The sequence below is a fragment of the Bacillus fonticola genome (assembly GCF_012955605.1).
GTDB classification, from domain to species: Bacteria; Bacillota; Bacilli; order Bacillales; family JC228; genus Bacillus_CG; species Bacillus_CG fonticola.
On sequence record NZ_CP052135.1, the window covers coordinates 634,388 to 692,058 of the forward strand.

Annotated in this window: 54 protein-coding genes and 2 pseudogenes (2 of these 56 running past the window's edge); 46 read left to right on the forward strand and 10 right to left on the reverse strand. The window is 42.6% G+C overall.

Going from position 1 to position 57,671, the window contains the following annotated elements; all coding sequences use genetic code 11:
* Positions 1 to 594 carry the 3' portion of a DUF3231 family protein gene (locus tag HHK01_RS03075; RefSeq protein WP_170006372.1) on the forward strand. 411 nt of this gene lie to the left of the window's left edge, so 594 of the gene's 1,005 nt are visible here — the last part of the coding sequence; its start codon lies off the left edge, out of view; its stop codon occupies positions 592 to 594.
* 361 nt (positions 595 to 955) lie between these two features.
* On the opposite strand, the gene HHK01_RS03080 is transcribed toward HHK01_RS03075, so the two are convergent.
* The 3 genes from HHK01_RS03080 to HHK01_RS03090 form a co-directional block, all read right to left on the reverse strand.
* Positions 956 to 1,168, reverse strand: a complete 213-nt coding sequence (locus HHK01_RS03080) for a UPF0236 family transposase-like protein (protein WP_228027711.1) — start codon at positions 1,166 to 1,168, stop codon at positions 956 to 958.
* 268 nt (positions 1,169 to 1,436) lie between these two features.
* Entirely contained in the window at positions 1,437 to 2,636 is a 1,200-nt protein-coding gene (locus HHK01_RS03085) for a DUF2812 domain-containing protein (RefSeq protein WP_170006374.1), read from the reverse strand.
* Positions 2,629 to 2,949 (reverse strand): PadR family transcriptional regulator, encoded by a 321-nt coding sequence (locus HHK01_RS03090; RefSeq protein ID WP_170006375.1) that lies wholly within the window; start codon positions 2,947 to 2,949, stop codon positions 2,629 to 2,631. Before HHK01_RS03090 ends, HHK01_RS03085 begins: the two co-directional genes overlap by 8 nt.
* Before the next feature lie 176 nt (positions 2,950 to 3,125).
* Between HHK01_RS03090 and HHK01_RS03095 the strand changes: the two genes are divergently transcribed.
* Positions 3,126 to 3,290, forward strand: coding sequence for a hypothetical protein (locus HHK01_RS03095; RefSeq protein ID WP_170006376.1), 165 nt, complete (start codon positions 3,126 to 3,128; stop codon positions 3,288 to 3,290).
* Positions 3,291 to 3,414: 124 nt separating this feature from the next.
* Here HHK01_RS03095 and HHK01_RS03100 read toward each other — a convergent pair whose 3' ends face one another.
* Positions 3,415 to 3,957, reverse strand: a complete 543-nt coding sequence (locus HHK01_RS03100; RefSeq protein WP_170006377.1) for a helix-turn-helix domain-containing protein — start codon at positions 3,955 to 3,957, stop codon at positions 3,415 to 3,417.
* Between the two features lie 211 nt (positions 3,958 to 4,168).
* Between HHK01_RS03100 and HHK01_RS03105 the strand changes: the two genes are divergently transcribed.
* From HHK01_RS03105 to HHK01_RS03135, 7 genes and pseudogenes are all read left to right on the forward strand, one after another.
* The gene (locus HHK01_RS03105) at positions 4,169 to 4,459 is read left to right on the forward strand and encodes an alpha/beta hydrolase (protein WP_170006378.1); all 291 of its coding nucleotides are present in this window, start codon (positions 4,169 to 4,171) and stop codon (positions 4,457 to 4,459) included.
* 222 nt (positions 4,460 to 4,681) lie between these two features.
* The gene (locus HHK01_RS03110; protein ID WP_170006379.1) at positions 4,682 to 5,437 is read left to right on the forward strand and encodes a GTP cyclohydrolase II; all 756 of its coding nucleotides are present in this window, start codon (positions 4,682 to 4,684) and stop codon (positions 5,435 to 5,437) included.
* On the forward strand, positions 5,430 to 6,548 hold the full coding sequence (gene ribD, locus HHK01_RS03115; RefSeq protein ID WP_170006380.1) for a bifunctional diaminohydroxyphosphoribosylaminopyrimidine deaminase/5-amino-6-(5-phosphoribosylamino)uracil reductase RibD: 1,119 nt from the start codon (positions 5,430 to 5,432) through the stop codon (positions 6,546 to 6,548). Before HHK01_RS03110 ends, ribD begins: the two co-directional genes overlap by 8 nt.
* A 688-nt stretch (positions 6,549 to 7,236) precedes the next feature.
* Positions 7,237 to 7,609: pseudogene (locus tag HHK01_RS03120) on the forward strand (transposase); the annotation flags it as partial.
* 236 nt (positions 7,610 to 7,845) lie between these two features.
* The gene (locus tag HHK01_RS03125; protein ID WP_170006381.1) at positions 7,846 to 9,021 is read left to right on the forward strand and encodes a M20 family metallopeptidase; all 1,176 of its coding nucleotides are present in this window, start codon (positions 7,846 to 7,848) and stop codon (positions 9,019 to 9,021) included.
* Between the two features lie 543 nt (positions 9,022 to 9,564).
* Positions 9,565 to 10,377: a DUF3100 domain-containing protein gene (locus HHK01_RS03130; RefSeq protein WP_170006382.1), complete on the forward strand. Its 813-nt coding sequence runs from the start codon at positions 9,565 to 9,567 to the stop codon at positions 10,375 to 10,377.
* Between the two features lie 5 nt (positions 10,378 to 10,382).
* Positions 10,383 to 10,838 (forward strand): hypothetical protein, encoded by a 456-nt coding sequence (locus HHK01_RS03135; protein ID WP_170006383.1) that lies wholly within the window; start codon positions 10,383 to 10,385, stop codon positions 10,836 to 10,838.
* Positions 10,839 to 11,188: 350 nt separating this feature from the next.
* Here the strand turns inward: HHK01_RS03135 and HHK01_RS03140 are convergent, their stop codons facing one another.
* Positions 11,189 to 11,533 carry a winged helix-turn-helix transcriptional regulator gene (locus HHK01_RS03140; RefSeq protein ID WP_170006384.1) on the reverse strand — a complete coding sequence of 115 codons (345 nt, stop codon included), beginning with the start codon at positions 11,531 to 11,533 and terminating at the stop codon, positions 11,189 to 11,191.
* A 194-nt stretch (positions 11,534 to 11,727) separates the two neighbouring features.
* On the opposite strand from HHK01_RS03140, the gene HHK01_RS03145 reads away from it, so the two are divergent.
* The 16 genes and pseudogenes from HHK01_RS03145 (at position 11,728) to HHK01_RS03215 (ending at position 28,475) form a co-directional block, all read left to right on the forward strand.
* A complete protein-coding gene (locus HHK01_RS03145) occupies positions 11,728 to 12,786 on the forward strand; it encodes an LLM class flavin-dependent oxidoreductase (protein WP_170006385.1) in 1,059 nt (352 codons plus the stop codon).
* Between the two features lie 13 nt (positions 12,787 to 12,799).
* On the forward strand, positions 12,800 to 13,366 hold the full coding sequence (locus HHK01_RS03150; protein ID WP_170006386.1) for an NADPH-dependent FMN reductase: 567 nt from the start codon (positions 12,800 to 12,802) through the stop codon (positions 13,364 to 13,366).
* 64 nt (positions 13,367 to 13,430) lie between these two features.
* Positions 13,431 to 13,976, forward strand: coding sequence for an NADPH-dependent FMN reductase (locus HHK01_RS03155; protein ID WP_170006387.1), 546 nt, complete (start codon positions 13,431 to 13,433; stop codon positions 13,974 to 13,976).
* Positions 13,977 to 14,474: 498 nt separating this feature from the next.
* Complete coding sequence (locus HHK01_RS03160) at positions 14,475 to 15,395, forward strand: helix-turn-helix transcriptional regulator (protein ID WP_170006388.1); 921 nt, start codon at positions 14,475 to 14,477, stop codon at positions 15,393 to 15,395.
* Between the two features lie 319 nt (positions 15,396 to 15,714).
* On the forward strand, positions 15,715 to 16,728 hold the full coding sequence (locus HHK01_RS03165; RefSeq protein ID WP_170006389.1) for an ABC transporter substrate-binding protein: 1,014 nt from the start codon (positions 15,715 to 15,717) through the stop codon (positions 16,726 to 16,728).
* An 82-nt stretch (positions 16,729 to 16,810) separates the two neighbouring features.
* Entirely contained in the window at positions 16,811 to 17,824 is a 1,014-nt protein-coding gene (locus HHK01_RS03170; RefSeq protein ID WP_170006390.1) for a FecCD family ABC transporter permease, read from the forward strand.
* Positions 17,821 to 18,864 (forward strand): FecCD family ABC transporter permease, encoded by a 1,044-nt coding sequence (locus HHK01_RS03175; RefSeq protein WP_170006391.1) that lies wholly within the window; start codon positions 17,821 to 17,823, stop codon positions 18,862 to 18,864. Before HHK01_RS03170 ends, HHK01_RS03175 begins: the two co-directional genes overlap by 4 nt.
* 209 nt (positions 18,865 to 19,073) lie before the next feature.
* Positions 19,074 to 19,886, forward strand: a complete 813-nt coding sequence (locus tag HHK01_RS03180) for a DUF368 domain-containing protein (RefSeq protein WP_170006392.1) — start codon at positions 19,074 to 19,076, stop codon at positions 19,884 to 19,886.
* Positions 19,887 to 20,431: 545 nt separating this feature from the next.
* On the forward strand, positions 20,432 to 21,610 hold the full coding sequence (locus tag HHK01_RS03185; protein WP_170006393.1) for a M20 family metallopeptidase: 1,179 nt from the start codon (positions 20,432 to 20,434) through the stop codon (positions 21,608 to 21,610).
* Between the two features lie 217 nt (positions 21,611 to 21,827).
* Positions 21,828 to 23,774, forward strand: a complete 1,947-nt coding sequence (locus HHK01_RS03190) for a DUF2075 domain-containing protein (protein WP_170006394.1) — start codon at positions 21,828 to 21,830, stop codon at positions 23,772 to 23,774.
* Between the two features lie 19 nt (positions 23,775 to 23,793).
* Positions 23,794 to 24,071 (forward strand): annotated as a pseudogene (locus HHK01_RS03195) (type I restriction enzyme endonuclease domain-containing protein); the annotation flags it as partial.
* A 786-nt stretch (positions 24,072 to 24,857) separates the two neighbouring features.
* Positions 24,858 to 25,715, forward strand: coding sequence for an RpnC/YadD family protein (locus HHK01_RS03200; protein WP_170006395.1), 858 nt, complete (start codon positions 24,858 to 24,860; stop codon positions 25,713 to 25,715).
* A gap of 109 nt (positions 25,716 to 25,824) precedes the next feature.
* The gene (locus HHK01_RS03205) at positions 25,825 to 26,391 is read left to right on the forward strand and encodes a Uma2 family endonuclease (RefSeq protein ID WP_170006396.1); all 567 of its coding nucleotides are present in this window, start codon (positions 25,825 to 25,827) and stop codon (positions 26,389 to 26,391) included.
* 82 nt (positions 26,392 to 26,473) lie between these two features.
* Positions 26,474 to 27,337: an RpnC/YadD family protein gene (locus HHK01_RS03210; protein WP_170006397.1), complete on the forward strand. Its 864-nt coding sequence runs from the start codon at positions 26,474 to 26,476 to the stop codon at positions 27,335 to 27,337.
* 146 nt (positions 27,338 to 27,483) lie between these two features.
* Positions 27,484 to 27,627, forward strand: coding sequence for an N-acetyltransferase (locus tag HHK01_RS15485; protein ID WP_228027636.1), 144 nt, complete (start codon positions 27,484 to 27,486; stop codon positions 27,625 to 27,627).
* A gap of 47 nt (positions 27,628 to 27,674) precedes the next feature.
* The gene (locus tag HHK01_RS03215; protein WP_170006398.1) at positions 27,675 to 28,475 is read left to right on the forward strand and encodes a GNAT family protein; all 801 of its coding nucleotides are present in this window, start codon (positions 27,675 to 27,677) and stop codon (positions 28,473 to 28,475) included.
* A 116-nt stretch (positions 28,476 to 28,591) separates the two neighbouring features.
* Here HHK01_RS03215 and HHK01_RS03220 read toward each other — a convergent pair whose 3' ends face one another.
* Positions 28,592 to 29,476: a LysR family transcriptional regulator gene (locus HHK01_RS03220; RefSeq protein ID WP_170006399.1), complete on the reverse strand. Its 885-nt coding sequence runs from the start codon at positions 29,474 to 29,476 to the stop codon at positions 28,592 to 28,594.
* Positions 29,477 to 29,748: 272 nt separating this feature from the next.
* Here HHK01_RS03220 and HHK01_RS03225 point away from each other — a divergent pair, with 272 nt between their 5' ends.
* The 11 genes from HHK01_RS03225 (at position 29,749) to HHK01_RS03275 (ending at position 43,468) form a co-directional block, all read left to right on the forward strand.
* Complete coding sequence (locus HHK01_RS03225) at positions 29,749 to 30,801, forward strand: threonine synthase (protein ID WP_228027637.1); 1,053 nt, start codon at positions 29,749 to 29,751, stop codon at positions 30,799 to 30,801.
* 43 nt (positions 30,802 to 30,844) lie between these two features.
* On the forward strand, positions 30,845 to 32,125 hold the full coding sequence (locus tag HHK01_RS03230; RefSeq protein WP_170006401.1) for a dicarboxylate/amino acid:cation symporter: 1,281 nt from the start codon (positions 30,845 to 30,847) through the stop codon (positions 32,123 to 32,125).
* Between the two features lie 440 nt (positions 32,126 to 32,565).
* Complete coding sequence (locus tag HHK01_RS03235; RefSeq protein ID WP_170006402.1) at positions 32,566 to 33,315, forward strand: PIG-L deacetylase family protein; 750 nt, start codon at positions 32,566 to 32,568, stop codon at positions 33,313 to 33,315.
* 18 nt (positions 33,316 to 33,333) lie between these two features.
* Positions 33,334 to 35,145 carry an ABC transporter substrate-binding protein gene (locus tag HHK01_RS03240; RefSeq protein ID WP_170006403.1) on the forward strand — a complete coding sequence of 604 codons (1,812 nt, stop codon included), beginning with the start codon at positions 33,334 to 33,336 and terminating at the stop codon, positions 35,143 to 35,145.
* 76 nt (positions 35,146 to 35,221) lie between these two features.
* Positions 35,222 to 36,205, forward strand: coding sequence for an ABC transporter permease (locus tag HHK01_RS03245; protein ID WP_170006404.1), 984 nt, complete (start codon positions 35,222 to 35,224; stop codon positions 36,203 to 36,205).
* Positions 36,198 to 37,058: an ABC transporter permease gene (locus HHK01_RS03250; RefSeq protein WP_170006405.1), complete on the forward strand. Its 861-nt coding sequence runs from the start codon at positions 36,198 to 36,200 to the stop codon at positions 37,056 to 37,058. The genes HHK01_RS03245 and HHK01_RS03250 overlap by 8 nt, the downstream gene beginning before the upstream one ends.
* On the forward strand, positions 37,058 to 38,023 hold the full coding sequence (locus HHK01_RS03255; RefSeq protein ID WP_228027638.1) for an ABC transporter ATP-binding protein: 966 nt from the start codon (positions 37,058 to 37,060) through the stop codon (positions 38,021 to 38,023). Before HHK01_RS03250 ends, HHK01_RS03255 begins: the two co-directional genes overlap by 1 nt.
* Positions 38,020 to 39,006 (forward strand): ABC transporter ATP-binding protein, encoded by a 987-nt coding sequence (locus tag HHK01_RS03260; RefSeq protein ID WP_170006406.1) that lies wholly within the window; start codon positions 38,020 to 38,022, stop codon positions 39,004 to 39,006. The genes HHK01_RS03255 and HHK01_RS03260 overlap by 4 nt, the downstream gene beginning before the upstream one ends.
* Positions 39,007 to 39,535: 529 nt before the next feature.
* Positions 39,536 to 39,970: a hypothetical protein gene (locus HHK01_RS03265; protein WP_170006407.1), complete on the forward strand. Its 435-nt coding sequence runs from the start codon at positions 39,536 to 39,538 to the stop codon at positions 39,968 to 39,970.
* Positions 39,967 to 41,694, forward strand: a complete 1,728-nt coding sequence (locus HHK01_RS03270; RefSeq protein WP_170006408.1) for an ABC transporter ATP-binding protein — start codon at positions 39,967 to 39,969, stop codon at positions 41,692 to 41,694. The genes HHK01_RS03265 and HHK01_RS03270 overlap by 4 nt, the downstream gene beginning before the upstream one ends.
* A complete protein-coding gene (locus HHK01_RS03275; RefSeq protein ID WP_228027639.1) occupies positions 41,687 to 43,468 on the forward strand; it encodes an ABC transporter ATP-binding protein in 1,782 nt (593 codons plus the stop codon). The genes HHK01_RS03270 and HHK01_RS03275 overlap by 8 nt, the downstream gene beginning before the upstream one ends.
* Positions 43,469 to 43,642: 174 nt before the next feature.
* On the opposite strand, the gene HHK01_RS03280 is transcribed toward HHK01_RS03275, so the two are convergent.
* The 3 genes from HHK01_RS03280 to HHK01_RS03290 are packed head-to-tail and all read right to left on the reverse strand — an operon-like array spanning position 43,643 to position 46,621.
* Positions 43,643 to 45,370: a hypothetical protein gene (locus HHK01_RS03280; protein WP_170006409.1), complete on the reverse strand. Its 1,728-nt coding sequence runs from the start codon at positions 45,368 to 45,370 to the stop codon at positions 43,643 to 43,645.
* A complete protein-coding gene (locus tag HHK01_RS03285) occupies positions 45,342 to 46,244 on the reverse strand; it encodes an ABC transporter ATP-binding protein (RefSeq protein WP_170006410.1) in 903 nt (300 codons plus the stop codon). Before HHK01_RS03285 ends, HHK01_RS03280 begins: the two co-directional genes overlap by 29 nt.
* Positions 46,241 to 46,621, reverse strand: coding sequence for a GntR family transcriptional regulator (locus HHK01_RS03290; protein WP_170006411.1), 381 nt, complete (start codon positions 46,619 to 46,621; stop codon positions 46,241 to 46,243). The genes HHK01_RS03285 and HHK01_RS03290 overlap by 4 nt, the downstream gene beginning before the upstream one ends.
* Before the next feature lie 371 nt (positions 46,622 to 46,992).
* Between HHK01_RS03290 and map the strand changes: the two genes are divergently transcribed.
* A complete protein-coding gene (gene map / locus HHK01_RS03295) occupies positions 46,993 to 47,739 on the forward strand; it encodes a type I methionyl aminopeptidase (RefSeq protein WP_170008635.1) in 747 nt (248 codons plus the stop codon).
* Between the two features lie 158 nt (positions 47,740 to 47,897).
* Here map and HHK01_RS03300 read toward each other — a convergent pair whose 3' ends face one another.
* Entirely contained in the window at positions 47,898 to 48,464 is a 567-nt protein-coding gene (locus HHK01_RS03300; protein ID WP_228027640.1) for a CPBP family intramembrane glutamic endopeptidase, read from the reverse strand.
* On the opposite strand from HHK01_RS03300, the gene HHK01_RS15490 reads away from it, so the two are divergent.
* The 9 genes from HHK01_RS15490 to HHK01_RS03335 form a co-directional block, all read left to right on the forward strand.
* Positions 48,457 to 48,600 carry a hypothetical protein gene (locus tag HHK01_RS15490; RefSeq protein ID WP_228027641.1) on the forward strand — a complete coding sequence of 48 codons (144 nt, stop codon included), beginning with the start codon at positions 48,457 to 48,459 and terminating at the stop codon, positions 48,598 to 48,600. The genes HHK01_RS03300 and HHK01_RS15490 overlap by 8 nt on opposite strands.
* A gap of 361 nt (positions 48,601 to 48,961) precedes the next feature.
* The gene (locus HHK01_RS03305; protein ID WP_170006413.1) at positions 48,962 to 50,872 is read left to right on the forward strand and encodes a S8 family serine peptidase; all 1,911 of its coding nucleotides are present in this window, start codon (positions 48,962 to 48,964) and stop codon (positions 50,870 to 50,872) included.
* A gap of 254 nt (positions 50,873 to 51,126) precedes the next feature.
* Complete coding sequence (locus HHK01_RS03310; RefSeq protein WP_170006414.1) at positions 51,127 to 52,407, forward strand: helix-turn-helix domain-containing protein; 1,281 nt, start codon at positions 51,127 to 51,129, stop codon at positions 52,405 to 52,407.
* A 28-nt stretch (positions 52,408 to 52,435) separates the two neighbouring features.
* The gene (locus tag HHK01_RS15725) at positions 52,436 to 52,570 is read left to right on the forward strand and encodes a hypothetical protein (protein WP_265575550.1); all 135 of its coding nucleotides are present in this window, start codon (positions 52,436 to 52,438) and stop codon (positions 52,568 to 52,570) included.
* A 93-nt stretch (positions 52,571 to 52,663) separates the two neighbouring features.
* On the forward strand, positions 52,664 to 53,359 hold the full coding sequence (locus HHK01_RS03315; RefSeq protein ID WP_170006415.1) for an HAD hydrolase-like protein: 696 nt from the start codon (positions 52,664 to 52,666) through the stop codon (positions 53,357 to 53,359).
* A 199-nt stretch (positions 53,360 to 53,558) separates the two neighbouring features.
* Entirely contained in the window at positions 53,559 to 54,242 is a 684-nt protein-coding gene (locus HHK01_RS03320) for a response regulator transcription factor (RefSeq protein ID WP_170006416.1), read from the forward strand.
* A gap of 1 nt (position 54,243) precedes the next feature.
* On the forward strand, positions 54,244 to 55,245 hold the full coding sequence (locus tag HHK01_RS03325) for a sensor histidine kinase (protein ID WP_170006417.1): 1,002 nt from the start codon (positions 54,244 to 54,246) through the stop codon (positions 55,243 to 55,245).
* 94 nt (positions 55,246 to 55,339) lie between these two features.
* Positions 55,340 to 56,023, forward strand: a complete 684-nt coding sequence (locus tag HHK01_RS03330; protein ID WP_170006418.1) for an ABC transporter ATP-binding protein — start codon at positions 55,340 to 55,342, stop codon at positions 56,021 to 56,023.
* Positions 56,020 to 57,671, forward strand: partial view of an ABC transporter permease gene (locus tag HHK01_RS03335; RefSeq protein WP_170006419.1) — the 5' portion only. 970 nt of this gene lie beyond the right edge of the window; 1,652 of the gene's 2,622 nt are visible here — the first part of the coding sequence; its start codon is at positions 56,020 to 56,022; the stop codon falls past the right edge of the window. Before HHK01_RS03330 ends, HHK01_RS03335 begins: the two co-directional genes overlap by 4 nt.

The window sequence follows — 57,671 nt, forward strand, 5'->3', positions numbered from 1 at the left end:
ACAATAGAATTACTACAAGGAAAAGGACATTACCAAAGAGACCCTTATTTTTATCCTGAAGCAAATCCTGAATTTGTTTCAGGTCAACAATTTTTGGATGGCTTTTTTGGGGACAAACGCCCCTTAGCAGCAACAGAAATTATTGCCCTTTCCTTTAACATGAAGAAGAAAATAATGGAAAAGACAATTTCTATTGCATTTAGTCAAGTGACTCAATCAAAAGAGGTAAGAAAATTTTTAAAGTCAGCACAAAAAACTTCAGATGAGCAAATACAAACTTTGGGTAACATACTACACGGAGATAATTTGCCTGTTCCAATGTCTTGGGAAACTGAAATCACAACTTCTCAGGATTCTCCTTTTTCAGATAAGTTAATGCTGTATCACATTGGATTCTTATTACAAGTCGCACAAGCTTATCATGGAGCAGGACTTGCATCAGCAATGCGAACAGACCTCGTAATGAATTATGAAAAAATTATATTAAAGAACTTAACAGTTACAAAAAATTGGTTCAATTTAATGACAAAAAATAAATGGTTTGAGCAGCCACCACTTGCTCCAAATAGAAAAGAGATTGCAAAAGACAAATAGCTTGTGGAAGCACGGGGACGGTTCTCTTGCTTCCGAAGCAGCAGAAGAACGAAATCGCTAACGTGATGGCTCATTAAAAGAAGTTCTAAAAACAAAAATACCTTAAAAAGACATAAAAAATGAAAAAGTATGCTGTTTTAAGCCAATCTAAAAATTCAAAAGTTGATGCTAATGCCTGACCGCCTGCTGACCGATATAATGAACAAGGATTTTATATTAGAGAAAGGAAAAAACGCCTCCCTATTAAGTGGTTCTGTACCAACAGTTCCACGGGAGACGTTCCAAAATTAACATTATGGTGATTATCACTAGTATTGCATCAATTTAATTATGCTATTAGTAATAAACAGAATATTCAACTTTATCGCTTTGTGCAAAGAAAAAGCACTTTATAGTAATTCCGCTTGACCTCCACAAATCCGAATAGCGTTTCCTGTTGGCATACTCGCTTATCTTTCAAAGCGAATCTTTTTTTGTCCCGGCTCTCTGCTAGTTGCTTGTCTACGTCCTGTAAAACCTCCGTCACTAGATTGCGCATGAACAGCATGCCTACGTCCCATATATGGCGTTCAATCTCTTTTCAGACCATCCATAGTATGCTTGTTCATAAGAGTTCTCTCTTTGTGCTTTTGGTTTTGTCGCTTACAAGCATATAGGAGAAGAACTCTTTTTGCTTCTCAAAGCCCATGACCGCGCTACCGTATTTGTTCAACTGTGTCTTCATTTCGTTCATCATAATGCTCTGTTGGTGGTTCAAAGGGCATTCGTTTCATAGTTAGCCTCCACGTTAAAAGTTGAGTTCTTTTCTTACATTGAACCGATAACAAAATCAATTTCAAGTATTATTCCAGAATTAAATTAATCTTCTCTACTAAGTTTTCTATTACTGAATTTATACCCGCATAGCCATAATACCTAACGTGCATGACCGCTTTTCCTTTAAAAGCAAATACTTCTTTCATTTCCTTTTCCTCATGAACAATCAAAAGATCCAAGTCTGGATGTTCTGTTTCAACAAAATCTTCTCTACTATCTTCATATCTATATCTTTCTATTAAATCAGAAATCAGATTATCCGCCAGAGCTGGTATACTTAGCTGATAAACCTGTGTATGAATAGCCGGTGAATATTCACCGCTTCCATCCTCCCACATTTTCCCGGGAACCACACCCTGTTCATCTGTTTCATATTGCACGGGTGCCGATAGACTCCAATCATACGAATACCGGTTGCCCCAATCCACATTGTCACTCACATAGGAAGGTTCCTCTCGAACCATTGCTGGATTATCTTCTACATCAGCTAACCTGACAATCGGTAAGTCAAGACTTGCTTCGGGTAATGTTTTCGTATCCATCTTTACAAGCTGAACGAATGGAATGATAGCGCTCAATCCAACTACTACTGTAAAGAGAAAAGCGACGGTAGAATGTAATCGGTAGTGCTTCTTCCACGGAGCATGATGATTAATCGGTTTGCCTTCGATAAGTTTTCTTCGCAAAGCACGAATGGAAATGGATGCTTGGAGCGAATTATAGGTCGTGTATCCGAAGAAGATCGCTAAAATTAATTGTTGAACAACACCACCTTCCACCATAACTAAGGTCGGTGTCCCATCAAGAAACCAAATAGCAGAATTCATTCCGATAATTAAAATCGCTGAGACAACTACTATAACAGCATTCGAAGCTAATTTCTTGTCCAGTTCCTTTAATGTATAAGACTGCTCAGCCGGATCTGTATGAAGCTCTGGTGCATTGCGTTCTTCCGGTGATGAAAAGACATGAAAAGAATTATAGCTTGTTACATAATCCCAACCACTTTCGGCATACATCTGTATTTGTTCTGGTGTAATCTTCTTCTTTATGGATACATCTATTCTATATCTCATTTTCTTCTGTTCACCTTTAACGAATTTTGCGAAATGTATCCCCATCTTTTTTAGATGCAACCCTTTAGCCGCCATGTCTGAAAACCAGCTTTCATGCTCACCAATTCGCCAATAATCACTGGGCCGAAGTTTATGGACTGTTTTATTCATCCTCATCACCTTCCTCTAAAATGCTACTATCTTTTATCAAGGCTTTCAATCGACCATACTCTATACGCAGAGCTTGTTCCCCTTCTGGTGTTATTTGATAGGTCTTCCTTCTGCCATCATCTTCTGCTAGAGATATAAGACCGTCTTTTTGCATGCGTGAGAGTACTCCGTAAAGTGTCCCAGGTCCCATTTTTAATCTGCCATTTGATACTTCTGTAATTGCATGCATAAGCTGATACCCATGGTTAGGACGCATTAACGCTAGTAGTACATAATACATTGCTTCGGTCATCGGTCCTCCGTTATATGCCATTGTTTACATCCCTTCTTTGGTTCTTTAAAATATTATGCATCGCAGTATTATGTATGGCGATATATCGTATAACATAATAATACTTCATGAAATATCTACTGTAAATGATTAGTTTTGTTTTGTGGTATACTTGTTTTCCTTTAAAGGTTCATTGGTACAGTCGGAAGGGGAATACTATGAGGTTAAATATACTAATCGGTACTTTGCTCGGCTTTACATTTGTATTTATCATAACAGGTATTTGGAAAAACGAATTTGACTGGACTTTAAGTGGTTCTGCACCAAAAGTTCCACGGGAGACGTTCCGGAATTTACATAATGGTGATTATATCAGATTATAAGTTGGTCGAGAAACGATACGTTGAGGAGCGGTTTTCATTTGTAAACGAGAAATAATCCATCTTGGCTTAACGGATGAGTTATTTCTCGATTACTCTTCAATGAATGCCTCACCATCCCTTTCTGTTAAAATAATACATCATTCAATTCAGAATCCGAATAAATTGAAATTAAAACCACTGCTCTTCCGTCACCAATATTTTTAACGCTATGTGGAACACTTGCATTCCAGCTGAAGGAATCACCTTCTTCTACAATAACAGAGTCCTCTCCTTGTTCTGCTAAAATTTTCCCCTCCAACACAAAATGGCACTCTTCTCCTTCGTGTGAGTGCGGATCTCCGATAGAGGCTCTCACAGGAAATTCGACTATCATCATTCTTAGGCCGCCCTTTGAGGTTAAATGCTCAATCTTTAAGTCTTTAAAAGAAGATGTATTTCTTGTATCTTTTCGAACGACATGCATGTGTTGATTCTTTTCTAATAGTAGGTAAGGTAACGGGACTCCTAGAAACCCTGCAATTGTATTGAGTGTGTTTATAGATGGTGAAGTGTTATTGTTTTCGACGTTGCTTATGAATCCTTTAGAAAGACCTGTCTTTTCGCACATTTGAGCAATGGTAATTTTTTTTCGGTTTCTTATTGTACGAATTTTTGTACCAATATCCAATGTAGCCACCTCTGTTGTTTTATTTGAAACTTAATTACATATTAGCAAACAGATTATTGACAATCTACACTTCCGTTGTTACTGTATAGATAATAAATATTCATATTAGGAAACAGAAAATCATTGTCTGTTTGTTTCGTAATAGGGATTTTTTATCTCTATATGAATTATAGGAATGTAGGTAGCCACTTATTCAGAAGGGATGATTCAATTGAATTCACCAATGATTTATGAACTTCGCAAACCATCTCAGATTAGTGGATATATTCCTGAATTCGTCAAGGGGGAATACAGTCTAAAGCCTGTTGATCAGCTTTCTTTATTTATTTCTCACGGAGAACTTGATAACATCCTACCATATGGATGGGGATTAGAAAGCAATGAGTTTTTTCAAGGACTAGGTGCACAAGTAACCTTTGAAGCTTATCCAGAATATCACACTGTTTCATTACAAAATCAACAAGATTTTAAGGAATGGCTGATGGATAAATTAGACAAGTAATAAGGGATGATTATTACGATTACTTTCATTTCAGGGGTAGTTCTTTCTTTTTGAAGTAAAAGTGAGATGTCGAAGTAGACTACAAAGAGCTTGCCAATATTTAATCAAGGCTGAAAAATACAAGCAATTTCTTGTATTCTTGATCAGCATGAAGATTTTAATCTGTCGATGGGTAGAAAGTGCTTTTAATAACCAAGCTATGAAGAAAAGGTGGTAATTGTTATGACACAAACAAAGTTTGGATCAAAGGTTCTATCCGTGCTAGAAGATAAAATTCAATTAATTAGAACGAATAAAGGTGCAATTTATTTAGTAGGACCCATTCGACTTCCTGTTAATTTGTACGGGGAGACGGTTGTTTTTCAGTGGTATTGTTGGTTGAATTGTGAAGAAGTAACAGAAGACTATGAAAGGATTATTCAAAAGTTATCTTCTGCTAATTTAGCTGAGTTACAGCAATCAAGCGTTTTAGCATTTGGTGATTTTTCTAATGGAGATGACGCCATCATTAGAATGCACTCCATTTGTCATACAGGGGATATATTTGGCAGTAAACGATGTGATTGTGGATACCAATTGAAACAATCAATGAAAATTATTGCGGACCATGGAACGGGTGCGTTATTTTATTTAGCTAACCATGAAGGAAGAGGGATTGGGTTGTTTAGTAAGGCAATGGCCTATGTACTTCAGGAAAACGGCTATGATACCGTTGATGCAAATGAAAGTCTAGGTTTTGTAGATGATTCAAGAAACTACGATGATGCGATTGAAGTGCTTAAAGCACTAAGATCCAAACCGGTTACGCTCATGACAAATAACCCCAAAAAACTAAAAGCATTGAAAAACTCCGGCTTGAATGTGTCAGGAAGAAAGCCACTATGGGGAGATGTTTCAGAGTTTAATGAGAACTATCTTCAAACAAAAATAAAGCGTTCAGGTCATATAGAGGAAGAGGGGGCTTATCCGAATGACTAATGATGAATTTTATATGGATATGGCTCTGAAAAATGCAATAGCAATGAAAGGACAGACAGATCCAAATCCATTAGTAGGTGCTGTGATTGTAAATGATCACCGTGTGGTTGGAATTGGGGCACATTTAAAAGCAGGTGAACCACATGCAGAAATCTTTGCCCTTCAGATGGCTGGTGATCAAGCGAAAGGCGGGACGATCTACGTAACGCTGGAACCATGCTCCCACCACGGAAGAACAGGACCTTGCGCAGTAGCTATTGTAGAAGCTGGAATTAAGAAGGTCGTTGTTGCTACACTTGATCCAAATCCAATTGTCTCCGGTAAAGGGGTAAAAATACTTCAAGACTCTGGGTTAGAAGTCGTTATTGGGGTGGGGATGGAAAAATCACAACGGATGAATGAAGTATTTAATAGGTTTATTGTTCAAAAAAAGCCTTTTGTAACATTAAAATCGGGGATAACATTGGATGGAAAAATTGCCACTCATTCGTCAGATAGCAAATGGATTACATCAGAGGAAGCGAGAGAAGACGTTCATCAGCTTAGAAACGAAAATATGGCAATACTAGTTGGGGTGAACACCGTGATTAAGGATAATCCGGAATTGACGGCTCGAATTCCTAATGGACGTAATCCTATTCGGGTGATTATGGATTCGACGTTAAAAATACCTCTAGACTCAAAAGTGATTTCAGATAAACTGGCTGAGACATGGATTTTTACAAGTGGTAACTATGACGAACAAAAGAAAATAACACTAGAATCTCTAGGAATCCAGATTTTTCATACGAATGGAATGAATCAGGTAGATCCAAATGAAGTATTGAGAGTTTTAGGTGGAAAGCTTGTCTCTTCTTTATTGATTGAAGGGGGCGGTGGTATTAACGCTTCTTTTCTTGAGAATCAATTAATCGATAAAGTAGTTGTCTATATTGCTCCAAAGTTAATTGGTGGGGATCGAGCACCGACCTTTTTAGAAGGAGTGGGGATTGAAAAAATGGGAGACGCCGTAGAGTTATCGGATGTAACAGTAGAAAGTATTGGAAAAGATCTTAAGTTTGTCGGGTATCCAATCAAGGTCCCGAGAGCCGTCCCCTCCGGCTCTTTTTGATAGACTCTCGGCATTCACCGAGGTATGCCGTTCAAGGGGCGATTGAGTCAAGATTTAGTGGGAGAGCTTTTTTACAAGAAGTCAGAGTATATTGTAAAAGCCTGTAATTCCACGTCTTATAAGCGTTTTCTTAATTATTGATACTGGTCATCTTATCGTATTTTGCTAATTTTTTAAGCTGCTCAATCCTCTAAGCGCGGCATACAGTGGCTTCGCTGCGGACTGGCCGAGTACTGGGATTTTTGGCGGACAAGTTCCGTTACTTGCTTCGGGATGGATCTGACTTGTCGCGTGTGGTTTTGAATGCCTTCTGACTTCTCGAGCCATTCCAGTACAACTCCAGCTACGTTCTGAATGGACCATCCATTCAAGCCTGCTACGAAGACGTCCCCATCATGCTCATCACGCCTTGTTCACACCAGGCACGACCCCCTTTAAAGCGCTTCGCAAACACGTTCATCGTACCTTCCGCGCTACCGCTTGGTGTCCCCTCTGTAAGGAAACGGAACGGAAGGAATATTCTATTTCCTTACAGAGGGATTAATTTTTGGGTCCGGTGCTTCCACATATATTTTACTCATACTTTTAATAGAGAACGAGTCAAGCGGTACGAATCAAGAAAATTTTTAAGTAACTACTATTCTGCTGGTCTGTGTATTTTTAAAAAGAGCAATTATGAAATTGATTCAATCGACTTGAATTTTATAATGAGGCCAAACAGTTTGAAGACCCGAAAGCATTTCAAGAGTTAATTGATCAGTGTTATAACCTAAACTGGTATAGCTATACCAAAAGGACATTTTCGGGTCCTTTGGCTGTCATCGAATATCTTGGCCGTTACACCCATCGTATCGCCATATCCAATCACCGGATTCTTTCGGTTCAAAACGATACGGTCACAATTCTCGTGAAGGATTATAAAAACAACAATGAAAAAAAGACTGTAAAGATGAAAGGTGTAGAGTGTATTCGTCGATTGTTAATGCATATTCTTCCGAGGAAATTTGTTCAGACACTATGGACTACTAGCGAATCGAAACAAAAAAACGAAGCTGCAACTCTGAGTGAAGGTCAAAAGATTAAAACCTCATAGGCCGGGGATCGCGACTTCATTCTTCTAGGCAATCAAAAATTTTGCGTGTTAGTGGTAGCATGAAAAAACAGAAAGGCACAATGGGTGGATTAGATCCGCTCATTGTGCCTTTTCTCTCGCAAAAAGAGGAAACAGGAATAATATAGTTATCTGTCGAAGATGTTTATACTGAATGTTTTTATAATTCTAGAAGGGGTGTCACGAATGGAACAATTATACAGTCGTTTAGAAACGCTACAGGATGAGATTGTGGAAATCCGGCGGTATCTTCACCAACATCCTGAACTATCTTTTGAAGAGGTAAAAACGGCAGCATATATCGCTGAGTATCATGCAAACCTAGACCACGAGGTGCGGACGAACGTAGGGGGACATGGGGTTCTTGCGTATTTGAGAGGGGATCAACCAGGTCCTACAGTGGCTTTACGTGCAGACTTTGATGCGCTACCAATTCAAGAGCAGACGGAAGTCTCTTTTAAATCAGTGAATGACGGTGTGATGCATGCTTGTGGGCACGATGGGCATACGGCAACATTGCTCGGGCTAGCAAAAGTGCTAAACAGTATGAAGTCCGAAATCAAGGGCACGATCGTTTTCCTGCATCAGCATGCAGAAGAATTACCACCGGGTGGAGCTATTTCGATGATTAAGGATGGGTGTCTGGATGGTGTAGATGTCATATTCGGTACCCATTTACAAGCACAAATGCCATTAGGGGAGATCGGGTATCGAACTGGAGCGCTTCAAGCTGCGCCAGATCGATTTGATATTACCATTCAAGGAGAAGGTGGGCACGGTGCAGCCCCGCATCAAACAAAAGATAGTATTGTCATAGGCGGACTGCTCATAAATAACTTACAACAAATTGTGAGTAGAAAGATAGACCCGCTAGATTCAGTTGTTGTATCTGTTTGTAACTTTGAAGCAAAGAATCCTTACAATGTCATTGCAGATACTGCCCAATTAACTGGGACTGTTCGGACGTTTAAAGAAGAATCGCGTGATTTTGTCGAAAAGGAAATTGAAAGAGTTGTAAGTGGCACGTGCCAGGTGTCTGGTGCCAGCTATGAATATACGTATACACGAGGGTACCCTACCTTGGTGAATCATAAAGAAGAAACTGAGTTTGTTGCAGAAGTAGCAAAGGTGGTTCCTGGTGTCGAAGCTGTTTCTGAGGTACCGCCAATTATGGGAGGAGAAGACTTTTCCTACTATTTACAACACGTAAAAGGAACCTTCTTCTTTACAGGAGCAAGAAATCCAGAATGGGACAAAGTGTACCCACACCACCACCCGAAATTTGATATCGACGAAAGGGCATTAGTCATTGCAGCGAAGGTTCTCGGTACGGCTGCGTTGCAATATATGAACGAAGGCTGAAATAGGATTACTATATAAAAGGCTGTTTTCTAAAGGGTTGTTTTTTATAATGAAGTTTCATTGCATATTAGCTATATGATGCGACATAAGACACCGCTCCGGAAATACACTTCGCTTTCCGCGGGCTCCGCGCTGAGCCTCCTCGTTCACAAAGTACGCTCTCTGCGGAGGCCCACAGGACGTGGGTCAGAAAGGCGTTGCCACAGGACGTGGCGCCTTTAGCCTTTCTTCCTTGTTCTGCGGGATCAGCGGGACAGGTGAGACGTGTCTAGCTACAGCGGTCTGCTCCCGTCTGAAAATAACCTTCGTCTTTTGAGGCAAAAAGCGCCTCTAAAGCCAAAGAACATTTTTCAGAGGGAGCAAAACGGACCGCTTCCGCATTTCATCCCGCAAGAGCGCAGCGATGAGGAGGCTCACCGCCCGCCCCGCGGAAAGCGAACGCCTGGAGCGGAAATCAACACAGCATTACGTCACATCATGGGATAACTGTTTAGTAAAAACAACAAAGAATACGACAACAGCCTAAAATAAGGAGGAGAGCAAATGAGTGAACGTGCACTAGGCATGTGGAAGGATTGGCGACTACACTTACTCGTGTTTGCGATTGTGTTGGTAACTGAATTCATCGGATTATATGAAATTCCATTAGGTCCAGGAGTTATTTTACTATTACCTATGCTGTATGCAGTCATTATCGGAATTGGACTATTCTTTACACCACTTGTAAAAGAAAAACAATCGATCAATGCCGAGCCGCTTGTATTTATATCGGTTACACTGCTCATTGCAAAATTCGGTGTACAGGCAGGCCCAGCTTTACCCCAATTGATTGAGGCAGGCCCAGCTTTACTCCTGCAAGAATTAGGGAATCTAGGGACCATACTTTTAGCTTTACCTCTTGCAATCCTTCTTGGGTTGAAGCGTGAAAGTATTGGGATGACACATTCCATAGGAAGGGAACCAAATGTAGCATTAATTACAGACAAGTATGGTTTGGCTTCACCAGAAGGTCGCGGCGTTATGGCAGTCTATATATTTGGTACTGTTTTCGGATCTATTTTTATGGGATTGGCATCAGGCTTTTTAGCAACCATTACACCGCTTCACCCGTATTCCTTTGCCATGGCGACGGGGATTGGGAGTGGTAGTATGACGGCAGCTTCATTAGGGCCACTAGTTGCAGAGTTTCCTGATATGGCCGCAACGATTACTGCCTATTCTGGTGCTAGTAACCTTCTCACATCTGTAACTGGGTTATATGCTAGTATCTTTATTGGATTACCGCTAGCTGAAAAACTGTACAAAATCATGGTGAGAAAAAATCAAAAGTTCGATAACAATTCAAAGGAGGTGTAGCGAGCGTGCTAAAAAACATTCAAGAGTGGGTCATGCTCTTTCTTATCATTGGCTTTATTATCATGATTGGGAATTGGATAGGATACGATGTGATGCCCCTTCAGGCAGTTCCGGGGATTCTAACATTAGCGTTACTTAGTTTGGCAGGGTTAATTATTCATAGGGTTATACCGTATAAAAAAATCCCTAGTATAGCCTATATTGGGATCCTTGCGTTTATCGTGACGATTCCGGGAATGCCTGGTTCAGAGCAAATGGTAACTTGGACGTCCGAGGTGAATCTTTTAGCTATCGCAACACCCATTTTAGCTTACGCAGGAATCTCAATAGGTCGTTCATGGACAGATTTTGCAAAACTAGGATGGAGAACCCTTGTAATCGGAATGTTCGTCTTACTTGGCACGTATTTAGGATCAGCATTAATTGCTGAAATTGTATTAAGAATTCAAGGGATTATCTAAGTGTAGTGGTAAAAAGAAGGGATGTCTGACAAGTCCCCAAAATGAAGCAAGTAGAGAAAAACGGGCCATTTTTCTCCACTTGCTTTCGTATTTTTTCGATTTTCCCCGGTATTGGCATTTGTTTATTGGAGCGAAAGGTGCGAGACTCATGCGGGAAAAGCGAGTCATAGGAAGTCCCCGCAGGAGCTATAGTGCTGAGGAGGCTCCGGGACCGCCCGCGAAAGCATGAACTTGGAGCGGATATCAACAACCCGGTTTAATAGAGGTTTGAAAAAAGCGGCTACCAGAAAGTCATGTTTTATTTACTTTCCGGACAACTCCTTCCATTCACTTTCCCACGCAACTTTTTTCTACATCTCCCCCCTCAACCTCTCCTGTTTATGCAACACATGCCTCGTTCCCCAGTCATGCATAGCCGCCAATATCGGTTCTAAACTCTTCCCATACTCAGTAATCGAATATTCTACTTTCGGTGGAACCTGAGCGTAGACAACTCGTTCTATAATGTCCTCATCTTCTAACTCGCGTAACTGCTTCGTGAGCATTTTTTGCGTGATTCCGGGCATATTTCGTTGAAGTTCATTAAATCGTTGTGTACCTTTCTTCAGTAAATGTAACAGGATAATTGGTTTCCACTTTCCTACCAATATCCCTAGAGCGTCTTCTACTCGACATAGTTCCGGTTCAATTGTCATGATACATGTCCTCTCATTAGTATCGTTTTGGATACTATATTACTTTGAAGTGCGTACTTCCATTATTTTATCTTATGATCCATAATAACATGATGAACGGTTTCGTTTCTAAATACACGAAAGTTGAACATGTAATTCGGGCACAATGTCATGAGAGAATCTTTTCTTAAATTATATGTAAAGGATGAAAATAGATGGAGAAATACGGTATTGATCAGCGTAAAGGACTAGAGTTTGGCATTTATACATTAGGTGATCACTTGCCAAATCCTGAAACAGGAGAAAGAATTTCAGCAGAAGAACGGATTCATGAAATTATTGAATATGCGAAACTTGCGGATCAGGCGGGGATTGACTTTTTTAGTGTAGGGGAAAGTCATCAAGAGTATTTCGCCACACAAGCGCATGCTGTTGTCCTCTCAGCGATAGCTCAGGCAACAGAGAACATAAAAATTGCAAGTTCTTCAACGATTATTAGCACATCAGATCCGGTTCGTGTCTATGAGAACTTTGCGACGTTAGATTTAATATCGAAGGGTCGTGCAGAGCTCATTGCTGGGCGCGCATCAAGAGTAGGACTGTTTGATTTGTTAGGCTACAATCTCCGAGATTATGAAGAGTTATTTGAGGAGAAATTTGAGCTACTTTGTCTGATCAATGAAGAAGAAGTTGTCAATTGGAGCGGAGAATACCGTGCTCCATTACAAAATGCAAAGGTGCTTCCGCGTCCGAAAAACGGTAAACTCCCTATTTGGCGTGCAGTCGGTGGTTCACCTGCTAGTGCCATAAAGGCTGGTTATGCTGGTGTTCCAATGTTTATGGCTCATTTAGGTGGACCCGTTTCTGTATTTAAGCGGACAGTTGACGCTTACCGAGAGGCTGCACAAAGTAATGGCCATGACCCAGCGGAGCTTCCTATTGCAACTGCAGGATTTTTCTATGTGGCTGAAAGCTCTCAGCAGGCACTAAAGGATTTGTATCCTCATATTAATGAAGGAATGAAGAAAACGAACGGACAAGGATTTGCAAAGCAGCTTTTTGCCCAAGGGGTAGATCCGCATAATGTGATGAATGTCGGTAGCTCACAGGAAGTCATCGAAAAAATTCTGTATCAGCATGAAGTGTTTGGTCATCAGCGTTATATTGCACAAATTGACTTCGGTGGTATGCCGTTTGAGCGATTAATGAAAAATATTGAGATCATTGGTACTGAAATTTTACCAGCAATCAAAAAATATACAGCCAAGAAGTAAGGAGGTCGCCAACATGAAGGTTGTCGCGTTATCTGGTTCAAAAGTTGGATCAAAAACAAGAACGGCTTTGAATTATACAGTAGAAGCTATTAAGGCAAAAAGTCCGGAAGTGGAAGTGACCGTTATCGACTTAGCTGAATACGATGTTCAGTTTAGTGATGGACGGAATTATTTGGAGTATGAAGGGGACACCGGCTATGTAACTCAAACCATTATGGAAGCAGACGCTATTATGATCGGGACGCCTATTTTTCAGGCATCCATACCGGCAACATTGAAAAATATTTTTGATCTACTACCTGTCAATGCATTTCGTGATAAAGTGGTGAGTATGCTCGTAACAGCAGGCTCAGCCAAGCATTACCTAGTTGCAGAGCAGCAGTTAAAGCCGATATTAGCTTATATGAAAGCGCAAATGGTCCAAACTTATGTTTTTATTGAGGAAAAAGATTTCCACCGAAAAGAAATTACAAATGATGATGTGGTATTCCGCATTGAGCGGTTAGCGGAAGATACCATTGTATTAGCTGAAACATTTGCGAAAATTCGTGAAGACAAAGAGGCTGAATACGACTTTTGACATTCAAGATAAGCTTGACACAAAACAACCGCATCCACAGTCGGTTTCAAAATAGGAGGAAAACATGAAACTTGTCGGTATATCAGGAGCGTTAATTGGGTCTAAAACTTCAAAGGCAGTTCACGAAGTGTTAGTAGCTGCTAGAGCACTTGACGCTAACATTCAAACAGAGTTGGTTGATTTGCAAGATTATGAAGTCGAATTTGTAAGAGGGACACCATTATCTTATTACAATGACGATACATGGACGGTTGTCAACAAAGTGTTGTCAGCTGATCTTCTTGTGGTGGGAACACCGATTTATCAAGCTTCTATTTCTGGTGTACTTAAAAATCTTTTTGATCATTTGCCAATTGATGCCTTTAAAAACAAAGTAACAGGCATTGTGACAACAGGGGGAACAGATAAACATTATTTAGTATCGGAATATCAGTTGAAACCTATATTATCTTACTTAAAAGGTATTGTTCCTCCAACTAGTGTATTTGTTCATTCTGACAGTTTCAATGAACAGAATGAAATTGAAGATCAAGACATTTCTACTCGAATAAAGAAATTAGCACAAGAAATGGTGCTTCTTCAACAACTAATGAACGAACAGGATTCCTAAATACATTACATTTCCCTTGAAAAAATCTCCTTCGCAACCTGATCAATATGCTCTTTTCAACTAACAGAGGATAACGTTTCATAATGAACGATGTCAAAGTAGTAGGGAAGCGGCAGTTCTTCGTTTAATTGGATTCGAAGGAGATTTTCGGGTTGTTCTGTAATATCCCTCCGAAAAGGACAAGATCAACATCAGGATCGTTATGATAGTTTCCCATTGCCCAGCTTCCCAAAAATGGCAGCGTGACAAATTTCCTCTAACTCTCCTAATTTCATCGTAACCCCCTTTGTTAATTCCACATCTATTTTACCACACAAACTGGAAGTATATGGTATCCCCACAAGATAGTAAAGCTTAAAAACAATGTATTTTTTTTTAGTTGTAAAAAAAGTGATGCTGGTGATTGACGATAGAAGGAGGCATTTGATAGAGTTTAGTTAATAATGATTATCATTGTTATAAGAGGAGTCGAAAAGTTTACGCCAGTAGGTCCTTGTCATGCAAATTAATTACAAACTGCCTGAAGAGCGAATGTTCTTCCATGTCGATAGCTACGATAAAGTTTCACGGCAATACTTTCTCGATAAGTCCGGAAAGGAGAATCTAATGCATACCGAAGCCCCTTTCGATGATAGACTCGCTGTTTATTTGTACAATTTGGTAGACATCACACATATTTATTCAGAACAATTTTCTTATCAAAATACATTCTTGTATACCCTCCTGTTAGTGAATGACGGTAAGGGAACCATTTCCATTGACGGGCGGAATTACCCTTTGCACCGGCATAAGGCGTTCATTATTGCTCCGCATACCTCTGTAAATGTCTATTCCCATTCACAATGCCCACTCGATTATTATCAGATACAGTTTCACGCTCTTCAGACTAAGGACCAAAGTCAGTTTGCCCCTGCTGAGCTTAACTGCCCGAATGAGTTACATATCACACATTTTCATTATCTGAGCGATAAGATGCATGAGATCGAGACGAAACATAAAAGTAGAAACAAGTGGGATAGCATGAAGGCGAATATTCTGTTTCAAGAAATGATTCTCCTCCTATTCAAAGAGTCTGTTCCGTCACAACAGTCAGGGGCAAATCAATCGATTACCCTTACGTTGGATTATATAGAGCAAAACTATCCACTACATATTACCCGTAAGAAGCTTGCAGAAATGGCAGGAATGAGTACTGATTATTACTCGCGCGCATTCAAGAAAAAAGTCGGGAAAAGCCCAATGGAGTATTTGAGTGACATTCGCATCAACCAAGCGAAACAACTCCTCATGATGTCTCACGATACTTTACGTTCTATTGCCCATCAGGTCGGTTTTAGCGATGAGTTTTATTTCAGTCGCAAATTTAAAGCTGTGACAGGCAATTCACCAACCGCTTACGTGAGCAAAATTAAAAACTAAGAAAAGATTGCTTCACTAACATCTCTATACATGGTATACCTCACTATCACATGACCTATTGCTGTACAAAATAGAGGAGCTACTCATGTCGGATTCATCCAAAGAGTGGTCGTAAATATCCATGTTCATTCAAGTCGTTTCCCGTATAATCAGTAATGAGAATCAGTATCACTTATTTTGCAAAGTATACGAAGACAACCTCATCCTATAAAGGAGAAGCGGATGTGAACACGAAACCGGCGGATAGCACCCTGGAATCAATAGTTAGTTTGCAGAATGGTGATTATTGAAAACTAGAGGGAAAGGAAGAGGGATACGAATGGGTAAAGGAAATAAGTCATTATTCATGTTTGCGATGATTTTTCTATTTATGCTGGTGCTTGCTGGTTGCGGGGCAAGTGAACAAGGAGAGTCAGCTTCTCAACCAACTGAAGAAACAACCGCAGGGCAGTCTAACACCAACGAAGAAAAACAAACGTCCGAAGATAAAAGTGTCAGGGTGATCGAACACGCGATGGGGACTACTGAAATTGAGGGAACTCCTAAAAGAATCGTGACGCTATATCAAGGAGCAACAGATGCTGCTGTTGCCTACGGTGTGAAGCCTGTAGGGGTTGTTGAATCCTGGGTGGAAAAGCCTATTTATAATTATTTAAGAGATGATCTGGAAGGGGTTCAGGTTATTGGCTTAGAAACTCAACCTAATTTAGAAGAAATTTATAAGCTAAAGCCAGATCTCATTATTGCTTCAAAGTTACGTCATGAAGATATATACGAACAGTTGTCAGAAATTGCTCCTACAGTCATGGAAGAATCAGTATTTGAGTGGAAAGACACAGTCCGTTTGGTAGGGCAATCCTTAAATAAGCAAGAGGTAGGCGATCAGTTGTTAGCAGATTGGGACAACCGCGTGAATGATTTTAAAGAAAAGATGGGCGATCGATTGCCAATTGAAGTAGCAATTACGAACTTTAGAGCCGATCATGCGCGTATTTTTTACATGGGGTATGCCGGGAAGATCTTGCAGGAGCTAGGTTTTACACGACCTGAAGGCCAAACGGAAGATATTTGGGGAGTGAAATTGACTTCCAAAGAAAGTATCCCAGACATGAATGCCGACATGATTTTCAATTTCAACTCAGGTACAGAGACCGAACAGATTCAACAAACGTATGAAGAATGGACAACTTCTCCTTTGTGGAAGGAACTAGACGCTGTTCAAAATGATCAAGTCATTATGGTCGATGAGGTGAAATGGAATAGTGCAGGCGGTTATATAACGGCCAACATGATGTTAGACGACCTTTACGAGATATTCGAATTGGAAAAATAGAGAAGCGATAAAGCTGCAAGAAGGGGAGGAGATGGCATTTTCTATCTTTCTCCCCTTTATCATTTCATGAGAGAGTGAGGATATGTTTCATTTTTTTTCGAGTACAAAAATGAAGGTAGTAGGCTTATTGCTGCTTCTAGTTTTATTAGTTGGTTCCTTTGTGGCCAGCATTATTTTCGGGAGAACGCCTATTACATTCGACATGGCACTAGCTGCCCTGCTAAACTATGATGCGAATTCAATAGAACACATGATTATTTATACGGAGCGTTTACCACGGGCTGTGATTGCCACATTTGTTGGCGCAAGTCTGGCGGTTGCGGGTGCACTGATGCAGGCGTTAACAAGGAATCCATTAGCTTCCCCTAGTATTTTCGGAATTAATGCAGGAGCTATATTTTTCGTCGTACTAGCTAGCCTCTTTCTTTCCATCTCGTCCTTAGTTTTTTTAATGTGGTTTGCCTTCCTTGGAGCATTCCTCTCAGCCATTATCGTGTATTTTCTCGGTTCTTTAGGGAGAGACGGACTGACTCCACTCAAAATTATATTAGCCGGTACCGCTGTAACGGCTATGTTCACTTCTTTTACGCAAGCCATTTTAGTTTTTAATGAAACGGGTATGCAAGACGTTTTATTTTGGTTGGCTGGGTCTGTGAGTGGACGCACACTCGCTATGTTGCTCCCTGTGTTGCCATTTATGGTACTGTCAATCGTGGTTTCGATGTTTATGGGCCGGGCAATTAATCTATTACTATTGGGAGATGATGTTGCGACGGGGATGGGTCAGAATATCGTCTTAGTGAAGCTAGCCATGGGGATCGCGATTGTTTTACTTGCAGGTGGGTCTGTGGCGGTAGTAGGATCTGTTGGTTTCATCGGTCTCATCATTCCTCATGTTTCGCGTGGTCTTGTTGGAAATGATTACAGGTGGATGCTCCCTTTTTCAGCGGTTTTAGGGGCGATTTTGCTATTGGGAGCCGATGTGCTGGCAAGACTCGTCATTATGCCACAGGAGGTCCCCATCGGTGTAATGACAGCTTTTCTAGGGGTGCCCTTTTTTGTCTATATTGCGCGTAAGGGGTTGACGAAGAAATGAAACGATATATGTCATTTCGAAACAAAAACGAGTCAATTTCTTTTCAAATTGAAAAAAGATCAGTGTTCGTGATCTCTTTCCTTACTCTTTTTTTATTACTCTTTTTTGTGGTGGGTACTGGGTTAGGAGATACACGAATTGCTCCTATAGAAGTGATCCGAACAATCTTTGGAACGGGTTCAGGAGAGTATGACTTTATCGTGCAAAATTTACGATTACCACGAGCGATCGTTGCCCTACTTGTCGGAGCGGCACTTGGCGTTTCAGGTGCAATCCTTCAAGGAATTATTCGGAATCCACTTGCTTCCCCAGATATTATCGGCATTACGGGAGGGGCATCTGTAGCCGCCGTTAGTTTTATTACTTATTTGAGTGGCGCAGTCAGCATAAAGTTATTGCCATTAGCCGCCATTGCAGGGGCTATTACCGCATCGCTACTCATCTACGTTTTGTCTTGGAGGGATGGGGTTACTCCGATGCGCCTCGTCCTGATAGGGATAGGAATTTCTGCGGCGATGAGTGCAGCCACTACGTTGATGCTTGTTATGAGTCCCTTTTTTTCGGCAGGCCAAGCTTATATTTGGTTAACAGGCAGTGTTTACGGTGCATCTTGGGAGGATGTGTATCCCTTATTGGCAGTGAATTTGTTGTTTATTCCGCTCGCTCTTTTTTATGCGAAAGCTTTGAATGTACAAGAGCTAGGCGATGAAATAGCGACGGGTCTAGGGGCTACCGTTCAGAAACATCGGTTTGTGCTTTCTTTTATTAGCGTGGTGTTAGCAGGATCAGCTGTTTCTGTAGCCGGCGCTATTGGATTTGTAGGCCTCATAGCACCACATATTGCACGAAAATTAGTAGGTCGTCCTTTTGGTAGTTTACTTTTAGCTTCTGCTTTAATAGGCGGATTGCTCGTATTTACTGCTGACCTGATCGCGAGGACGGCTTTTTATCCGCTTGATATTCCCGCTGGAGTCTTCACTGCGGGTGTCGGTGCTTTATTTTTTCTTTATTTATTATTCAGGAATCGACATGACTTATGACATACGTTGGAATAGGGGAGAAGTGAACATGAACGATAGACGAATTGCAAAAGAGGCGACAGCACAATAACCTCTCATAAAATTGTGGAATTTACCCAATGAATTTACGAGAGTTTTCGTTTATGATAGTAGAGTCTATCTTCATACATCATCAAGCATCACATTAGAGTTTTCGTACAAAGTACAAGCTATATTAGGAGAGACTAATAATGGAATGGAAAAATCTGTACCGTGGAATGATTATGGGAGTGACCGATTTGATCCCTGGTGTGAGTGGGGGAACGATGGCCGTCGTGCTCGGCATTTACGATCGACTACTCGAAGCAATTAGTGGTTTCTTCAGCAAGGAATGGAAGCGGCACCTTGGGTTTCTCGTCCCACTCGGCATAGGGGTCGTGATCGCTCTTCTTGCTTTGAGTCGACTCATTGACTATCTTCTTAAGGAGTACTTTGAGCCGACGCAGTTCTTTTTTATCGGGCTGATTATCGGTGTAATTCCTTTTCTTATTCGACATTCGGAGGCAAAGCGCTATTTTACAACGCGGCACATTATTGCACTCATTATAGCAGCAGTTCTGGTTGCTTCCATGGCGTTTATCAAAACGGACACCTCGGCAGAGCCAATAGAATCATTAACGATATTGTCGGCAATTGGCCTATTTTTGTCAGGGTGGCTGGCAAGTATGGCGATGCTGTTGCCGGGCATTAGTGGCTCGTTTATTTTGCTACTACTAGGTGTGTATTCAACGGCAATTCGTGCGCTGTCCACACTTGATCTACCATTTATAGCAGTCATCGGTGCGGGGGTAGTGGTCGGATTTATTATTAGTAGTAAAGGGATTCGATACATGCTGTCACACTTCCATCACATGACGTTTGCTGTGATTATTGGGCTCATCATCGGGTCCATCGCGGTTGTTTATCCTGGGGTGTCCGGAGACATCGCTACGAACATCATTAGTGTCGTCACGTTTGTTGCCGGTCTTTTGTTGACTTTGGCTTTTGGGGCGAAGAGTAACTGAAGCATGTTGAATTTTACGGGTTTAAAATGGAGGGGGTCAATATAATTGGCTCCCTTTTCCTATTTTCGTTACTATATCTCGGTTAGTTACGTGCGTTTCCTCATTTATAATTCCCATCTTTTCTGTTCTATCCCAGGCTAACGCTCTTATCTCGGGAATAACGCTCTTATCTCGGGAATAACGCTCTTATCTCGGGAATAGCGCTCTTATCTTGGGAATAGCGCTCTTATCTCAGGAATAACGCTCTTATCTCGGGAATAGCGCTCTTATCTCGGGAATAGCGCTCTTATCTCGGGAATAACGCTCTTATCTCGGGAATAGCGCTCTTATCTCGGGAATAGCGCTCTTATCTTAGGAATAACGCTCTTATCTTGGGAATAGCGCTCTTATCTAATACTTAGATACTAAACACACTCCCTTTAGTCACCTTGATAGAAACATGACGCCTTCTTATTCTTTCAGGAAATACTTTTCTGCAATCTTGTCCTATCATATATGGTACGATGTGAGAAAGAATTTATCTGAATACAGAGGAGAATGCAAAGATGAAGGACGAGATCAGACAGCATATCAGCCAAATCGAACAACAACTATGGAACATTAGCGACGACCTGTATGCACACCCCGAACTAGGCGACCAAGAGTTCCGTTCAATGGAGAAATTAGTAGACCTCTTAAAAGCGCACAGCTTTGACGTGGAGGAAGGGATCGTAGGCAGACCAACTGCGTTCAAAGCAGTTTACGATAGCGGGAAAGAAGGCCCCACGATTGCTTATTTGTCAGAGTACGATGCTTTGCCTGGTGTCGGGCATGGCTGTGGACATAATCTGATTGGAACGATGGGCGCAGGAGCTGGCGTTTTATTAAGCAAAGTGGTAAGCGAAACGGGCGGAAAAGTCGTTGTTTTAGGAACACCTGCTGAAGAGACGAACGGGGCTAAAGTTCCGATGGCAGAACAGGGGATTTTTGATGACATTGACGTGGCAATGATGGTGCACCCGTCAGGCGAATCTGTGGAAAGTGGTGAAGCGCTCGCTATGGACGCGATCCAATTCACGTTTACTGGCAAACCAAGCCATGCTGCCGCTGCCCCTGAAGAGGGAATAAATGCTCTAGATGCTGTCATCCAGCTATTCAACGGAGTCAATGCCCTTCGCCAACATGTGAAATCGGATGTGCGAATCCACGGGATCATTTCAGAAGGTGGCGTGGCAGCCAACGTCGTTCCAGAGAGAGCAGTTGCACAGTTTTACGTGCGAGCAAAAGATCGAAACTATTTGGACGAGGTCGTAGCAAAAGTCAAAAACATTGCAGAAGGGGCCTGCCTCATCACGGGAGCTACGCTGGAGATCGAAAACTACGAACTCAGCTATGACAACATGATCACAAACCAAACCTTATCGAAGCTGTTTACAAATAATTTGCTATCCACAGGCGTCAAGCAAGTTCATAAAGCAAAATCCGGATCAGGCTCCATCGACATGGGCAACGTCAGCCAAGTCGTCCCTGCCATCCATCCATATATCGGACTCGACTCACCAGGACTCGTCGCCCACACAAAGGAATTTGCGGATAGAACGGTGACGGATGTGGGACATCATAGTTTATCCCAAGGAGCACTCGCACTAGCTTTGACGGGGTATGATTTGTTGACGGATAAAGTGGTGTTTGCGGAGATGGTGCGGGAGTTTCGAGAGCGTAAGGGGGAGGTTGTTGAGGCTTAAGCTTCTGCAGTAATCTTGACAAAATAAAAGCATAGTTTATTCCAAATGGTGCTTCTGTGAGGCACTTTTTTTGTTTTTACAAGCCACGGGCGCAATGAATAAACGGTGTGATAGAATAGGTACAAAGTTGGAAAAGTGGATGTAGAAAAACTTAAGTAGGAAAATTATTCACACATGGACCTAATTTGAGCAAGTCTTCCAGTGGAGGTGAAAGGAAATGATCGTTTATGAGGCGACAAAATCCGAATTTTTAAGTGATGTCTTTGATGACGAACTTGTACAAAACATTTGTAGTAACTATAACGCCAAAATTGGCCGTATTAATGAGCGGGAAATTCGATCGTGGGATAACTCAATGCAGTATATGTATCGAGTTTTGAACGATACTGAAATACCGAATGATGCAGGTATTGCTATAGAGTATAAGATTCCTCACAATTCAAAAAGAGTAGATTTCCTTATTACAGGCAGGGATGATGCTGATGATTCTGTTGTCATCGTTGAGTTAAAACAATGGGGAAGTATTGAAAAGGTAGAGGGGAAAGAGGCCATTGTTAAGACGGCAATGGGAGGACGTGGATTAGTAGAAACGACTCACCCCTCCTATCAAGCATGGTCTTATGCAACATTAATAAAAGATTATAACGAAAATGCTCAAGATGAGAACATTCAGTTGTATCCGTGTGCCTACCTACACAACTATATTGATTTAGGAGAACAGGACCCTCTTGTAGATCCTATATACAAATACTATACGGATCAAGCTCCTGTGTTTGTAAAAGGCGATGCGGGTAATTTACGTAGCTTTATAAAGCGGTACATAAAGTATGGCGATCAAAAAGAAAACTTATATAAAATTGAAAAGGGTCGAATTCGTCCATCTAAATCCCTTCAAGACTCGCTAAATAAGATGCTACAAGGGAATCAAGAATTTATTATGATTGACGAGCAGAAAGTTGTGTTTGAGACAGCTCTTCAACTTGCAAGTGAAGCCTTAAGGACGAACGTAAAACAAGTGTTAGTGGTTGAAGGTGGTCCAGGAACCGGCAAGTCAGTGTTAGCGATTAATCTGTTGGTAGAATTAACAAGCCGAAATTTAGTCTGCCAATACGTCACAAAAAATGCAGCCCCAAGAAACATTTATACAACAAAGTTAAAAAAAGATTATCGAAAAGGACATATCGACAACTTATTCAAGGGCTCAGGAAGCTACATAAATGCACTAGAAAATGAATTTGATACTCTTATTATTGATGAAGCACACCGTCTAAATGAAAAATCAGGCATGTTTCAACACCTTGGCGAAAACCAAACAAAAGAGATCATCAATGCTTCTAAGCTTGCCATCTTTTTTATTGATGAACGTCAAAGGGTCACCCTTAAAGATACTGGTAGTTTGGGAGCAATTCAACATTTTGCAAAAAAACATGATGCAAATATAACTAGCTTGAAGCTAGAATCACAGTTTCGGTGTAATGGTTCAGACGGTTATTTGGCCTGGATTGATGATGTACTACAAATTCGTGAAACGGCAAATTTCAATAGTATGACAAGTAACTATGATTTTCGGATTTTCTCAGACCCAAATGAATTATATAAAGAGATTCAACAGGTTAACCAATTGAACAACAAATCACGATTGGTTGCTGGTTATTGTTGGAATTGGATCAAAGATGGAAAAAACAAAACGAATGTCCACGATATTGAAATTCCTGAATTTCATTTTTCTATGAGTTGGAATCTAGCCAATTCTGGTACATGGGCGATCGATGAAGAATCCGTTCAAGAAATCGGGTGTATCCATACATGTCAAGGATTAGAGTTTGATTATGTAGGAGTCATAATTGGGGACGATCTAATTTGTAGAGATGGAAAAGTACAAACAGACCACACAAAAAGAGCGAAGACCGACTCATCACTTAGGGGCTTAAAGAAAATGCTAAAAGAGAAGCCGGAAGAAGCAAATCAACTTTCAGATGAGATTATTCGAAACACATACAGAACGCTAATGACACGAGGACAAAAGGGTTGCTTTATTTATTGTACAGATAAGCAATTAGAACATTACTTTCGAGACCGTCTGCACAAGGTTGAGTACACATATAGCGAGAATGAGTTCTTTAAACCATTATCGCTAGTTGCTGAGAAGAAAGAAGATTATTAAACACGAACTTAGCGAAGAAACCGGCATGATCAAAGAAGAGGTAGCTTTTTACGACGCTCTCGCCTCCCACGAAACAGCCGAAGAAGTGAAGTGATGGGTGACGACATTCTAAAAGCCATTGCCCACGAACTATCCAAATCGATCAAAGCCAACATGAGTGTCGACTGGAATTTGCGTGAATCGGCACGAGCGAAAATGCGGATTACGGTGCGGAGACTGCTGAAAAAGTACGGGTATCCACCAGATTTGCAAAAGATGGCGGTGGAGACAGTGGTGAAACAGGCGGAGTTGATGGCTGGGGGGATGGATCCGGACAAACCTTCTAATGACATGAAACATTATTTAGATGACTTTTTCTGGCGTGTTTCATTATCGGAGCGGTATTCGTCAAGTGTTGAAACAAAACTGGCACAGGATAAAAAACGGGTAGATCAGATCTTAAATAACCAACTTCCGAAATACGACCTCCACATTGATTACAGTAAAGAAACGATTATTGAAAAAGGATGGTTCAGTGCCAATCGAAGCTTTATAAAAGCGATCCTTTGCTTAATGGCTTATCAACAACCGAAGTCTTTCAATGACAATTCGATCGTTTTGATGAGTAACGATTGGTTAAAACAGGCAAACAGTAGAAACTATCATCACTTTTTCCCACGTGCATACTTGAAGAAAAAGGGAGAAGACGAATTCTATATTAATCACATCGTGAACATTACCATCGTCGATGATTTCTTGAACAAAAGAATCATTAAAGCTAAGGCTCCATCACATTATATGAAGATGTTCGAGCAGGAAAATTTAAATTTAGAAGAGACGATGAAGACGCATTTGATTGATGACCTCGAAGCGTATGGCATTTGGGATGACGATTATGAGCTGTTTTTTGATCATCGAGCTAACAGAATCAGTGATGAGATTGCGAAGCGAGTAATCGTTCAACCTGTGTCGGTTCAGAAGCTTTAAACTGAGAGAATAGATTTCGGTGTAGGACCAGACCGATTGTATGCAAAAAGCTTGACCAGAATGTATGTTCGGTGTATAGTGCATATATCGAACGTATATTCTGCCAGGAGGTATCAAATGTCTAACGAGAAAATTGACCACGACCGGCTGTTTAAGGAACTACTTTCGACTTTTTTTGAAGAATTTATCCTATTATTATTCCCGCATGCGCATGAACATCTGGAGTTTTCCAATCTACGTTTTTTATCAGAAGAACTGTATTCAGATGTGACAACGGGTGAAAAATACCGGGTAGACCTACTCGTCGAAACAAAAATGAGAGGAGAAACCGGTCTCGTTATCGTCCACGTCGAACCTCAAAGCTACGTTCAGAAGGCATTCAATGAACGGATGTTTATCTACTACAGCAATCTGTATCAAAAATACCGCACCCAGATCCTACCTATTGCCATGTTCACCTATGACACACCTCGAAGTGAATCCAACACGTTTTCTATACAGTTTCCATTTGCAGACATCTTACAATTTCAGTATCAAATAGTCGAGTTTAAAAAGCACCATTGGAGAGATTATGTTCGACATGACAATCCCGTCGCAGCGGCCCTTATAAGTAAAATGGGGTATACTGATGGTGAACGAATCGAAATGAAAAAGGAATTTCTAAGAATGCTGATCAGATTGGAACTCGATCCAGCGAGAATGTCACTTGTCACCGGTTTCTTTGAGACCTACGTCCAGCTGGATGAAACAGAAGAACAACAGCTAAAAGAAGAGGTGAGTGCATTGAATCCAAAGGAAGGAGAAAAAATCATGGAGGTTATGACTTCTTACGAAAGAAGAGGACGTGAAGAAGGGGTACGAGAAGGAAAAATCAAGGTCGCTAAGAATTTACTAGAAAAGCAAATGGATGAATCCTTTATTAGGGAAGTTACAGGACTAACTAAAGAGGAGATTCGGGGACTTAAGAACGAGTAAAGATACCTAGTGACGACATCCTAAAAGCGTCCGTAGCACTCTAAAGGAAAAGACTGTATATTGCTCTAAAAAAGTGTTGAAGTATAAAACGGAAGAAAAGGGTGATGGAATGAACTATTACCGAAATGACTCTATTTCAGTAGACGAGTTCTTTCAAATTCGCGAAAATAGCGATGCGTTACTTGAATATATTGACGGATTTGTTTATATGTCACCTTCACCATCGACGCAACATCAACGCATATCGAATCGTCTTGAAACAAAATTTAAAATGTTTCTTGAAGGAAAGTCGTGCGAGTTATTTCACGCACCTTATGACATAGAACTAAAAAATGGTGAAATAGAAGGTACGAAGATTGTCATCCCAGACATTAGCATTATTTGTGACAAAACTGGTTTTACAGATGCTAGATATGTTGGCGTTCCCAACCTAATCGTTGAAATTTTAAGCCCTTCCAACCAATCTCACGATGTTATTACGAAGTTAAATATCTATATGAATTACGGTGTGAAGGAGTATTGGATTGTCAATCCGATGCTGAACACGATCACTGTATATACACTAAATGTTGACAAAATGTATGAACAACACGATATGAAGACAGAAACAGGGGAAATTACCTCTCGACTTCTATTGGGTTTTCGTGTTGATTTAAAATACGTGTTTATGAAATAAGGTGACTGAAAAGGTCTTGATCAAAACATATGTTCGGTGTATAATAAACACACCAAACATACATTCTGTTAGGAGGTATCAAATGTCTAACGAGAAAATTGACCACGACCGGCTGTTTAAGGAACTACTTTCAACATTTTTTGAAGAATTTATCCTATTATTTTTCCCGCATGCGCATGAACATCTGGAGTTTGCCAATCTACGTTTTTTATCAGAAGAACTGTATTCAGATGTGTCAACGGGTGAAAAATACCGGGTAGATCTACTCGTCGAAACAAAAATGAGAGGAGAAACCGGTCTCGTTATCGTCCACGTCGAACCTCAAAGCTACGTTCAGAAGGCATTCAATGAACGGATGTTTATCTACTACAGCAATCTGTATCAAAAATACCGCACCCAGATCCTACCTATTGCCATGTTCACCGATGATACACCTCGAAGTGAATCCAACACGTTTTCTATACAGTTTCCATTTGCAGACATCTTACAATTTCAGTATCAAATAGTCGATCTAAAAAAGCACCATTGGAGAGATTATGTTCGACATGACAATCCCGTCGCAGCGGCCCTTATGAGTAAAATGGGGTATACTGATGATGAACGAATCGAAATGAAAAAGGAATTTCTAAGAATGCTGATCAGATTGGAACTCGATCCAGCGAGAATGTCACTTGTCACCGGTTTCTTTGAGACCTACGTCCAGCTGGATGAAACAGAAGAACAACAGCTAAAAGAAGAGGTGAGTGCATTGAATCCAAAGGAAGGAGAAAAAATCATGGAGGTTATGACATCATATGAAAGAAGAGGGCGTGAAGAAGGACGAGAAGAAGGGGTACGAGAAGGAAAAATCAAGGTCGCTAAGAACTTACTAGAAAAGCAAATGGATGAATCGTTTATTGCTGAGGTAACTGGGCTATCTAAAAAGGAAATTCAAAAACTCCGCTGAACCCTGCTAAATACCTTGCTATGGAAGGCTATGAAGAATGCGCTAAAATTACGAAGTAACCATACTGCGGAATGAGATGAGTCATATAAAGATTTCGACAAACAACCAACCGCGAATGGATAGCTAAAGGGCATGGCTCTCGACTCTTGGATCATATTTATGGGATTGCTCAAGATCATCATATCAAACTCGTAGAACTGGGTGATTGGGTCGATAATGTGGTGGCAAAGAACTTTTATATGAAGCATTGGTTCACGAAATACCGAGAGTTTGTTTATAAAAAATTATAGAGTACAAGAAATGGAAGAAAGTCAAAACTAGTTGGAGGCAAAGCACCATGCTATTTTCAACTCGCACATTCTACGAACACTACATAAAATCCCTTATCCAAACAAACATTGACTACATCACAACAAAGCAAAAGGTTGTCCCTGAGGCAAATGCAGCCTATTTATTAGAGGGTGAAGCAATTGCCGTCTTCGGTGGAAAAGTAGACTTTATGGACTGTGTGCTAGGACTCGGGACAACCCAACAGGTAACGCACAAACAAATGGAAAAATTAGAAGACTTCTATCATTCCTGTAATGGCGTGCCTGCTGTCGAGGTCACACCTTTTGCAGATCCAACTTTGCTCGAAGTCATTCAGGAGCGAGGCTATGCGATGACAGAGACTGAGCAAGTGTGGGGACTGAATATGGAGAAGTGGATGGATACCGAGACAGACACTGCATCTGTCGCCCCTGTGCCAGTTAGGAGAATGGGTGAGTATATTGAAAGCTTTCAGAAAGGCTTCGGATTGGAAGGTGAGGGGCTGCAGTCGGCAAAGGAATATGTTACAACTATTTTTCACGCACCACATCACCACCCTCTTGCCATCGAGCAAAATGGGAAATATGCTACGACGGGTCTGTTCCAAACGATGGATGACATTGCTTTCCTTTCAAGTACTTCGACCAAGCCAAAGTCCCGAGGAAAAGGATTTCAAACTACGATGCTTCAAGCACGTCTTCGGATGGCGAAGGAGGCTGGGTCACAAGTGGCAATCATTGAATCGGTAGCAGGCAGTGCCTCTGCACGAAATATCGAACGAGCTAGGTTTCAAGTGCTGTATACTAAGATGAAGTGGGATAAGAAATAAGTAGCACGACTGTACGATAAGTCGATGCTTGGTCTCCACTATTAAGTACTTGCATTCCCGCCCGTTACGGGCACAAATAGTGTTTAAGTAAGGTTCCCCATATACAGAATCCGGCCTCATTCATCCATTTTAAACGCACTACAAATCGAACGAGTAAGTTCTATCACATTCTCAGAATTAGGGTTTTTTTTCCTTTGTAAAAGGTAAATCACTCGCTTCGGAATAGCTTCTTCTGTCACAAGTGGAAGTCTCATTAATTCCCCATTTTGAATAAGTTTTTTTGCCACAGTTCCCGGTAGAAATCCAACGCCTTTGTTGCTGTGTAGAAATTTTAATAGCAATGAAACGTGGTCGACTTCAAGACTAAATGTAGCATGGTTTCCAAAGGTTTTCTGGATCCAATGAGTAAATGAGCCGCCCCAACTCAAATGGATATACGGAAGAGCTTTTATATCGTCAGGTGTTAACGCGGTCGTGGGGATTTCAAATGTGGAAGGTGCGACTAACTCAAAAGTGTCTTCAATAATTGGGGTCAACTCTAAATTTGGATGATGCACGGGATAGAAAACAATGGCCACGTCAAGTAAGCCGTCCATCATTTTTCGAATGAGTATTTCCGAGTGTTCCGTAATCATTCGCAATGAAATGGCCGGACGTGTTTGCCTAAAGGCGTTCAAGGCATCAAAAAGCACATAATCCCATAATACGTGGGTGGTCCCAACAGTCAATTGGTCATGGAAGTTTTGTTCTAATTGTACGACTTTCATTCCTTCAGTTGATAATTCATAGATTCTCTCCGCATAAGGTAACAAACTCATCCCAGCCGGGGTTAAGCTTACGTTACGTTTGTCCCTCGTAAACAATTCTTTGCCTAGCTGCTTTTCTAGCATTTTAATTCTTGCCGTAATGGTGGACTGCACCACATGTAGCGATTCCGCAGCCCGGGTAAAGCTTTTCGTATTCGCTACTACTAAAAACGTTTTGATTTGTTCCACGTCCATGTCGCTCCCTCTCCTTCACTGTGGGTCTTTGGATTGATTGTAAGACACCCCTCTCTCCAAATTGTACGAAAACTAATCGACTAAATGAATGACTCCTATCAAAAACATTCATTTCACAAATCCATGGCCATCCCCTAAAATCAAATTATACCAAAAATTCAGAAAGGGGAAAGTGAATGTACGAGTGGAATGAATGGATAACTACGTTTACGTGTATAAGATGCAAACATGAATACGAACCTGACGACTATTTTAAGGGATGTCCGCGCTGCTTGGAACAAGGGTATCCAGCAAGTATTCAAGTCAACTACGACGCAAGTATACCATGGACAGTGAATAACGCTGGTAACGGGATGCTTCGCTATGCAGACAGATTACCTTATCGCACGTTTCCCACTTTAGGGGAAGGCGCCACGCCACTCATCGAGGTAAAGGGAGTAGAAGAGGAACTAGGGGTGTCCTCGGTATGGATAAAAGATGAAGGGCAAAATCCGACGGGGTCCCATAAAGATCGAATGAGCCCTCTAGTAGTAGCAAGGGCTGCAAATTTACGGAAAACCACCGTGGTGGCTGCGTCGAGTGGAAATGCGGGTGCTTCCCTCGCTGCTTATGCCGCTGCAGCTGGTTTGGATTGTAAAATTATCACGACACCACAAGTACACGGAATATGGGAAAAGGCCATTCGTATCACGGGTGCTGACATCATCAAAGTTGACAATGCCGTTCAACGTTGGGAAGTGGTCAACTCGTTAGTGGAAGAGGAAGGGTTCTATCCAGCAACGAATTATCATTTACCGCCTGTAGGCAGTAACTTGTTTGGGGTGCAAGGTTACGTGACGGTCGGGTTGGAAATTGCGGAACAAATGCATGGCGCTTCGCCTACCGCCATTGTTGTTCCTTGTGCAAGAGGGGATCTGTTATGGGGAATTTGGGCTGGGTTTGTAGAAGCGAAGCGTTTGCAATGGGTGGATCGTATCCCACGGTTATATGCGGTTGAGCCTTTCCCACGACTTGTTCATGCGTTAGCGGGTCACGATTATCGGGGTGACTTTTTCGGTGATTCGAGACTATTACCTTCCATTGGTGGTCATACACTTACGTACCAGGCGCTATCTGCTATCCAATCCTCGGGAGGCGGGGCAGTGGTGGTCACGAATGAGGAAGTACCGAAAGCGCAACGTGACCTAGCGAGAAAAGGAATGTTTGCGGAGGGCTCTGCAGCTGCTACATGGCCTGCACTTGCCAAGCTTGTGCAATCTGGGCGAATTAAGCAAGATGATCGAACCGTTTTGCTTCTTACTTCACACGGATATAAAGGGGTTTAATTTGAAAGCGCTTACCTAAACGAAGGGAAGGTGGGGGAAACTCATGAATTTAGCGACAAAAACACTCATCGGGGTAGTGTTGGGGATTGCAACGGGTCTATTGTTGAGTATGTACGCACCTGACGTGTACACTCCCTTGAATAACTATGTGTTTGATCCAGCAGGGAGTCTATTTATAAAGGCGATCCAAATGATTGTTGTTCCGCTCGTTTTTACGGCGCTCGTGACGAGTATCGCTTCGGTAGGGAATATGAAGACGCTAGGACAAATGGGTTCGAAAACGATGGCATTTTTTGTAGGTACGACCCTGATTGCTTGTACAATTGGCATTTTATTAGCTACTATAGTCGGTCCAGGAATGAATGTGAACTTATCAGAAGATACAGTCATCACGCAAGAAGTAGGGCATGGGGATACCGAAAGCTCACCAGGAACACTGCCGTCATTAACAGATACAGTACTCAACATCGTACCGAGCAATGCGATTGGGGCGATGGCAGAAGGGAACATGCTGCAAGTGCTGACTTTCTCCATAATTTTTGGCATGGCAATGGTGGGATTAAAGGATAGAGTGGACTCACTACGTACCTTTGTCACAGAGCTCAATGAGGTCATGATGAAGATCGTCCAAATCTTAATGAAGGTAGTTCCGTATGCCGCCTTTGCACTGGTCGCTGAATCTATGGGCACGGCGGGACTCGATTTAGTTGGCTCTATGGTGAAGTATTTGCTAGTCATTGTGCTTGGCTTGACGATCCATGTGGCCATCACGTTTAGTTCAATGCTGACCCTACTAGCAAAGAGAAATCCGATTGAATTTTTTCGCAAAATGATACCCGCTATCGGTACGGCCTTTGCGACGAGTAGTAGTGCAGCCACTCTTCCTGTTACAAAGAGCTGTTGCGAAGGTGGATTGAACATGTCTAAAAGTGTTAGTTCATTTGTGCTACCTCTGGGCATGACAGTGAATATGAATGGTACCTCGTTTAGTCACGGTGTTGCGGCAGTATTTGTTGCGCAACTTAGTGGCATTGAATTGGGGGTAGTGCAGTACTTGACAGTTATTCTCATTTCTCTATTGGCTTCAGTTGGCGCACCAGCGATTCCAGGTGGTGGTGTCGTTTCCTTGTCGATGATTTTCCTTGCAGTCGGGTTGCCGATTGATGGAATAGGATTTGCCATTTTACTAGGTTTGTTCAGAGTAGTCGACATGTTTCTGACGCCGGTTAACGTTTTAGGAGACGCGGTCTGTACGAGTGTAGTGGAAAGAAGGCTTCATGATACAAATCAATTAACGGATCGGAGTGTCGATGTAAAAGGGTGAAAAGTATCCGGTTCTACGTACTGTTTACGCACGTACAGACTGATTCTCTTGAGAAGAAATTTAACATAGTTCAACAAAAGCTGCCGTTACTGGAACACGGTAGCTTTTTATTTTGCAAATTAGCTAACATCCTTTTCCCGCGGATTCCGATGCGAAGAGCAAATTTCCCTTCTTTGCAGGTAAATTTACTAGGATAATTGTTTTTTTCATATCTGTCATTGTTCATATTCTATTCTAACAAGTTGTGAATACCATACCTGTATAGGGTAACTAGACGATGGACTACGTTGATTCCAAAGAATAAATGTGAGAAGTCTACCAAAGTCTACCAACTACCTGATTGGAAATGAGTAGGGTACTTTTGTGAGGGAAGGAGCGGAGGGGAAAGTTAGGATTTGCGATCACGAAAGACGAAAACAAGCACATATTGGGGGGTTCTTATGAAGAGTGGAAAACGGTTGCTATTGTTAGGAGTCTATGGAATGGAAGTCGTAGAATGTGGGGGCGCACTGGCAAAAAACGTAGAGAGCGGCGGGGAGTCTTTTGCTGCTATGCTATTGTGCTCTGAAAAAAGCCAACCACAAGTATCAAACGCAGCAGACGTTCTCGGTGTACAAATGAATTATTTGAACTTCCAATACGGAGAGGTCGATGTCAGCGTTGACTCAAAGAAAAAGATCGTCAAAGTGATTCGTGACGTAAAGCCTGACATCATAATCACACAGGATCCTGAACATTCATTCCATGACTTAGATCCTGATCGACGCCAAGCGATGATCTTAATTTTAGAGGGCATTGCCTTGGCAAGTCGGGACTTTTATTTAGATGAAGAAACCGGAACAAGCCCTCATCCGGTGCCCACAATTTATTATATGACGCCAAACCATCCGAATACAGTGGTGAATATCTCCTCAGTTTGGGAGAAGAAGAATGAAGCGATGGCCGTATTAGAAAGCCAGATGGAATTTAGCGGGAAACACTTTGAACGGGCGCTAAGAAGTCAAGACCTCGAAGCATTAGTTCCTGGGTTTGCCCAGTTGGAATCGCATTATGCCAAAGGACGAGCTATTCACTTGGCATTAGATAAAGCAGTGCACGTGTACCATGGGTTGGCTACGCACGGGCACTTCGCTTTTGCAGAAGCGTACCGTCGTGAGGGGAATTTTCACTTGGAAGAATTAACAATTTAAATAGTAGGGGGAGTTCATTTGAAAAAGATTTTTGCTAGTTTGCTTGCGTTTGTACTGGCGGCCACCACGTTTACTGGAATAGCTGGAGCGGAAAGTCATCCTGACACCTTAACGATCGCCATACCGACTGACGAAAATACGATCACACCTTACACGTACCAAACAGGGTATCCCGGATTAGAGCTAGTCAACCTGTTATACGATACACTCTTCCAGCTAGATGAAAAAAATGTCGCGCAACCTTGGCTAGTAGAAGATTATTCAGTCAGTGATGATGGGCTAACGTATGAATTTACGTTAGTCGACGGTGTGAAGTGGCAAGACGGAGAGCCGCTCACTGCCAACGATGTGAAATTTACAGTTGATTATTTCATTGAATACCCTAAATCACGGTTTACCGTTCCATTACAAACGATTGAGTCACTTGAAGTGCAGGATGATTTGAATTTCACGATGACATTAAGCCAACCCGAGCCCAATTTCATGATCCAGCCTTTAGCGGACGTGCCGATTTTGCCTGAACACATTTGGAGCGAGGTAACGAATCCAGATGAGGCAACGAACGCATTAGGAAGTGGACCTTACAAACTGGTAGACTATCAGCCAGATCAATTTTATCGATTTGAGGCAAACAAAGATTATTTTAAGGGCGCACCTCCATCTGAAGAACTTGTCATGCCAATTATTTCCGATACGACAGCGATGTTTACTGCCCTAAAAGCAGGAGAAATTGACGGGATGAGCTCCAGTCTGACTCCTGAAGTCGTAGGCGAATTTGAATCGAATCCGAATTTGACAGTCGAGACAGGTCCTGGATTCTCAACGACTTTGTTCCAAATGAATGCGGAGAGATATCCAATGACAGAAACAAGTTTTCGTCAAGCAGTTGCGTATGCGATCGACACGCAATACTTGGTCGATACAGTAACGCTCGGGTATGCAGAAGTCGGTAGCCCTGGGTTTATCCATCCGTCTAGTCCGTTTTACAATTCTGATATATCCTTTACCCCTGACATGGAAAAATCGAAGCAACTATTAGAGGAAGCAGGGTTTGTCGATACGAACGGCGACGGATTTATTGAAGGACAAAATGGTGAGACGATTGAATTGTCTATGCTCGTTCAATCAGATAGCCCGTTACGTATTCGAACTGCCGAAATTATCGCTGGCTGGTTAAATGATGCAGGGATTAGCGTCTCGGTGAAATCATTAGACTCGGACACAGTCGTTTCGCTAGTGTGGCCAGAGTACGATGTGGCTAAAGGAAGAGATTATGATCTGTCTATGTTCGGCTGGTCGAGTACGCTGCAATTATTTCCTGATCGCCTAGTAGACCTATTTCACTCTGACCCGAATTTAGGCACCGTGAACATTGGTGGATATGTGAGCGCAGAATTCGACGAAATGGCGAATACACTGAAAAATACAATCGATCCAGACGAACGGAAACAAATCCTAATGGATATGCAAAGCTTTGTAGCGGAAGAATTTCCGATTGTCACACTCTACTATCAAGAGATTATTAATTCCTACAACCCAAATGTTTATGACGGGTATGTGTTCCAACAAGGAAAAGGGATTTTGAACAAACTTTCCTTTGTGCCTGAAGCTCAACCAGATACGCCAGCAGAACCTGAGGAGACGGATTCAGAAGACGAAGAGACTGATAACGACTCAGGTACAGGGACTGTGGACGAAGATCCCGGAAGTAATGAGTCTGGTGGGGGTGGCAGTCCGTTACTCGTACTAGGAGTCATCATTGTCATCATCGCAGGTGGAATCTACCTATTAAAACGGAAATCTTCTAATAAAAATGGTCCAGCTGCCTAACGAAGCGTGAATGGGATACGTGGAAGTTCTGATACGGACTTTCGCGTATCCTCTCAATTTTGGAGGTGAGACGAAGATGGCGAAACTAAAATACGTACTTTCAAAAGTTTTACAATATGTGATTGTCATTTTCTTAATCTTGTCACTCAACTTTTTGTTGCCGCGACTGATGCCGGGAAATCCCCTCGTGTATATCGCGGGAGAGGATGTTGGGTTTATGTCTTCAGAGGAAAAAGAAGCCATCTTAGATAAATATGGATTGAATGATTCGTTATCGAAGCAGTACGGTACGTATTTGAAAAACATATTTTCTGGTGATTTAGGTTTCTCCTATCAACAAAAGGTTCCAATTGTTGACATTATTAAGGATCGATTGCCATGGACGTTGCTACTAACGGGATTAAGTCTTGTTATTTCAACTATTTTGGGCGTCATTTTTGGCGCAATATCCGCGTGGAAGCGGGGTACGAAAACCGACGTGAATCTTCTGACAGGGTTTATGTTTTTAAGTGCCATGCCTTCTTTCTGGATCGGGATGATCTTGGTGTCAATATTTGCCGCGACGTTGGGGTGGTTCCCAGTATTTGGTGGGGAAACAGCCTGGGCAGACTATACTGGTTGGGCTCGTTTTGTTGATGTAGCCGAGCATCTTGTCCTACCGCTCGTCACGCTTGTGTTAATTTCTGTGACCTCGACGTACATGACGATGCGGTATTCGATGCTAAACGTGTTGAGTGAGGATTACATTATGATGGCTAAAGCAAAGGGCGTAAAGGAAAGAGTCATTCAATACCGACACGCGATGAGAAATGCGTTATTACCTGTTGCCACCGTATTTATGCTTAGTCTCGGGTTTATGCTTGGTGGGGCGACGGTAATTGAAACCGTCTTTGCTTACCCAGGTGTCGGACGCCTAATGTTTGAAGCTGTGTTAAGTCGCGATTACCCACTTATCCAAGGGACGTTTTTAATTATCACGTTTAGTGTGATCATCGCCAACTTCCTAGCTGATATTATTTATCCGCTTTTGGATCCAAAGGTAGGGAAAGACAATGGATAAACAAAAATGGAGCCATTACTGGAAGGTCATTACAGCGAATAACTTGGGACTATTCGGCATTGGGATTTTAATTTTGTTTATATTTATTGCTATTTTTGCACCGATCATTGCTCCGTTTGACCCGAATGATCGTGTGGATATTCCTTTGCTGCCACCAGATGGGACGTATTTGTTAGGGACAAATGACGTAGGGCAAGATATTTTTAGCGAATTAATATTCGGTACGCGCATTTCGTTATTAATTGGTGTCATTGCTGCCTTTATATCGATCGCCATTGGCTGTTTAGTCGGGATTGTCTCTGGCTATTTCGGTGGAAAAGTAGATTCTTTTTTAATGAGAGTAGTCGATTTAATTTTAGTCGTACCGTTTTTGCCACTGATGATTTTGTTGGCGGCGTTTATTGGGCCAAGCTTTTGGAATATCATTCTAGTGATTAGCGTGTTAGCTTGGGCGAGTCCCGCGCGTGTCATTCGATCTCAAGTGTTGTCACTTAAAACAAAAGGGTATGTGGAAGCGGCTCAATCTATCGGCTCCAGCATACGTACCATCTTATTCAAGCACTTGCTACCCGGGGTCATTCCGATTGCATTAGCGCAATTCGTCATGGCTGCGAGCAACTCTATCTTGACAGAGGCGTCGCTTAGCTTTTTAGGATTAGGCGATCCTTTTAGCAAAAGTTGGGGAACCATTTTGTACTATGCACAAGCACGCGGAGCCTTTTTGACGGGTGCGTGGATTTGGTGGATTCTACCTCCAGGAGTCCTTATTACGACACTTGTCGTCGGATTTGCCTTCACTGGATATGCGATGGAGGAAGTGCTAAACCCTAGATTACGGAAGGGGAGACGATAGTGGAGCCCATTTTGCAAGTTCGAAATCTATCAACTTATTACGAAACAGACAAAGGAGATGCGCACGCAGTCGAAAACGTTTCTTTTACCGTTAGACGAGGGGAAATGCTAGGTTTGATTGGTGAATCCGGCTGTGGAAAAACGACGGTTGCCCAAACGATCTTAAGATTACTAGAGTATCCAGCAAAGGTCGTTTCAGGCGAAGTATTACTAGACGGCAAAGACTTATTACAAGCATCGGACAAAGAGTTGGAGAAAATAAGATGGAGTGAGATTTCAGTCATTCCTCAAAGTGCGATGAACGCTTTAAATCCAGTGCACCAAATTGGACAGCAAATTATGGAGTCCATTCTCATTCACGAAAAAGTTTCCAAGCAAGAAGCGCTAAATCGGACACGCGAATTGTTGGAGTTAGTAGGAATTGATTCTGACAGATGGAGAAGTTACCCGCATGAATTCAGTGGGGGAATGAAGCAAAGAGTGGCGATCGCAATGGCCCTATCGTGTAACCCAAAGCTTGTCATTTCAGACGAATCGACGACAGGATTAGATGTGCTCACCCAAGCCCAAATTATCGCCCTTTTGAAAAGGCTGCAAAAGGAACTTAACCTATCCATCATATTAATTTCGCACGATTTGCCAATGGTTACGGCGATTTGCGACCGAATTGCCATTATGTATGCAGGGAAAATTACAGAATGGGCGGACACGCAAGATATATTGCAAGACGCAAGACATCCATACTCTAAAGGGTTGTTGCACGCGACACCTGATTTAGCCAATCCAGATAAAAAAGTAATCTCCATCCCCGGAACTGTTCCAAACTTGGTTGTGCCTCCTAAAGGGTGCCGTTTCTACTCAAGGTGTTCGTACGCAATCGAGCACTGCCAACAGGAACCCCCTGAATTAAAAGAAGTGAAACCTGACCACTATGCTGCGTGCTTTGTAGAGGAGGGACGAAAGTGAGCAACATATTATTGGAAGTGAAAAACTTACAGAAAACGTTCCAAAGAAAATCGGGTACCCTACTCAAACGAGAAATTACAAAGGTGCATGCAGTAGACGATGTGAATTTGCACATTCATAAAGGGGAAATTTTAGGGATCATCGGAGAAAGTGGTTGTGGGAAAACGACCACTGCCCGCATGGTCATGAGATTGATCAAGGAAACAAAAGGGGAACTATTATTAGAAGGGGAAGATCTTTGTAAGCTAACGAGTAAACAAACGAACAAATACCGCAAGAAAATGCAAATGATATTTCAAGACCCTTACGACACGTTAAATCCTGGCATGAGGGTACTTGATTTGTTAATGGAACCGCTCAACGCCCATGAAAAACAGCTCTCCTTTGAAGAAAAGTCACAGCGTGTCCAGCAAGCTTTGGAAGAGATTGATTTACTACCAGCAGAGGAATACATGTATCGATACCCCCACCAATTAAGTGGTGGACAACGGCAACGGATTGCGATTGCACGAGCGATTATTTTACAACCCATTTTTGTCGCTGCGGACGAACCGACCTCGATGTTGGACGTATCTGTACGCGCAGGGATTTTAAACCTATTGTTATCGTTAAAAGAAAAGATGGGTCTCACCATGATGTTTATTACCCACGACTTAGCAACAGCAAGTTATATGTGCGACCGCATTGCAGTCATGTATCAAGGCAAAATAGTCGAAGTGGGCACAACACAGAAAATTATTCGCAACCCTTCCCATCCCTACACGAAAGCTCTCGTTTCTGTCGTAAAAGATTTGAATGATTTCATCCATAATCGAGAGAGTATCATCCGAGACGGTGAAGTGGACGCCACACAGGAGAATACCGGGTGTCCTTTCGTAGCGAGATGCCCCCATGAGCATACGGCATGCCACCAAATAGCACCGAAATTACGGGACATTGGTAGCCAGCATTTAGTGTCGTGTCATTTGGACGAACACGAATAGAGCGGAGCGGGAAGGACTTGCCTGTGGAGGTTCATGGAGATACATGTGCATATAGGGTGGATGGCGCTTTGCGAGTTGCAGGTATTCGTGCTGGTATATGATGGAACGGGAACGGGTGCCTGTAAAGAAGGTCATTCCCAATTCCGACCGACTCCTTTGACAAATATGTTGGAATTTGGTATAGTAATATTGTTGTGCAAAATGCAAACGCCACTGGGGTCCACACGATGTGGGTCAGAAAGGTGTTGCGTCAGGACGACGCGAATTTAGCCTTTCATCCTTCCCTTGATAGCGATTGATTATACATGGCGTTCTATATGAATTTTTGAGCAAGACTTATTCACACTGGATCAGCTACGGAGCTGTAAGGATGGAAGAGAGGTAGGGCTTTCGTCGTTTAGGTTTCAAAAGGGATCATGTGGAATAGAACCGCGGCAGTTTGAATTGAACTTCAAACGGTATTACTTATATAGAATTGATCGTTAGAAAAAGTGAAACATTGTATTCGTCCTAAAAGCGAATCCGACTAGTGTCGGGTTCGCTTTTGTCGTCATATATCCGCGATCATGAGCTGATATCCGCGAACAGGAGCCGATATCCGCGATCAGGAGGATATATCCGCGATCAGATGGATATATCCGCGGTCAGAGCCAGATATCCGCGATCAGAGGAATATATCCGCGATCAGAGCCAGATATCCGCGATCAGAGGAATATATCCGCGGTCAGGAGGATATATCCGCGCTCAGAGGAATATATCCGCGATCAGGAGGATATATCCGCGCTCAGAGGAATATATCCGCGATCAGAGCCAGATATCCGCGGTCAGCCCCCATTTTTATTTCGTCTATCAAAATTTCTCACCATCACCTCCCCTATCTTATGATAAACTGGAAGAATCAACGAACAGTTCAGAGTATTACAAAACTCATACAAGAACAAGACAGCTGGGGGAAGAACGATGAGGATGTTGTTGCCATACATACGACAGTACAAAGTGCCTGTTTGGATTGCTTTGTTTTTAATGTTTGTCGAGCTTGCGTTAGAACTTGTACAACCGATGTTAATGGCCGTGATCATTGATGATGGCGTTGTCGTAGGTGATTTGTCAGTCGTCTATTTATGGGGTGGGATTTTACTCGGGTTGTCATTCCTCGCCTTTCTTGCAGGGATCGCCAGCTCTTTTTATGCGTCAGAAGTGAGTCAAGGGATCGGGCACGCCGTTCGAAAAGACGTGTTCGAAAAGGCACAAACCTTTTCACCGCAACATTTTTTGAAGCTATCGACACCTTCACTCATCACACGAATTACAAACGATGTGACGCAGCTGCAAAACATCGTGTATGTGAGTGTGCGTATCGGTTTGCGTGCACCGCTTTTTATTTTCGGGGGCGTTATTTTAGCGTTCACCGTTCATGCTGGCCTCGCTACCATCTATGCGATTGCGGTTCCAGTGCTTCTGGTTGTATTAATTTGGGTTTTGAAAAAGGGTATCGGCTTGTTCGAGCGCGTACAAAGCAAAGTCGATGCCGTCAATATGGTGTTGCGTGAAAACCTCGTTGGGATGCGTCTCATTAAAGTATTCCACCGTGCACCGTATGAGGAAGAGCGGTTTGAGAAGGTGAACACAGACTTGCTCGATGTGAACAAACGCGCGCTATGGGTGATGGAGATTGGTTTGCCAATTCTCATGTTCGGGATGAACGTTGCCATCGTGTTGTTGCTTTGGTACGGGGCGATCGAGCTCCAATTCGGGACGGCGCAGCCTGGAGAAATCGCAGCCCTGGTCAACTATGGGACGCGAATCTTGTCTACATTTTCCGTGTTCACGTGGCTTTTAATGGCTTTATCTCGTGCGCAAGCATCTGCGGTACGAATTCGTGATGTGTTAGAGGAACCTACAGACAACGCGAAAGATCCCTCCTTACGTACAGAGCCAATTGAACAAGGAGACGTCGAGTTTGACAAAGTATCTTTCACCTACCCAACTATGAAGCTACCAGCGCTTCAACAAGTTTCCTTTCGAGCGCGCTTCGGGGAGACGATCGGGATTTTGGGAGAGACTGGATCAGGAAAATCGTCGCTTATGCAGCTGATTCCGCGCCTTTACGAACCAACAAGCGGTCACATTCTCATTGATGGGCACGAGACGAGTTCGCTTGCTGCAACAGCTTTGCGACAGCGGATAGGCTTTGTCCCACAAGAAGTGCAGCTGTTTACAGGTACAGTGGCAGAAAATGTGCGCTGGGGAAAAGAAGACGCGACGATGGAAGAGATTCACGAGGCGTGTCGTCAGGCAGATATTCACGATTTCATTGAGACTTTGCCGGATAAGTACGACACGAGACTCGGACAAAAAGGGGTGAACTTCTCCGGTGGACAGAAGCAACGGCTATCGTTGGCGAGGGCACTTGTTAGAAAACCAGTTATTTTGTTGTTAGATGATAGTACGAGTGCGCTAGATGCGGAGACGGAGGCGCACATTTTAAAGACGTTACGGCAGCAGAATTGCACCGTGTTTGTCGTTGCGCAAAAGATTAGTTCGGTGCGAGAAGCGGATCGCATTTTGCTGTTAAAAGACGGCAAGTGCATTGCTCAAGGCACACACAACGAACTCCTCGCAGCGAACCCGTTCTATCAAGACATCGTCCGATCGCAATCGAAGGAGGAGGTGGTCTCAGGTGGCTAGACATCACCAAAGTGTTCCAGGCAAAAAACGGGCAAAGGTGGAGAACGTAAAAGAAACTTTGTTGCGCATTTGGCGTTATTTGGTCGAACAAAAAGGGATGTTAACGCTCGTCATGCTCATGGTACTTGCGAGTTCTTCGTTTGCGCTGTTGGGACCTTATTTGCTCGGGGTCACGGTGGATGACGTCATTGCAGGCTCTAACGGCTCAGAGCTAGTGACGATGCTCCTTCTATTAGTCGGCATCTTCTTGTTCCAGTCCTTCACGCAATGGCTCCATAACTTTTGGATGATCGGGATTGCGCAAGACACGGTGTACACGATGCGGAAGGATTTGTTTCAGCATTTTCAACAGCTGCCGACCGCTTTTTTTGTGAAGCGACAACACGGGGAACTTATGAGCCGTGTGACAAACGATATTGAGAATGTCAGTAAAGTGTTAAATACAACGGTTATCCAGTTTACGACGAGTATTTTAACGATTGTAGGAACGATTGTGGTGATGCTCGTGCTGAGTCCGCTGTTGACCTTGTTAACGTTGGCGGTAGTTCCGTTAATGTTTATTGGTTTGAAGTGGATCACGAACCGGACTGGACCGCTATTCAAAGATCAACAAAGACATCTCGGTGAAGTCAATGGGTATGTGGAAGAAACATTATCAGGCCACAACGTTGTAAAAATGTTCTCACAAGAAGAACGTGTGAAGCGTGAGTTTGCCAAACGCAATGAAGATCTTCGGAAGTCGAGCTACTGGGCGCAAACGTATTCCGGATTTATTCCAAAAGTGATGAACTTTTTAAATAACGCCAGTTTTGCGGTCATCGTAGGTGTGGGAGGTTGGCTTGCGGTTGAGGGGGCGGTCACGATCGGGATTATCGTGACGTTCACGACTTATTCTCGCCAGTTCACGAGACCGCTGAACGACCTCGCTAACCAGTTTAACGTCATCCTATCAGCGGTGGCAGGGGCTGAACGTGTTTTCCAAGTGATGGATGAAGAGCGAGAAACGAAGGATGAAGTCGGAGCTAAGCCGGTTTCCGACATTCGCGGGGACATTGAATTTCGTAACGTGTCTTTCGGATATGAAACCGACCAGCCAACGTTACGCAACGTCAGCTTCCACGCAAAGCCAGGGCAAACAGTAGCCCTTGTTGGACCGACTGGGGCAGGAAAAACAACGGTTATCTCACTGTTATCGAGATTCTTTGACATTCAAGATGGGAAGATTTACGTTGATGGCGAGGATATGGAAACGATGACTCGAGCTAGTTTACGTAAACAAATGGCGGTTGTGCTACAAGATGCCGTCTTGTTTGAAACGACGGTCAGAGAAAATATTCGTTATGGGAGATTGGAAGCGACAGACGAGGATGTTGTGCGGGCAGCTAAGCAAGCAAATGCCCATGACTTTATCGAGAAGCTACAAGACGGATACGACACTGTACTAACCGACGGCGGGAGCGGAATTAGTCAAGGACAACGCCAGCTTCTCTCGATTGCGCGTGCCCTTTTGGCAAATCCATCGCTACTCATTTTAGACGAAGCAACAAGCAGCATCGACACCATTACCGAAATGAAGATAACAGACGCCTTGCAAACGTTGATGGAGGGCCGCACGAGCTTTGTCATCGCCCATCGCCTAAACACGATCCAAAATGCTGACCTAATCCTCGTGCTCAAAGAAGGCGAAATCATCGAACAAGGCACCCACCATACTTTACTAAAACAAGGAGGGTTCTACGCCCGCCTAGTGCAGATTCAACAACAATCTAGTTAGGGAACAGGAAAAAAGCAGCTCCCACGCGTTTACTCGTGGGTTGCTGCTTTTTTGTACTGCTATCCAATTGATTAGCTGTATATCCGGCTGGGAGCTATGAACAGTAATTCATTCTAGTGCGTGCATTCGACAAAATTCGGGTCGTACCAGTTCCCTGAACTACCAGTTCCTGAACTAATAGCCGTTTTCTTCAAGCCATGTGCGGAGTTCTGTGTAATGTTCTCCTAGTGGGATGTCTACGAAATTGTTTTCAAGTTCGATGCCTATGGACTGAAGGCCGTTTCCGTATTTCCATTCATTTTCGGCTTGCAGGCGTTCTTCACCTGTTTCGTCTTGGATGGCTCTTTTTAAGATTTCCATGAATGTTTGAATATCCTCTTTGTTAGTGATAGGTGTAGAGTCATTTTGTCCATAGATTCCAATTTGGCGAATCCCTTCTATTTCTTTATTAGAAAGAATGGAGTTGTCTTTGAATTCTTTCGTTTCGTACAGTTGGGCGAAGAAACGGTCGAATGTCCCCTTTGTCACTTGATAACTACGTACCAGCTCATCCCCGTTGGCTAATGTGTATCCGAATGATATAAAATCACTCATTTCATAGCGGTTCATTTCAAATGGGATAGTGGCTGTGATCTCCTTGTGTAGTGCTTGAAGAATGGCAATGGCTTCGGGTGATTCATAGTTTTTTCTAGCCATCCGCACAAATTCACTAGGGCGATCATCTCCAGGTAGTTGTTGTAAGGAACGGTACACACTATAATCACTTAAGTATTCCGAAAAGTACACCGCGTCAATCTCGGCAACATCAGGTACCCGTTTCTGGAATCCAAGTGCATCAAAGTGTAAGCCCATAATGAGAATAGCCACCACACCCGCAAAGCCAACGAACCCTCGCCATTTATGAAAAATGCGGATGGATTTGTTGAGGATCATTTGCGCGATGGTATAGCCAAACAATCCGCCAAAGAAATACCCTGCAAGCAGCCAAGGTTTCGATTGATTGGTCTCCCCGAAATACAGCCCAAACAAAAGCATGAAGCAAGTCGCAATGCCAAAAACAAACACTGGTTGCAGCCAACGGAAGGCGACCGCTTGATTAGCTGCCTCAGACGGGCGGAATTTGTACACTCCCCAGCTCGCTACAATAATTCCGATTGTAAGTAGGATGTAAGCAATCAGTTCTACGTAGTTTACATCCTGTTCAAAGTTTTCGATGAGGTTAAAAAGTGGAATAAAGAGCTCCAGACTGCGAGAGACAAAGTAATCGATCGGAATCCCTTGTAACCACTGTTTTGCGTTAAATACAGACAGAAGGGTGATGCCAGCTGGGAACGCCATCAGAATATACACTAAAGCACCCTGCAGTAAAGTAAGTCCTGTACACATCCCGATGAAAACAGCAATAGCAAACATAAAGCTATTTCCTAATAGAAGCTGCCAAGTCCACTCCCACGCCAATGGGATATAAATATCGCCACCAACTCCAGTAAAGAGTTGAATCAAGAGCAACACGAGAAAATTGATCAGTACGGGCACATATAACAAAATAGAAGCGCTCGTTACGTGCGACCAAAATGACTGTGTTCGCGTAAAAGGCATGCTGTGTAGCGTATCAACAGATAACTTGACGTGTGTATAGCGGAACATTATCATCCCTACTAGGACTGGGTACGTAGCAATTAGAAATACAGAAAATAGTTCATTGGTTTGAAACATGGCTTCAAACATGTTATCAAACGAATAATAAGGGTTCGCGGAATTATCTGATGATGATAACTCCATCATTACCTGCATCGGAAACAGGAAAAACAAGATAAAGGCGTACAACACGCTAACCCAACCGAATGAACGTAAGTCTTGCAAAATCAACCCTTTATGCATCCATGAGCGTTTCGACCGCATAACCGTGACCTCCTAACTCGTACACGAATATCTCTTCCAAAGTGAGCGGAAGCATATCAAACACAACAGGACGGAAAGACCGAATATGCCTCACAACGACAGACTCTTCTCCACGCGCAATACAAAGTAAAATACTTCCTCGACGTTCTTTGTATAACAGGTCCAATCCTTCAAGGAAGGCGTCTTCTTCTCCTTCTTTCAACACCACTTGCACTTTATGAATATCTGATTTCAAATCATCCAGATCCCGTTCGAGCAGCAATTTGCCGTGATGCATAATGCCGATGTGATCACACAAATCCTCTACTTCACGCAAATTGTGTGAAGAAATTAAAACGGTCATCTCTCGATCCGCTACATCCTGAACGATGAGGTTCTTCACCTTTTGGCGCATCACCGCATCTAACCCATCAATCGGCTCGTCTAACAACAACACATCTGGCATCGTGGACATCGCTAACCAAAACGCTACTTGTCGTTGCATTCCTTTTGAAAGACGTTGTACTCTGCGCTTCATATCAATGGGGAAGACGTGTGCCAGTTGCTGAAACCGTTCTTCATTCCACCGCTCATATGTAGACGCATAGAAATTCGCCATTTGGCGGATCGTCGCTTGCGGGAAAAAGTACAAGCTGTCAGGCAAAAATAGAGAACGTTGTTGGATGTCGGGATTTTCGTATACTTTTCGTTCATCAATTGTTACGTAACCGCTATCTTGCCGGTATATCCCTGCAAGTATTTTTAACAGTGTCGTTTTCCCTGCCCCGTTCGAACCGAGTAACCCGTAAATGGAGCCCTTTTTCACGGTAAGTGTGAGATCCTGCACGGCTTCTTCGCCGTCAAATTCCTTAGATACTTGTGAAACGCTAATCATTTCTGGTCCTCCTCCCCGTCGAAAGACTCGACAGAATGCAAGATTTCTAGAATCTCTTCTTTTTGCAAACCAAGGTATAATGCTTCAGAAAACAACTTTCGCAATTCATCTTTCATCTCATTCACCTTTTGTTCATTTTTTTCTTGTGGCGCTACAAAGCTTCCGCGACCCGGAACAGAATACGTGAAGTTTTGCCGCTCGAGCTCCCGATACGCTTTTTGAATCGTGTTCGGATTAATCGTTAACTCTTTTGCCAGCTGCCGGACAGAAGGAAGCTGCTCATCGGCGTGGAGCACGTCGTAAACGATCAATTCTTTAAACTTCTCGACAAGTTGCTCATAGATAGGCTGACGACTGCGGATATCAAGCTGAATCATGTCACCCCTCCTCTGTGAATGGGATGTATTAAGTGTATTATCAACCATAGTACAGTTAGAACAGTATCACACTATTTTTTGTTTGACAACCTTTTGTATGGAATAATGGTCGAGGGGAGAATGAGTAGAAATAGGTGGATAAGACCTCCTCCATCCCAAATCGATCCCTTCTTTTGAAAGCAAACGATCCTTTTGGTACCATTATATGGTGTGACTATTTTTAATGAGTGTGTCGAGTGAACGTGGAATTGTTTTTGCCATATGAATGTAGTGTACAGTTACAAAGCGAGCTGAACGGCATCTAACGTCACGAAACACCAATTGTGCACTTGTTGCCACTTATAGATGAAGAAGAAAGGGGTATTCGTATGATGATTATTCGTAAGTCGCCGAGAGAAATTGAAGCGATGAAAAAGCCGAACGCCCTTGTCGCAGAGATGCATCGTCAAATTCGCCCGATGATGAAACCAGGCATGACGACGTGGGAAATTGAAGAGTTCGTAAAGAAATTTGCAAAAGAGAACGGTGCCGAAACCTCAACGGTCGGGTATAAAGGATACAAGTATGCCACGTGTGCGGCGGTAAACGATTGTATTGCCCATGGCTTTCCTTCAAAAGAGCCTTTGAAATCGGGAGACCTTGTGACGATTGATACAGTGCTGGATGTGGGCGGTTGGAAAGGGGATTCAGCGTGGACATATGCTATTGGCGAGCTCAGTCCTACCGCTGAAAAACTGATGCGTGTGACGAAAGAGTGTTTAGATTTGGCGATCGAACAGGCTGTTATTGGTAACCGTCTGGGGGATATCGGTCACGCGATTCAATCGCATGCTGAAGGAAACGGCTTTTCGGTTGTGCGGGATCTTGTCGCCCATGGCATTGGTCGAGCCATTCATGAAGAACCAAGCTTCCAACACCTAGGGACACCTGGCAGAGGTCCTCGTCTAAAAGAAGGCATGGTCTTTACGATCGAACCGATGATTAATGAAGGAACCTACGAAATGTACGTAGAGGATGACGGCTGGACAGCGCGCACAAAAGACGGAAAGCTGTCGTGCCAATTTGAACATACGATCGCGATTACGAAGGACGGCCCGCTCGTGCTGACGCAGCAATAGAAGAAACCGACTGAGATTTCTTCTTGATAGTAAGTCACGTGTGTTATGAATTGGGTGTGAGTGTAGATCCTTATTCGAAGAACGGGTGCCTGGCATGCAGTATGAAGTGCCTAGCACCCAGTATGATACGACAAAAGTGTTTGATGGAATAAAGCCTCTCAAGCTTCTTCATCCTCCCCTTCCTCCTCGAGCTTAGACCCTCTCCTTTCAGCATACGGAATCGCTCCACTACCAAGCATGATAAAGACGAGGGAGTTGTACGTCGCGTGCATCAAAAACGGTGCCCACAAATTCCCTGTCCATACAAACAAGCCACCCATGACGAAGCCAAATGTTAAAATGTACGCTTGAATCCACGGGTGACCTCGGTATTGCATGACATGAAGCGCGCCAAATACTAAACTGGACACGATCAACCCGATCCACGCGTTAGAGAAGCTCACTATCCACGCAAGTAAAAAGCCTCGGAACAAGATTTCTTCAGACAATCCCGAGCCTAACCCGATACCGATAGAGCTAACAACTAATCGTTTGCTGTTAGGTTTTAACACATCGGTAATCTCGTTATTCGGCATTTTTGTCCAACCGAGTTTGGCAGTGATATATAAACCGAGACTTACTACCCCACCAGCAGCGATTCCGATCATCATATCGGTGCTGGGGGTGGTAGAACGAAACAATGAAATGACGTACGCGAATACATTGGCCCCTTGCCAAATGAACAAAAAGATAAAAGCAAGAAATGTAAGCGTTAAAAAGTTGATCGTCAATAAAGTACTAGGTGAAGGCTGGGTGCGTGCCAAATGGGTCATTCCTTTCCATCGTGTCTACTTGCATTTTATCACATCACCTAACAAGTAGAGTGTGGGCTTGCTACACAATTCCCTTCATAATAACGGTGAAATATTTTTTCTGAAGTCAGCGCGTTTTGGTCTGTGTATAAACAGCATGAGTGAAGAATTTATTATAATAAATGAATAATTTTACATATATTAGGTAAATGTTGCCCAAGTGGTGCACGATTCACCCGAATTTTTGCTTGTTTTAGAGGGGTACTTTCCCAAGTTGGGAAAGTACCCCTCATTTCGGTGCAAAAATCGGCCTTTTTTCATCGTACTTTCACAATACTCTAACCATTCAGAATATGGTAATCTTACGGTAAGACAGTGAAAGGAGGGACGTATCCACCAATAAACTAGACAAATGTGAGAGGAGAAATGGAATGAAAAGGAAACAGATTTTGGCCACAGTCGCAGCAACAGCTCTTGCGACTTCTACCCTATTTGTGGGACCTTTTTCCGGCAAAGTGAACGCAGCAAGTGGAGAACTACAATCAAGTGGGATTGATCAGTACGAATCCAATGAAATGAAAGCTGCTAAAGTGGGGAAAGCGGCATTTCTATTTGAAACGAGTGACGTCAAGATTCCAAGAGGCATTCAGAAAAAATTAGAAACAGAACCAAAAGGCAACACACTAAAAATTGTCCAGTTAAATGGCCCGATTACAATGGAGGAGCGTAAAGAGATTGAGGCAACTGGTGCGACAATTGAGCAATATATACCGGACTTTGCCTTTGTCGTCGACACGAAAAATGCCGATGTATCGCAATTGGAAGAGCTTAGCACTGTAGAGTTCACAACAGCCTATCTTCCTTTACACAAATTCGACCCACAACTCTTTCAAAAGGGAGCATCTGGTCTTGTCAAGGCAAAGCTGTATAAAAAGGGCGGAAAGGTTGAAGAAGTTAAAACGAACGGATTACAGGAACTTATCGAATACAGTCTGTCCAACGATGTCTTGAACGTAACACCAGACATCGAATTCCAAACGATGAATGTGGAAGCGGGCAAGATTATGAACGTACCGACAGCTCGTCAAAATTACGGTCTGGATGGGTCAGGACAAATCGTCGGAGTGGCAGATACAGGGCTGGATAATGGAAGGAACGATAGCTCAATTCACGAAGCGTTCCGTGGAAAGATTGAAAGTTTACGAGCGTGGGGACGTCCGAATGATACGAGCGATCCGAACGGACATGGCACACACGTTGCTGGCTCTGTTCTCGGTAACGGCTCTGAGCAGCAAGGAATGGCACCAGGTGCGCGTCTCGTTTTCCAATCTATTATGGATAGATTCGGTGGCCTTGGTGGTTTGCCGTCAGACTTAGGGGATCTGTTTCAACAGGCGTATAACGATGGGGCGCGCATTCATACGAATTCCTGGGGAGCGTCTGTCAATGGGGCCTATACTACTGAATCGCAAAGCGTAGATTCCTTTGTGTGGAACAACGACATGACGATCTTGTTCGCGGCAGGTAACGACGGATCAGGTAGCCAAACAATCGGATCACCGGGAACTGCGAAAAACGCCATTACAGTCGGTGCCTCTGAAAATTATCGACCGTCTTTTGGGTCCATTTCTGATAGAATCACGGACATTGCGTCATTCTCATCTAGAGGACCTACAGCTGATGGACGTGTAAAGCCAGATGTGGTCGCACCAGGGACGTATATATTATCTACACGTTCCAGTTTAGCACCGGACTCTTCGTTCTGGGCTAACTACAATAGTAGATACGCCTACATGGGGGGCACATCCATGTCGACACCACTCGTTGCAGGAACCGTGGCATTGCTCCGTGAGAACTTCATGGAAAATCGTAACGTCACACCAAAGCCTTCCCTCATTAAAGCAGCACTTATTGCTGGAGCTACAGACATTGGCAAATCAAGAATGGATCAAGGTTGGGGATTGGTGGATCTCGAAAATGCATTGAATGTAGGCTATGTGAATGAAAGTGTCACTTTACAAACAGGTCAATCTACTTCGTTCACGTTTAATGCAACGAGTGCTGATGAAATGAAAATTTCCCTAGTATGGACGGACTACCCAGGGAATCCTTCCGCTCGCTATGCGTTAGTGAACGACTTGGACCTTGTCATCACGTCTCCAAGCGGGAAAACGTATGTAGGCAACGACGCATCTGCACCGTACAACAATAACTGGGATGGGGTAAACAATGTAGAGAACATTGTCATCCCAACACCAGAAAACGGAACGTATACCATTGAGATTCAAGCGTACAACGTTCCATCCGGTAGCCAGGACTTTTCTATCGCTGTCGTTAATTAATTTTTGCCTAAAAGAGTCGTTTTGTTGTGGGCAGGACGACTCATTTTTTATGGTAAATCATATCCATGTCTAAAAACCGCGATATGACGCGATTCTTGTAATGGAAAAATTTCCTTGTTGGGCAAGTACCTAGTAAAAAGAGCCAAAAATCGCACCTATTTGACTGTAATTTTCCCAACATAGAAATGAAGGATTTAGGTTTTCAATGGAGAATATTTCTAGTATAATAATCTCAAAACCTCGAGGTTGATGCTATGCAAATTGGTGAGCGAATTCGTTTCTACCGGATCCAACAAAATAAAACGCAAGAAGAGCTAGCGGGTGGGATTATTTCTGTTCCCTATTTATCAAAAATTGAAAATAACCAAAGTCTACCGAGTCTAGAAGTCATTGAACAGCTGTGTGCCAGGTTGGGAGTCCGTTTTTTGGATGAACAAGAGCCGAATCTATTGGAGGAGGTTACGGATTGGTACAAGTTCATGACTTCGAAAGGAAAAGAAGGGCTTTCAGAAGCTTCACAACAGTATGAAGTGCTGCGTTTTAGCGCCAACTCTTCTAATGATTCGAAAGCCGTCGTTTACTTCATGTTGTTTGAGCTACGATACTTCCTTTTGACGAATCAAATCGAGGAAGCTGAAGCCTCAATCGTGAAAGTAGAAGAAATACTAGATTTACTCAACGCAGAACAAAGCTACTACCTTTGGAAATTTAAAGGTCTTCGTAATTACTTAAAGGAAAACTTTGAGGGCGCTTACGATTGCTTTAAGCGCGCAGAAATGATTTTGATTCACAATGTATTCGAAAAGTGGGAAGAAGCAGATCTCTGTTATTCTCTTGGTCTTAGTAGTAGCCGATTATGGAAGGTCAGTCTGTCTATTAGCTATGCGACGAGAGCCCTTGCTATCTATCAGGCGCAGTATAACTATAGGAGAAGTGCAGAGTGTCAAATTTTATTGGGGATTAATTATCAGCGAAGCGAAGAGTACGAGAAAGCTGAAGAAAGTTACTTGTTGTGTTCAAAAATTGCGGATACATTAGAAAAATTTGATATGAAGGGCTTAGTCCATCATAATATTGGTTACTTAAGAAGCGTTCAAGAAGATTATAACTCTGCTATCGTACACTTTCTGAAAAGTTACAACTACTATGTGGATGGTAACCACATAAGAAAGATTCATGCTATTGATGGTTTAGTTCAAGCTTATTATGAACTGAATAATCATGAGGAAGGTTTAGAGTGGGTGCAGGAAGGTGCACGGATATTGGAAGAGAACAATCTTTCACTCCCAGAATATGAAATAAAGTTCAAGGTTTACAATTTTCTAATGGATGAAGAGATGGAATCAGCAAAATTCGAAAAGTATATGAGAGAAGAAGCTATTCCATATTTTGAAGACCATAGAAGAAATGATTTACTAGCAAAACATGCAGAGTTTCTTGCCGAACATTATTTTAGACACACAAAATATAAGTCTGCTACTAAGTATTATCAGATTTCTGTGAAGGCCTTAAAAAAAGTTACACATGTTGATTAACAACAATGATGATAAGGTGGTGTATTTTATGAAAAAGCTAATAGCAGTTAGTGTGATTGCTTTACTTGTAACTGTAGGTGCTAACTATGATAAAGGATCAGACCTAGCAGATGCATCGTACCCAGATATCCAATCTATCTCACCATATTCATTCGAAGTCTAATTGCTAACCAAAAAGACCCATTAGTCTACAGCTGATGGGTCTTTTTTTTACAAAGAATGTGCAACCTAGTAATAAAGTGCATGAGGAAGGGGAATGGTTGTGCAACGAGTTGGGGTTATTTTAAACATGGATGGGACGTTGTTTCAGACGCATCGGGTGTTGCCGGATGCTCTTGGAAAAACGTTCGATTGGTTGCGGCGAGAAGGGGAATGGATCGACGAGACACCGACGAGGCGTTTTTTTACCATGATTGGTGCTCCTATGGACGAGGTGTGGCGCGCTTTATTGCCTGATCATAAAGAATCTGTTCGGCAAGAAGTGGATCACCAGTTTCAGCAGTTTCTTTGCAGGTCTGTTGAAAAGGGTTTGGGCGCTTTGTATCCAGGGGTGCCAGACGTGTTACATGCTTTATGGCAGCAACAAGTTCCCCTGTTTATCGCGAGTCACGGAAGCTGCTCGTATGTGGACGCTATTTTGCGTAAGCACCAACTGCTTCCTTACTTTGAAGATGTGTATGCGGCTGGACGGGACGATGCGCTTTCTAAAACGGAGCATGTGGCTAATTTACGGCAGTCATACGGTTTGCAGGAAGGGATTTTGGTGGGGGATCGTGGTTGCGACGTAGAGGCAGGCCTATTAAACGGATTTGCGACGGTCGGGTGTCGATATGGATACGCCAACGATCCCCTGGAACTGGTAGAGGCAGACGTACCCCTTTTTCGGTTTTGGGATTTGCCTGAGGTGGTGCAACGGTTGTTACCCGCAGAGTTGGGGCGTAGTTATGGGTGAGCCTAGGCACTTAATAAACCATGCGAGGCACGCGTGCAAAATATAAGCGAGCGTTCACAAAGCTGAGCACTCGCTTTTTCGTCGTGGTTCCCCCAAACTGGCTCGTTTTATATAATAGATCTCGTATACTTGTACACCGTGGACTAACCTAAACACAATCAATCTCCTTTACATAATGAAGTTAGGGTGATCTATACATATGAAAATTTTAGTTGTTGAGGACGATAAAACGATTGCCTCGGGGCTTGAATATTCGCTACAGCAGGATGATTTTTCAACAGTTATTTGTCATGATTTTTCCACGGCTAAAAAGACGTGGGCAGAAGAAAAGGCCTCCATTGATTTGTGTTTGCTTGATTTGTCACTGCCCGGTGGAAGCGGATATGAATTGTGTCAAATTGTAAAACAACAGGCTGATATTCCAGTGATTTTTTTAACAGCGATCGATGATGAGGTAAATGTCGTAATGGGGCTGGATATGGGGGCAGATGATTATATTACGAAGCCCTTTCGTGTCCGGGAATTGATTTCGCGGATTAAATCGGTTTTACGAAGATATCAAAAGCACAGTGTGGTTAAAACAGTGATTGAGATCGGTCGGGTACAGCTAAATACGCTAGAGGGCAAGGTGTGTAAAGACGGTAGCGATGTTCCTTTGACTGCTCTGGAGTATCGGTTATTGCTCATTTTTGCGAATCATGTTGGGCAGGTTCTTACGCGGAATCAGTTACTCGAGCAAATATGGGATGTGGCAGGGGACTTTGTGAACGATAACACACTAACCGTCTACATAAAAAGGTTGCGAGAAAAGTTGGAGGACAACCCTCAAAATCCAACGTTAATTAAAACAGTAAGAGGGTTAGGGTATAAGGTGGGAGATTAGGATGCTGCGAAATAGAGAGATACGTCTGTTATTGGGAGTTATGGTGGTTATCTGCCTGGCAGGGACGATGGTGAGCGTACTGTATTCAAGCGTTACTGCACTTTTCGTCTTAACAACTTCTATATTTTTGATTGGCACAACCATCTTATTTACTCGCTGGAGATACCGAGAGATCGAGAGGCTTTCTGGTTATTTGCGTCAAATCTCGTCCGGTGACTACACGCTTGATGTTCGCGACAATACGGAAGGCGAGCTGAGCATTTTAAAAAATGATATTTACAAGGTGACACTTATGCTATCAGAGCAGGGTACCCTATTGAAGAAGGATAAAATCCAGCTCACAGATGCTATATCTGACATTTCCCATCAGCTAAAAACGCCGCTTACCTCAATGATGGTGATGGCTGATTTACTAAGTGATGCAGGAGTAGACGAAGTAAAAAGGACGGAATTCACTCATAATATTCAAATCCAACTTGAGCGTATAGAGTGGCTAGTCTCTTCCTTATTAAAGCTATCAAAAATAGATGCAGGAACCGTTCAATTCAAAACGGAAAAAGTTGCGGTCAAACACCTTATTCAGAAGGCGGTAGAGCCTGTTTTAATTCCAATTGACATTAAAGAGCAAACCCTTTCTATAGAAGGAAAAGATACTACTAGTTTTACTGGCGATCTAAATTGGACTGCTGAAGCGCTCATCAATATTTTGAAGAACTGTGTCGAGCATACGGATGATGGTGGGTCCATCACCATTTCCTTTGAAGAAAACGCTTTGTTTACGGAAATTATAATCGCTGATAACGGAAAAGGAATTGCAAAGGAAGATGTTCCCCATATCTTTAAACGATTTTATAAAGGGAAAAATGCAAGCGAGGATAGCATCGGCATTGGGCTTGCGATGGCTTATAGTATTGTGACAAGTCAACATGGTGACATAGAGGTAAAAAGTGAAAAGGATCAAGGCACACAGTTTCGTATTAAGTTTTTCAAGCAAGTGATTTAGTAGGTTAGGTGACTAGATTGTCACTAAGCAGTCACTTGAGAGTCATTTTAGACAGATATACTGAATCCATCATGAACAGTATGGAGGTTTACTAATGGAAATCCTAAAAATAGAAAATCTGTCTAAAGTATACGGAAAAGGCGAAATGGCAGTGAAAGCACTTGATGATGTGTCTTTCTCGGTAAATAAAGGTGAATTTGTCGCCATTATTGGTCCTTCTGGGTCAGGAAAGTCAACCCTCTTGCACATGCTTGGTGGTGTAGACAGACCTACTAGTGGAAGGGTTCTAGTTGATAACACAAATATTTATCAGCTCAATGAAACTCAGCTGGCGATTTTTAGAAGAAGACAAATCGGCTTAATCTATCAGTTCTACAATCTGATTCCGGTGCTAACAGTTGAAGAAAACATTACGCTTCCAGTATTACTAGATGAGCACAAGGTGGACAAGAAGCAGTTCGAAGACATTGTAAAGATATTAGGCTTACAAAGTCGTTTACACCACCTACCTAACCAGCTTTCCGGCGGACAACAGCAAAGGGTGTCTATTGGAAGAGCGCTGATCAGTAATCCGGCGATCATGCTGGCTGATGAACCGACTGGTAATCTAGATAGCAAGAACAGTAGTGAAATCATTGACCTACTCAGAATGTTCAATAAAACGTACAATCAAACGTTAATTGTTATTACGCATGATGAACACATTGCTTTGCAAGCGGACAGAGTTATTTCAATCGAAGACGGACGAATTGCTAAAGACGAGGTGGTTCGTCCATGAACATCGTGAACAAGTTAACGGTACGAAGCTTGAAGCAAAATAAAAGACGGACGCTAATTACCATCATAGGCGTGATTATTTCGGTGGCAATGGTGACGGCTGTAGTAACGTTGGGCGTTTCGTTTATGGATTTAATGAAAAGGCAGACGATTGCAAATTCAGGAGAATGGCACGTTCTTTATGAAGATGTGAACAAAGACCAGTTAACGGCCATTCAAAATGATGAGGCCACGAAATCAGTCATTCTTTCAAGGGATGTAGGCTATGCAACATTAGAAGGTGGGCAAAATCGTAATAAGCCGTATTTGTTTATAAAAGAGTATAATGCGGAAGGCTTTGAGAAGTTTCCGATTAAATTGAGTGAGGGGCGTCTCCCCCAAGCAACAGATGAAGTCGTAATTTCAGAGGCCATTTTGACGAATGCAAAAGTGGACTTGGCTATCGGTGAGACGTTAACGCTAGAGGTAGGAGACCGCACTACGACAAACGAAGAACCTGAAGAACCGTTCGGACAGAACTATCCATTATATCAAAATGAAAAGGGAGAGATGATTGAGACCTTAACAAACTTAGAAACGAAAAACTACACAGTGGTAGGACTCATCAAACGCCCAACATGGGAACCAACTTGGGCGCCAGGATATACAATTCTGTCTTATGTGGATGAAAGCATGCTAGGTATAGGAGAACAGGTTCAAGCTTCTGTTGTATTGGAAGATGTCAAAAGTACTTTGTTCACCCACGCAGAAAGGTTTGCAGCCGAACAGCAAATAGAAAAGTTTAGCTTTCACGATGAATTACTGCGTTATTATGGCGTAATTGAAGATGGTGGATTTCGTACGACGCTTTTTTCCTTATTGGCAGTTATCATGGGTGTTATTATGGTCGGCTCGATTTCGTTAATTTACAACGCTTTTGCAATCTCGGTATCGGAGCGTTCACGTCATCTAGGGATGCTAGCAAGTGTAGGGGCCACGAGAAGACAGAAGAAACATTCAGTACTGTTTGAGGGACTTGTGATTGGTTTGATAAGCATTCCAATTGGGATGGTTAGTGGACTTATCGGAATTGGAATTACCTTTTTCTTTATCAACTCGACTATAAAAGGTGCCCTAGGGATTACGGAAGGCTTAACAGTATCGGTTTCCCCGTTTTCAATTTTCGTTGCTAGTGCTGTTTCCCTGTTGACAATCTTTATTTCGGCTTATTTGCCTGCCAAAAGGGCTTCTAAAATATCTGCTATTGATGCGATTAGACAGACGGCAGACGTGAAACTTACGGAAAGAACAGTAAAAACGTCTAAACTCGTTCGTAAATTGTTTGGAATGGAAGCAGAAATTGGCTTGAAGAACTTAAAACGAAACAAACGAAAATATCAAGCAACGGTGTTTTCACTTGTCATTAGTATCGTTCTGTTTCTCTCTGTATCCTTCTTTACAGACAGTCTAAAAAAATCGCTCGAGCTTTCCCAAGACGGTGTGAACTACGATATTTCAGCATCTGTTTATACCGGAGGAAGTATTGCCGGAACCAATCAACTTGCGAACTTGATAAATTCCTTGGACGATGTGACGCAGTCTAATGCCGTGACTAGTTTCCATAATGCGACCTCATGGGTGAGTAAAGAATTACTAACGGGTGAATTGAG

What these genes read in the sequence shown, in the direction of transcription:
- HHK01_RS03290 (WP_170006411.1), bottom strand. Translation starts at nt 46,621, where the DNA reads ATGATTCAGCTTGATATCCGCAGTCGTCAGCCTATCTATGAGCAACTT.
- HHK01_RS03175 (WP_170006391.1), top strand. Translation starts at nt 17,821, where the DNA reads ATGAAACGATATATGTCATTTCGAAACAAAAACGAGTCAATTTCTTTT.
- HHK01_RS03090 (WP_170006375.1), bottom strand. Translation starts at nt 2,949, where the DNA reads ATGGCATATAACGGAGGACCGATGACCGAAGCAATGTATTATGTACTA.
- HHK01_RS03305 (WP_170006413.1), top strand. Translation starts at nt 48,962, where the DNA reads ATGAAAAGGAAACAGATTTTGGCCACAGTCGCAGCAACAGCTCTTGCG.
- HHK01_RS03140 (WP_170006384.1), bottom strand. Translation starts at nt 11,533, where the DNA reads ATGACAATTGAACCGGAACTATGTCGAGTAGAAGACGCTCTAGGGATA.
- HHK01_RS03270 (WP_170006408.1), top strand. Translation starts at nt 39,967, where the DNA reads ATGAGGATGTTGTTGCCATACATACGACAGTACAAAGTGCCTGTTTGG.
- HHK01_RS03145 (WP_170006385.1), top strand. Translation starts at nt 11,728, where the DNA reads ATGGAGAAATACGGTATTGATCAGCGTAAAGGACTAGAGTTTGGCATT.
- HHK01_RS03095 (WP_170006376.1), top strand. Translation starts at nt 3,126, where the DNA reads ATGAGGTTAAATATACTAATCGGTACTTTGCTCGGCTTTACATTTGTA.
- HHK01_RS03185 (WP_170006393.1), top strand. Translation starts at nt 20,432, where the DNA reads ATGAAGGACGAGATCAGACAGCATATCAGCCAAATCGAACAACAACTA.
- HHK01_RS03230 (WP_170006401.1), top strand. Translation starts at nt 30,845, where the DNA reads ATGAATTTAGCGACAAAAACACTCATCGGGGTAGTGTTGGGGATTGCA.
- HHK01_RS03330 (WP_170006418.1), top strand. Translation starts at nt 55,340, where the DNA reads ATGGAAATCCTAAAAATAGAAAATCTGTCTAAAGTATACGGAAAAGGC.
- HHK01_RS03170 (WP_170006390.1), top strand. Translation starts at nt 16,811, where the DNA reads ATGTTTCATTTTTTTTCGAGTACAAAAATGAAGGTAGTAGGCTTATTG.
- ribD (WP_170006380.1), top strand. Translation starts at nt 5,430, where the DNA reads ATGACTAATGATGAATTTTATATGGATATGGCTCTGAAAAATGCAATA.
- HHK01_RS03320 (WP_170006416.1), top strand. Translation starts at nt 53,559, where the DNA reads ATGAAAATTTTAGTTGTTGAGGACGATAAAACGATTGCCTCGGGGCTT.
- HHK01_RS03165 (WP_170006389.1), top strand. Translation starts at nt 15,715, where the DNA reads ATGGGTAAAGGAAATAAGTCATTATTCATGTTTGCGATGATTTTTCTA.
- HHK01_RS03150 (WP_170006386.1), top strand. Translation starts at nt 12,800, where the DNA reads ATGAAGGTTGTCGCGTTATCTGGTTCAAAAGTTGGATCAAAAACAAGA.
- HHK01_RS03250 (WP_170006405.1), top strand. Translation starts at nt 36,198, where the DNA reads ATGGATAAACAAAAATGGAGCCATTACTGGAAGGTCATTACAGCGAAT.
- HHK01_RS03190 (WP_170006394.1), top strand. Translation starts at nt 21,828, where the DNA reads ATGATCGTTTATGAGGCGACAAAATCCGAATTTTTAAGTGATGTCTTT.
- HHK01_RS15490 (WP_228027641.1), top strand. Translation starts at nt 48,457, where the DNA reads ATGAACAAAAAGATAAAAGCAAGAAATGTAAGCGTTAAAAAGTTGATC.
- HHK01_RS03215 (WP_170006398.1), top strand. Translation starts at nt 27,675, where the DNA reads ATGCTATTTTCAACTCGCACATTCTACGAACACTACATAAAATCCCTT.
- HHK01_RS03085 (WP_170006374.1), bottom strand. Translation starts at nt 2,636, where the DNA reads ATGAATAAAACAGTCCATAAACTTCGGCCCAGTGATTATTGGCGAATT.
- HHK01_RS03210 (WP_170006397.1), top strand. Translation starts at nt 26,474, where the DNA reads ATGTCTAACGAGAAAATTGACCACGACCGGCTGTTTAAGGAACTACTT.
- HHK01_RS03280 (WP_170006409.1), bottom strand. Translation starts at nt 45,370, where the DNA reads ATGCGGTCGAAACGCTCATGGATGCATAAAGGGTTGATTTTGCAAGAC.
- HHK01_RS03315 (WP_170006415.1), top strand. Translation starts at nt 52,664, where the DNA reads ATGGTTGTGCAACGAGTTGGGGTTATTTTAAACATGGATGGGACGTTG.
- HHK01_RS03160 (WP_170006388.1), top strand. Translation starts at nt 14,475, where the DNA reads ATGCAAATTAATTACAAACTGCCTGAAGAGCGAATGTTCTTCCATGTC.
- map (WP_170008635.1), top strand. Translation starts at nt 46,993, where the DNA reads ATGATTATTCGTAAGTCGCCGAGAGAAATTGAAGCGATGAAAAAGCCG.
- HHK01_RS03235 (WP_170006402.1), top strand. Translation starts at nt 32,566, where the DNA reads ATGAAGAGTGGAAAACGGTTGCTATTGTTAGGAGTCTATGGAATGGAA.
- HHK01_RS03285 (WP_170006410.1), bottom strand. Translation starts at nt 46,244, where the DNA reads ATGATTAGCGTTTCACAAGTATCTAAGGAATTTGACGGCGAAGAAGCC.
- HHK01_RS03245 (WP_170006404.1), top strand. Translation starts at nt 35,222, where the DNA reads ATGGCGAAACTAAAATACGTACTTTCAAAAGTTTTACAATATGTGATT.
- HHK01_RS03110 (WP_170006379.1), top strand. Translation starts at nt 4,682, where the DNA reads ATGACACAAACAAAGTTTGGATCAAAGGTTCTATCCGTGCTAGAAGAT.
- HHK01_RS03180 (WP_170006392.1), top strand. Translation starts at nt 19,074, where the DNA reads ATGGAATGGAAAAATCTGTACCGTGGAATGATTATGGGAGTGACCGAT.
- HHK01_RS03200 (WP_170006395.1), top strand. Translation starts at nt 24,858, where the DNA reads ATGTCTAACGAGAAAATTGACCACGACCGGCTGTTTAAGGAACTACTT.
- HHK01_RS03205 (WP_170006396.1), top strand. Translation starts at nt 25,825, where the DNA reads ATGAACTATTACCGAAATGACTCTATTTCAGTAGACGAGTTCTTTCAA.
- HHK01_RS15725 (WP_265575550.1), top strand. Translation starts at nt 52,436, where the DNA reads ATGAAAAAGCTAATAGCAGTTAGTGTGATTGCTTTACTTGTAACTGTA.
- HHK01_RS03125 (WP_170006381.1), top strand. Translation starts at nt 7,846, where the DNA reads ATGGAACAATTATACAGTCGTTTAGAAACGCTACAGGATGAGATTGTG.
- HHK01_RS03310 (WP_170006414.1), top strand. Translation starts at nt 51,127, where the DNA reads ATGCAAATTGGTGAGCGAATTCGTTTCTACCGGATCCAACAAAATAAA.
- HHK01_RS03220 (WP_170006399.1), bottom strand. Translation starts at nt 29,476, where the DNA reads ATGGACGTGGAACAAATCAAAACGTTTTTAGTAGTAGCGAATACGAAA.
- HHK01_RS03155 (WP_170006387.1), top strand. Translation starts at nt 13,431, where the DNA reads ATGAAACTTGTCGGTATATCAGGAGCGTTAATTGGGTCTAAAACTTCA.
- HHK01_RS03130 (WP_170006382.1), top strand. Translation starts at nt 9,565, where the DNA reads ATGAGTGAACGTGCACTAGGCATGTGGAAGGATTGGCGACTACACTTA.
- HHK01_RS03325 (WP_170006417.1), top strand. Translation starts at nt 54,244, where the DNA reads ATGCTGCGAAATAGAGAGATACGTCTGTTATTGGGAGTTATGGTGGTT.